45 protein-coding genes (1 of these 45 running past the window's edge) are annotated in these 57,671 nt (G+C 71.7%); 33 read left to right on the top strand and 12 right to left on the bottom strand.

Going from position 1 to position 57,671, the window contains the following annotated elements; genetic code table 11:
- Nucleotides 1-8: 8 nt before the first annotated feature.
- The gene (locus MMA15_RS25700) at nucleotides 9-1,133 is read right to left on the bottom strand and encodes an MBL fold metallo-hydrolase (RefSeq protein WP_241063499.1); all 1,125 of its coding nucleotides are present in this window, start codon (nucleotides 1,131-1,133) and stop codon (nucleotides 9-11) included.
- A gap of 296 nt (nucleotides 1,134-1,429) precedes the next feature.
- Between MMA15_RS25700 and MMA15_RS25705 the strand changes: the two genes are divergently transcribed.
- The 15 genes from MMA15_RS25705 (at nucleotide 1,430) to MMA15_RS25775 (ending at nucleotide 25,546) form a co-directional block, all read left to right on the top strand.
- The gene (locus tag MMA15_RS25705) at nucleotides 1,430-2,020 is read left to right on the top strand and encodes a TIGR03086 family metal-binding protein (protein ID WP_241063501.1); all 591 of its coding nucleotides are present in this window, start codon (nucleotides 1,430-1,432) and stop codon (nucleotides 2,018-2,020) included.
- Nucleotides 2,021-2,102: 82 nt separating this feature from the next.
- Nucleotides 2,103-3,950, top strand: a complete 1,848-nt coding sequence (locus tag MMA15_RS25710) for an MBL fold metallo-hydrolase (RefSeq protein WP_241062539.1) — start codon at nucleotides 2,103-2,105, stop codon at nucleotides 3,948-3,950.
- A complete protein-coding gene (locus tag MMA15_RS25715) occupies nucleotides 3,947-6,046 on the top strand; it encodes an alpha-amylase family protein (protein WP_241062540.1) in 2,100 nt (699 codons plus the stop codon). Before MMA15_RS25710 ends, MMA15_RS25715 begins: the two co-directional genes overlap by 4 nt.
- Nucleotides 6,047-6,057: 11 nt before the next feature.
- Nucleotides 6,058-7,215 (top strand): LacI family DNA-binding transcriptional regulator, encoded by a 1,158-nt coding sequence (locus MMA15_RS25720; RefSeq protein WP_241062541.1) that lies wholly within the window; start codon nucleotides 6,058-6,060, stop codon nucleotides 7,213-7,215.
- Between the two features lie 200 nt (nucleotides 7,216-7,415).
- Nucleotides 7,416-8,888, top strand: a complete 1,473-nt coding sequence (locus MMA15_RS25725; RefSeq protein WP_241062542.1) for an extracellular solute-binding protein — start codon at nucleotides 7,416-7,418, stop codon at nucleotides 8,886-8,888.
- A 5-nt stretch (nucleotides 8,889-8,893) separates the two neighbouring features.
- A complete protein-coding gene (locus tag MMA15_RS28340; protein ID WP_241062543.1) occupies nucleotides 8,894-9,961 on the top strand; it encodes a carbohydrate ABC transporter permease in 1,068 nt (355 codons plus the stop codon).
- Nucleotides 9,958-10,902 (top strand): carbohydrate ABC transporter permease, encoded by a 945-nt coding sequence (locus tag MMA15_RS25735; RefSeq protein WP_241062544.1) that lies wholly within the window; start codon nucleotides 9,958-9,960, stop codon nucleotides 10,900-10,902. The genes MMA15_RS28340 and MMA15_RS25735 overlap by 4 nt, the downstream gene beginning before the upstream one ends.
- Nucleotides 10,902-11,969 (top strand): ROK family protein, encoded by a 1,068-nt coding sequence (locus MMA15_RS25740; RefSeq protein ID WP_241062545.1) that lies wholly within the window; start codon nucleotides 10,902-10,904, stop codon nucleotides 11,967-11,969. Before MMA15_RS25735 ends, MMA15_RS25740 begins: the two co-directional genes overlap by 1 nt.
- Before the next feature lie 174 nt (nucleotides 11,970-12,143).
- The gene (locus MMA15_RS25745) at nucleotides 12,144-12,836 is read left to right on the top strand and encodes a D-sedoheptulose-7-phosphate isomerase (protein ID WP_241062546.1); all 693 of its coding nucleotides are present in this window, start codon (nucleotides 12,144-12,146) and stop codon (nucleotides 12,834-12,836) included.
- Complete coding sequence (locus MMA15_RS25750) at nucleotides 12,833-15,415, top strand: alpha-mannosidase (RefSeq protein ID WP_241062547.1); 2,583 nt, start codon at nucleotides 12,833-12,835, stop codon at nucleotides 15,413-15,415. The genes MMA15_RS25745 and MMA15_RS25750 overlap by 4 nt, the downstream gene beginning before the upstream one ends.
- Nucleotides 15,412-18,210, top strand: a complete 2,799-nt coding sequence (locus tag MMA15_RS25755; protein ID WP_241062548.1) for a glycoside hydrolase family 2 protein — start codon at nucleotides 15,412-15,414, stop codon at nucleotides 18,208-18,210. The genes MMA15_RS25750 and MMA15_RS25755 overlap by 4 nt, the downstream gene beginning before the upstream one ends.
- Nucleotides 18,191-21,760, top strand: coding sequence for a GH1 family beta-glucosidase (locus MMA15_RS28345; protein WP_241062549.1), 3,570 nt, complete (start codon nucleotides 18,191-18,193; stop codon nucleotides 21,758-21,760). Before MMA15_RS25755 ends, MMA15_RS28345 begins: the two co-directional genes overlap by 20 nt.
- A gap of 224 nt (nucleotides 21,761-21,984) precedes the next feature.
- Nucleotides 21,985-23,838, top strand: a complete 1,854-nt coding sequence (locus MMA15_RS25765; RefSeq protein ID WP_241062550.1) for an FGGY-family carbohydrate kinase — start codon at nucleotides 21,985-21,987, stop codon at nucleotides 23,836-23,838.
- A 128-nt stretch (nucleotides 23,839-23,966) separates the two neighbouring features.
- Nucleotides 23,967-24,899, top strand: a complete 933-nt coding sequence (locus MMA15_RS25770; protein ID WP_241062551.1) for a hypothetical protein — start codon at nucleotides 23,967-23,969, stop codon at nucleotides 24,897-24,899.
- Nucleotides 24,896-25,546: an aspartate/glutamate racemase family protein gene (locus MMA15_RS25775; RefSeq protein ID WP_241062552.1), complete on the top strand. Its 651-nt coding sequence runs from the start codon at nucleotides 24,896-24,898 to the stop codon at nucleotides 25,544-25,546. The genes MMA15_RS25770 and MMA15_RS25775 overlap by 4 nt, the downstream gene beginning before the upstream one ends.
- A gap of 109 nt (nucleotides 25,547-25,655) precedes the next feature.
- Here MMA15_RS25775 and MMA15_RS25780 read toward each other — a convergent pair whose 3' ends face one another.
- The 4 genes from MMA15_RS25780 to MMA15_RS25795 all read right to left on the bottom strand — a co-directional run bounded on the left by MMA15_RS25780 (nucleotide 25,656) and on the right by MMA15_RS25795 (nucleotide 30,101).
- Nucleotides 25,656-25,949, bottom strand: coding sequence for a hypothetical protein (locus MMA15_RS25780; protein ID WP_241062553.1), 294 nt, complete (start codon nucleotides 25,947-25,949; stop codon nucleotides 25,656-25,658).
- 87 nt (nucleotides 25,950-26,036) lie between these two features.
- Nucleotides 26,037-27,905, bottom strand: coding sequence for a GMC family oxidoreductase (locus MMA15_RS25785; protein ID WP_241062554.1), 1,869 nt, complete (start codon nucleotides 27,903-27,905; stop codon nucleotides 26,037-26,039).
- Entirely contained in the window at nucleotides 27,902-28,708 is an 807-nt protein-coding gene (locus tag MMA15_RS25790) for a tocopherol cyclase family protein (RefSeq protein WP_241062555.1), read from the bottom strand. Before MMA15_RS25790 ends, MMA15_RS25785 begins: the two co-directional genes overlap by 4 nt.
- Nucleotides 28,709-29,408: 700 nt before the next feature.
- Nucleotides 29,409-30,101 (bottom strand): FadR/GntR family transcriptional regulator, encoded by a 693-nt coding sequence (locus MMA15_RS25795; RefSeq protein ID WP_241062556.1) that lies wholly within the window; start codon nucleotides 30,099-30,101, stop codon nucleotides 29,409-29,411.
- Nucleotides 30,102-30,332: 231 nt separating this feature from the next.
- On the opposite strand from MMA15_RS25795, the gene MMA15_RS25800 reads away from it, so the two are divergent.
- Nucleotides 30,333-30,977 (top strand): nitroreductase family protein, encoded by a 645-nt coding sequence (locus MMA15_RS25800; RefSeq protein WP_241062557.1) that lies wholly within the window; start codon nucleotides 30,333-30,335, stop codon nucleotides 30,975-30,977.
- A 159-nt stretch (nucleotides 30,978-31,136) separates the two neighbouring features.
- Here the strand turns inward: MMA15_RS25800 and MMA15_RS25805 are convergent, their stop codons facing one another.
- Together MMA15_RS25805 and MMA15_RS25810 are read right to left on the bottom strand one after the other, a co-directional pair.
- Entirely contained in the window at nucleotides 31,137-32,714 is a 1,578-nt protein-coding gene (locus MMA15_RS25805) for a winged helix DNA-binding protein (protein ID WP_241062558.1), read from the bottom strand.
- A 58-nt stretch (nucleotides 32,715-32,772) separates the two neighbouring features.
- The gene (locus MMA15_RS25810; protein ID WP_241062559.1) at nucleotides 32,773-33,927 is read right to left on the bottom strand and encodes an AAA family ATPase; all 1,155 of its coding nucleotides are present in this window, start codon (nucleotides 33,925-33,927) and stop codon (nucleotides 32,773-32,775) included.
- Nucleotides 33,928-34,276: 349 nt separating this feature from the next.
- Between MMA15_RS25810 and MMA15_RS25815 the strand changes: the two genes are divergently transcribed.
- From MMA15_RS25815 to MMA15_RS25835, 6 genes are all read left to right on the top strand, one after another.
- Nucleotides 34,277-35,032: a helix-turn-helix domain-containing protein gene (locus tag MMA15_RS25815; protein WP_308290591.1), complete on the top strand. Its 756-nt coding sequence runs from the start codon at nucleotides 34,277-34,279 to the stop codon at nucleotides 35,030-35,032.
- Entirely contained in the window at nucleotides 34,975-35,205 is a 231-nt protein-coding gene (locus MMA15_RS28350) for a Scr1 family TA system antitoxin-like transcriptional regulator (RefSeq protein WP_308290592.1), read from the top strand. Before MMA15_RS25815 ends, MMA15_RS28350 begins: the two co-directional genes overlap by 58 nt.
- Entirely contained in the window at nucleotides 35,202-35,405 is a 204-nt protein-coding gene (locus MMA15_RS25820; protein WP_241062560.1) for a DUF397 domain-containing protein, read from the top strand. Before MMA15_RS28350 ends, MMA15_RS25820 begins: the two co-directional genes overlap by 4 nt.
- A 10-nt stretch (nucleotides 35,406-35,415) precedes the next feature.
- Entirely contained in the window at nucleotides 35,416-35,619 is a 204-nt protein-coding gene (locus tag MMA15_RS25825) for a DUF397 domain-containing protein (protein ID WP_241062561.1), read from the top strand.
- Nucleotides 35,620-35,762: 143 nt separating this feature from the next.
- Nucleotides 35,763-36,374 (top strand): DinB family protein, encoded by a 612-nt coding sequence (locus tag MMA15_RS25830; protein WP_241062562.1) that lies wholly within the window; start codon nucleotides 35,763-35,765, stop codon nucleotides 36,372-36,374.
- Nucleotides 36,375-36,759: 385 nt separating this feature from the next.
- Nucleotides 36,760-37,287, top strand: a complete 528-nt coding sequence (locus tag MMA15_RS25835) for a DUF1062 domain-containing protein (RefSeq protein ID WP_372498375.1) — start codon at nucleotides 36,760-36,762, stop codon at nucleotides 37,285-37,287.
- A 222-nt stretch (nucleotides 37,288-37,509) separates the two neighbouring features.
- Here MMA15_RS25835 and MMA15_RS25840 read toward each other — a convergent pair whose 3' ends face one another.
- Complete coding sequence (locus tag MMA15_RS25840; RefSeq protein ID WP_241063503.1) at nucleotides 37,510-39,675, bottom strand: OmpL47-type beta-barrel domain-containing protein; 2,166 nt, start codon at nucleotides 39,673-39,675, stop codon at nucleotides 37,510-37,512.
- A 77-nt stretch (nucleotides 39,676-39,752) separates the two neighbouring features.
- Entirely contained in the window at nucleotides 39,753-42,293 is a 2,541-nt protein-coding gene (locus MMA15_RS25845) for a ThuA domain-containing protein (RefSeq protein WP_241062564.1), read from the bottom strand.
- Nucleotides 42,294-42,587: 294 nt separating this feature from the next.
- On the opposite strand from MMA15_RS25845, the gene MMA15_RS25850 reads away from it, so the two are divergent.
- From MMA15_RS25850 to MMA15_RS25865, 4 genes are all read left to right on the top strand, one after another.
- Nucleotides 42,588-43,610, top strand: coding sequence for a multicopper oxidase domain-containing protein (locus MMA15_RS25850; protein ID WP_241062565.1), 1,023 nt, complete (start codon nucleotides 42,588-42,590; stop codon nucleotides 43,608-43,610).
- Nucleotides 43,611-43,842: 232 nt separating this feature from the next.
- A complete protein-coding gene (locus tag MMA15_RS25855) occupies nucleotides 43,843-44,046 on the top strand; it encodes a cold-shock protein (protein ID WP_241062566.1) in 204 nt (67 codons plus the stop codon).
- A gap of 349 nt (nucleotides 44,047-44,395) precedes the next feature.
- On the top strand, nucleotides 44,396-45,709 hold the full coding sequence (locus MMA15_RS25860; RefSeq protein ID WP_241063504.1) for an ATP-grasp domain-containing protein: 1,314 nt from the start codon (nucleotides 44,396-44,398) through the stop codon (nucleotides 45,707-45,709).
- A gap of 54 nt (nucleotides 45,710-45,763) precedes the next feature.
- Nucleotides 45,764-47,803 carry a CocE/NonD family hydrolase gene (locus MMA15_RS25865; protein WP_241062567.1) on the top strand — a complete coding sequence of 680 codons (2,040 nt, stop codon included), beginning with the start codon at nucleotides 45,764-45,766 and terminating at the stop codon, nucleotides 47,801-47,803.
- A 62-nt stretch (nucleotides 47,804-47,865) separates the two neighbouring features.
- Here the strand turns inward: MMA15_RS25865 and MMA15_RS25870 are convergent, their stop codons facing one another.
- Nucleotides 47,866-49,389, bottom strand: a complete 1,524-nt coding sequence (locus tag MMA15_RS25870; protein WP_241062568.1) for a glycosyltransferase family protein — start codon at nucleotides 49,387-49,389, stop codon at nucleotides 47,866-47,868.
- A 147-nt stretch (nucleotides 49,390-49,536) separates the two neighbouring features.
- On the opposite strand from MMA15_RS25870, the gene MMA15_RS25875 reads away from it, so the two are divergent.
- Nucleotides 49,537-50,508: a 2-dehydropantoate 2-reductase gene (locus tag MMA15_RS25875; protein WP_241062569.1), complete on the top strand. Its 972-nt coding sequence runs from the start codon at nucleotides 49,537-49,539 to the stop codon at nucleotides 50,506-50,508.
- Between the two features lie 62 nt (nucleotides 50,509-50,570).
- Here MMA15_RS25875 and MMA15_RS25880 read toward each other — a convergent pair whose 3' ends face one another.
- Together MMA15_RS25880 and MMA15_RS25885 are read right to left on the bottom strand one after the other, a co-directional pair.
- Complete coding sequence (locus tag MMA15_RS25880) at nucleotides 50,571-50,975, bottom strand: RNA-binding S4 domain-containing protein (protein ID WP_241062570.1); 405 nt, start codon at nucleotides 50,973-50,975, stop codon at nucleotides 50,571-50,573.
- A 33-nt stretch (nucleotides 50,976-51,008) separates the two neighbouring features.
- A complete protein-coding gene (locus tag MMA15_RS25885) occupies nucleotides 51,009-51,365 on the bottom strand; it encodes a PRC-barrel domain-containing protein (RefSeq protein ID WP_241062571.1) in 357 nt (118 codons plus the stop codon).
- Between the two features lie 117 nt (nucleotides 51,366-51,482).
- Here MMA15_RS25885 and MMA15_RS25890 point away from each other — a divergent pair, with 117 nt between their 5' ends.
- The 6 genes from MMA15_RS25890 to paaK all read left to right on the top strand — a co-directional run.
- Nucleotides 51,483-52,019 carry a (2Fe-2S)-binding protein gene (locus tag MMA15_RS25890; protein ID WP_241062572.1) on the top strand — a complete coding sequence of 179 codons (537 nt, stop codon included), beginning with the start codon at nucleotides 51,483-51,485 and terminating at the stop codon, nucleotides 52,017-52,019.
- Nucleotides 52,016-53,008, top strand: coding sequence for an FAD binding domain-containing protein (locus MMA15_RS25895; protein WP_241062573.1), 993 nt, complete (start codon nucleotides 52,016-52,018; stop codon nucleotides 53,006-53,008). Before MMA15_RS25890 ends, MMA15_RS25895 begins: the two co-directional genes overlap by 4 nt.
- A 59-nt stretch (nucleotides 53,009-53,067) precedes the next feature.
- The gene (locus tag MMA15_RS25900; RefSeq protein ID WP_372498376.1) at nucleotides 53,068-55,185 is read left to right on the top strand and encodes a xanthine dehydrogenase family protein molybdopterin-binding subunit; all 2,118 of its coding nucleotides are present in this window, start codon (nucleotides 53,068-53,070) and stop codon (nucleotides 55,183-55,185) included.
- A 113-nt stretch (nucleotides 55,186-55,298) separates the two neighbouring features.
- Nucleotides 55,299-56,057, top strand: a complete 759-nt coding sequence (locus MMA15_RS25905; protein WP_241062575.1) for a haloacid dehalogenase type II — start codon at nucleotides 55,299-55,301, stop codon at nucleotides 56,055-56,057.
- 308 nt (nucleotides 56,058-56,365) lie between these two features.
- Nucleotides 56,366-56,800: a hydroxyphenylacetyl-CoA thioesterase PaaI gene (paaI, locus tag MMA15_RS25910; RefSeq protein WP_241062576.1), complete on the top strand. Its 435-nt coding sequence runs from the start codon at nucleotides 56,366-56,368 to the stop codon at nucleotides 56,798-56,800.
- A 2-nt stretch (nucleotides 56,801-56,802) separates the two neighbouring features.
- On the top strand, nucleotides 56,803-57,671 hold the 5' portion of the coding sequence (gene paaK / locus MMA15_RS25915) for a phenylacetate--CoA ligase PaaK (protein ID WP_372498377.1). It continues 478 nt past the right edge of the window; only the first 869 of its 1,347 coding nucleotides appear in the window; its start codon is at nucleotides 56,803-56,805; its stop codon lies beyond the right edge, outside the window.

Raw genomic sequence — 57,671 nt, forward strand, 5'->3', positions numbered from 1 at the left:
CCCCCGGCTCAGGACCGTGTGAGCCTCGCCCCCACGGGCCCCGCCGCTGCCGTGCGCCGATCACCGGCGAGACCGCGCCACCAGGGCGTACGGGGAAGTGACGGCGCGGACGGTTCGAAGCTGCCGCCGGGCATCGGCACCGCCGTCCGCACGCCTGCCTCCGCCGCGGCGGCCAGCAGCCGCTCGCCGGGCTCCGCCCACGGATGCGGCGCGAGATTGAAGGTGCCCCAGTGGATCGGCAGCATCGCACCGCCGGCGCCCGTCAGATCGCGGTGTGCCCGCAGCCCCTCCTCCGGCGTCATATGGATGTCCGGCCAGAACTCGCTGTACGCGCCGATCTGGATCATCGTCGCGTCGAACGGTCCGTACTCGGCGCCGATCTCCGCGAAGCCGGGGAAGTAGCCCGTGTCGCCGCTGTGGAAGACCCGGTGCTCGGGGCCCTCGACGGCCCAGGACGCCCACAGCGTGCGCTGCTTGTTGCGAAGGCCCCTGCCGCAGAAGTGCCGCGCCGGGGTCGCCGTCAGGCGCAGCCCGGCGATGTCCGCCGACTCGTGCCAGTCCAGCTCCGTGAACCGCTCCGGCGGCACGCCCCATCTCTCCAGATGGGCGCCGACGCCGAGCGTCACCGCGAACGGCACGTCGCTCCCGGCCAGTCGGCGGACCGTGGGCAGATCGAGATGGTCGTAGTGGTCGTGTGAGATCACGACGGCGTCCAGCCGTCCGAGCGAGTCGAGCGGCACGGGCACGGCATGCAGCCGTCGCGGCCCGATGAACGAGAACGGCGAGCAGCGGCTGCCCCACACCGGGTCGAAGAGCACCCGTCTGCCGTCGATCTCCGCGAGCACGGTGGCGTGACCCAGCCAGGTCAGCCGCAGGCCGGAGGCGGGCGGGGAAGTCAGATCGGGGCGGACGAGCGGCACGGGCCCGTCGGGTCTGCGTCCGTCGCGGCTGAGCAGGGCCCGCAGCATCTCGCGTCTGCTGCGCACGGCTCTCGGCATCCGCTCCGCGGGCTCGGGATTGCGGAACGACCCGGTCTCCGCGTCGTAGTTGGGCGACCGCTCGATGCGGGCCAGGCGTTCCCCGGAGGGCTCCGCGCCGAAGGAGAGGGGGTTGAAGCCGAGTACGCCGCTCATCGAGTTCTCCCGTTCCGCTGATCTCCGCACCTGGGTGCCCTTGCCCGGCGCCGGTACGCCTGGCTGCCGTACCGGCGAGGCCGCCGGTTCCAGATGCCAGGTGCCAGGTGTCCCCGGTGTCCAGGTTCCGGTGTGCCTGGGCAACGCCGTCCTGTGCCCGGTTTGTTCCCCGGCGATGAGTTCCCCCGCGCCCCACGGTCACCACAGGGACCGGAGAACGGACCGTTCCGGGACCGGGCGGCAGCCGCTGGGCCGGTGCCCGGGGACCCGGGGAGAGGGTGTGCACAGTGACGACGATGCTCGATCTGGGGCCGCAGGCGCGTGAGGTGAAGGCACTGCTCGGCGGGGTGCGCGACGACGGGCTCGCGGCGCCGACTCCGTGCGGCTCGTATTCCGTACGGGAGCTGCTGGGGCATCTGCTCGACCTGGCCCGTGCCTTCACCGACGCCGCGCGCAAGGACCTCGGCGCCGGCACGGACCGGGACCCCTCCGCGTCGCTGCCGCGGCTGCCGGACGACTGGCGCGAGCGGCTGCCCGTACAGCTCGACGAGCTGGCCGCGGCGTGGCGCAGCGAGGCGGCGTGGGAGGGGGACACCAGAGCCGGCGGAGTCGATCTGCCCGGCTCCGTCGCGGGCATCGTCGCGATCAACGAACTCGTCCTGCACGGCTGGGACTTGGCCCGTGCCACAGGCCAGGAGTACCGGGGCGACCCGGCCGCGCTGGAGGCCTCGGTCGGCATGCTCTCCCAGACGGGCCCGGCCGAGCGTGCCCCGATGTTCGGCCCGGCCGTGGAGGTGTCCGAAGAGGCGTCGCTGCTGGACCGTGCAGTGGCCCTCGGGGGACGCAGCCCCGACTGGAGCCCGCCGGAGCGCTCCACGGCGCGTTGACGCGGCGCGCGAGCGAATGGCATCGTTCCCACATGGGATCGATGCCATGGGTGCGCGCCGCCGGTCCCGGAAGGGAACCGCGGTGGGGCTCCGTATCTGTGACGACGTCTTCCTCCACGAGGACACCTGCCACGTCTACGTCCTGCGGGACCGGGACACCCGGCAGGCGGTGCTCGTGGACTTCGGCAGCGGCGATGTGCTGGACCGCCTCGGCGAGTTCGGCGTCGACCGCGTCACCGACGTGCTCGTCACCCATCACCACCGCGACCAGGTGCAGGGCCTGGCGCGTGCCGTCGCCGCGGGCATAAGGATCTGGGTGCCGCCCGTCGAGGCGGATCTGATCGCCCGGGTCGACGAGCACTGGCGCACCCGCCCGCTCGACAACGACTACGACGTACGCCAGGACCGCTACTCGCTGCTGGAGCAGGTGCCGGTCACCGGCACCGTCGCCGAGTACCGCACCGAGCGCTACGGCGCCTTCGACGTCTACACCCACCCGCTGCCCGGCCACACCGTCGGCTCCGTGGGCTACTTCGTGGACATCGGCGGGCGGCGCCTCGCCTTCACCGGCGACCTCGTTCACGGCGAGGGCCGCGTATGGTCGCTCGCCGCGACCCAGTGGGCCTACACCGGCTTCCACGAGACAGCCGGCATGGAGGGCGTGGCCGCCACCGTGCTCTCCAGCATGCAGGTGCTCGAACGCGAGCCGGAGCTGCTGCTGCCCTCGCACGGCGACATCGTCACCGACCCGCCCGCGGCCGTGGCACGCGCCCGCCGCGCGTTGCAGGAACTGCTCGACATGCGACGCCGCACCCCATGGGACCCGGAGGGGAAGCTCCGCGACCCCTGGCGCGAGGTCACACCGCACCTGCTGCGCAACACCACCAGCATGGCCAACTCCTACGCCCTGCTCTCCGACCACGGCACCGCGCTGCTGCTGGACTTCGGCTACGACTTGACCACCGGTCTCGCGGGCGGCGGCGACCGCTCCTCACGGCGCCCGCTGCTGGCGTCCATCGAGGCGCTGCGCCGCCGGCACGGCGTCGACCGCGTCGAGGTGGCGCTGCCGACCCACTACCACGACGACCATGTGGCCGGGTTCAACCTGCTGCGCGAGGTGCACGGCACCCAGGTGTACTCGCCGTCCCACATCGCGCCCGTGCTCCGGTCGCCGGAGCGCTGGGACCTGCCCTGCCTGTGGTACGACCCGATCCCCGTGGACCGTGAACTGGCCCCCGGGGGTGCTCCGTTGCGCTGGCGCGAGTACGAGATCGGCGTGCACGAGCTGCCCGGCCACACCCTCTACGCCGCGGCGTACTCCTTCACCGCCGACGGGCGGTCCGTCATCGCCACGGGCGACCAGCAGAGCACCGAATGGGAGCCGGGCATCCGCCCGGAACTCCTCAACTACCAGTACCGCAACAGGTTCCGCATCGACGACTTCGTACACAGCGCCGAGCTGTACCGGAAGCTGCGGCCCGAGCTAATGATCAGCGGCCACTGGGCGCCCTTCGAGGTCGGCGACGACTATCTGGACATGCTGCTCGCCGAGGGCGAGAGGCTCGCCCGTCTCCACCGCGAACTGCTGCCCCGCGACGTCGACTTGGGCGCCGAGGGCTTCGCCGCGCGCATCGACCCGTATCGCAGCGCGGTGCCGCCCGGTGGGACGGTGTCCCTCGAAGCCGCCGTACGCAATCCCTTCCCGCGGCGGGAGACGGCCGAGGTGACGCTGTGCGTGCCGGACGGGTGGGACGCCGAACCGGCGCTACGCCAGGTGGAGTTGCCGCCGAGCGGCGAGGCGGCGGTGCGATTCCTGCTGCGGGTGCCGCGTGCCGCCGCCGCTGCCGAACGGCGGCGCGTGGCCGTGGACTTGACGGTCGGACGCATGCGGCTGGGCCAGCAGGCTGAGGCGCTGGTGAGCGTCCGATGAGCACCGCGCACCAGGAGCCCGCGAGCGGTCGGGCCGCGGACGGCCGCCCCGACGGCTCCCTGGGGGACGACGCCGTCCACGCCGCGTACGGAGCGGACGGCAGCGTCGAAGTCATCGCACCCGCCTACGAGTTGACCGTCGCCGCCGAAGGACTGACGGCGCGGCTGACCGCCCGGCGGGCCCACGAACGCCCTGAACAGCCGTATGGGTCGCACGGGCAGCCCCCCGACGATGCCGCACGGCCCGGGGAAGGCCGCCGCACGGCGACGTATGGCGCGCCGCTGCTTCTCCAACTGGCCGGCGCCGTGGACCGTCTGGGCGCAGACGACGAGACGCTCTCGGTCTGCGCGCCGCACCTGGAGAGCGAACCTCCGCACCCCTGGCCGCGTGTCACCGTCAGCCGTCGCAGCACCGCATGGCGCCACGCCGTCACCCGTATCGACTGCACACCCCGCGGGCCCCAACTGCGCTGGGAGGTAACGGGATCGGGCCGGGTGACGTCGGTGCTGCCCTTCGCCGTACGGGCCGCGCTCGGCGGACGCGGCGGCGGTCTGCGGCCCAGCGGCCATGACTGGCGCACCCTCTTCACGCCCAATCCCGGACCACCCCGGCGACTGACCCGTGGCGCGGGGGAGAGCGCGGTCGTCGGCGCGTACGGGGACGCGCGGCCCGGTCGCGGCCACTGGTTCTTCACCCCCGCGCCGCTGTGCCTCGCGCTCACGGAGGAGGAACTGCCGGACGACACCGACTTGTCGAACCCCGCCGGAGACGATCCGTCCGCGCCGGGAGACTGGTGGACGATCGGCCTCGGCGACCCGGTCGACCGGCTCACCTTCACACAACTCGCCTATGTCCCCTCCGACTCGGGCTTCCACCTTCGGCTGGACTACGAGGGGCACACACGTACCGAGCACCCCGACGGCGCCCGGGGCGGCGAGGACGGCACAGCCGAAGGCGACGCCGGGCAGGCCGCGTTCACCTCGCCCGCGGTGCTGCTGGCCCCCGGCCATCCCGACCCGTACTCCGGGCTGCGCGCCCACCGCGAATGGCTCTCGGGACACGGCTGGGCGGCGGCCCCCGGCCGCGACCGCCCGCCCGCAAGGCGGCCCGGCTGGTGGCGGGAGCCGATGTTCTGCGGCTGGGGCGCGCAGTCGGCGCGTGCGAAGGAGACCCGGCGCCCCGCGCCGGACCTCAGCACGCAGCAGGAGTACGACGCCCATCTGGCACTGCTCGACGCCCACGGCCTCGACCCCGGCACGGTCGTCGTCGACGACAAGTGGCAGCGTGCGTACGGCTCTTGGGAACCCGACCGGGCCAAGTGGCCCGATCTGCGCGGCTGGATCGGCGAGCGCCACGCCGAAGGCCGGAAGGTGCTGCTGTGGTGGCGCGCGTGGGCCACCGAGGGCGTGCCGGACGAGCTGTGCGTACGCACCCCCGACGGGCGCCCCGTGGCCCTCGACCCCGACCACCCCGGCGCTCGGCGCCTGCTCGACGGCAACATCCTCCGCATGCTGTCGCCCGCTCCCGGCGGGCTCGGCGCCGACGGACTGAAGATCGACTTCACGGCGGACACGCCCTCCGGCGCGAGCCTCGTCTCCCACGGGCCGCACTGGGGCATCGCGCTGCTGCACCGGCAGCTCGCCGTCATCCACGCCGCCGCGAAGCGCGCGAAGCCCGATGCGCTGGTCGTCACGCATACGCCGCACCCGGCGTTCGCCGACGTCACCGATATGATCCGGCTCAACGACATGCTGCGCCTCGACGACCCCGACCCGTACGCGCGGATCGTGCCGCAGATGCGTCTGCGGGCGGCCGTCGCCGAAGCCGCCTGCCCCGGGCTGCTGATCGACACCGACGACTGGTGCGCACCCGACCGTGAACAGTGGCGCGAGTACTGCGCCGTCAAGCACGAGCTGGGCGTGCCCGCCCTCTACGTGGTCTCCCGACTGGACCGCACGGGCGAGGAGTTGGCGGAGGACGACTACGCGGCGCTGCGTCGGTCGTGGGCACGGTGGCGCGAAGGCGGCCGGGCCGGACCGGGCGGGCAGGCCGCCCGCGCCCCGGACGCCGAGGACGGCCGGAAGACCAGGAGCTGAGAGAAGAGCACATGGGCAACGCACGCGCACGCAACGGGGGAAAGCGTGCTCGCGTCACGCTGCACGAGGTCGCCGAGGAAGCGGGCACCTCGCGCTCCACGGCCTCCCGCGCCCTGGGCGGACACGGCTATGTGGCCGAGCACATCAGGGAGCGGGTGCGCGCCGCCGCTGAGCGGCTCGGCTATGTGCCGGACGTCTCCGCCCGTACGCTCAAGGGCCGTTCGAGCCGGGTGATCGGGCTGCTCGTCTCCGATCTGCGCAACCAGTTCTACGCGCAGCTCGCCGCCGGCGTCGAACAGACCCTCTCGGCGGCCGGATACCAGGTCGTGCTCGTCGACGACCACGGGAGCGAGGAGCGGGCGGCCGACGGGGCGAGGGCGTTCCTGGCGATGCGCGCGGACGGCGTGCTCCTGGCACCGGTCGGCCGCCCGGCGACCGAGGTGCTTGTGGAACACGGCACGCCCGTCGTGGAGGTGGACCGGCGTTCGGGAGTACGCGGCTGCGACGCCGTCGCCATCGACAGCGAGAGCGGCTCACGCGCGGCCGTGGAGCATCTGCTGGAACTGGGCCACCGGAAGATCGCCGTCGTCGTGGACGAGACGAAGTGGGCCACCGGCAAGGACCGGCTGAAGGGGTACCGGGCCGCTCTGCGTGAGGCGGGCGTCCCGTACTCGCGCAGGCGCGTACTGGATCTCGGGCTGCGCCTGGGGCCTCGGCCCGGCACGGACGACGAGGACGATGCGGGCGGTACGGGCGCTGAGGACGGCACGGGCGGCCCGGACGACATGGCCGACACGTACTCCGGCGACCCCGGCGACGGCGGGCGCGATCCCGCCGGCGCGGTGGCGGCCCTGCTGGACGCCGACCCGGACGTGACCGCCGTCTTCGCCGCGAACAACGTCGTGGCCGAACTGGTCTGGCAGGTGCTCAAGCAGCGCGGCGCGGCCGTGCCGGAGGACTACTCGGTGGTCTCCTTCGACGACCAGACGTGGATGCGCATGGTCGAGCCGAAGCTGACGGCGGTGCGCCAGCCCGTCTACGACATGGGGCGGCGGGCGGCGGCGCTGCTGCTCGAACGCACCGGCGGCGGCCCGTCCCGCTCCCAATCCCACATCCTCCAGCCGGAGTTGGTCGTACGAGGCTCGACCGCGCCACCGGCGCGCGGCTGACCCGGCAGCCGACCTCAGGACCACCGCACCGCTCCCTCGGACAAGTGCGCCCGTCCGATGCATTGACGGGCCCCCCGGGTGTGGTTACGTTCTCATGTGGCATCGATGCCACACGCTGTACGCATGGCTCGTGCCACCACCCCCACGCCCTCATCCAGCTCCCGCCACGCCGTGTCGGCCACACGCTCGAAGGAGAGAACATGGCGGCACCACCAGGGCAGACGCCCTCCCGCAGGGGGAGGCGCGGCCCGGGACGACTCCTGCCGGGACGCCGCTTCCCGCACTGGCTCCGGCGCCTGCCCGCGCCGCGCGCACCGCACGGACCGCTGCGCACCGGCGCGGCCTGCTGCGCCGTGCTGTTGCTGCTGCCGCTGACCGCATGCGGCGGTGCGAGCGTCTCGGACGACCGCTCCGGCACGTTCACCACCATGGGCTTCGGGCTGGGCGACGCGATCGCCACGTCCCGGATCGACGACGCGCGCAAGGCGCTCGCGCCGAAGGGGATGAAGCTCCAGATCAACGAAGGCGCCTTCGACGAGCAGCAGTTCCTCTCCGCCGTGGCCGCCGGCGACCCCCCGGACGTCGTGAACATGGACCGCACGCTGATGGGCGGCTACGCGGCCCGCGGCGCGCTGCTCCCGCTGAACGAATGCCTGCGCAAGGAACACGTCGACACCGGCAAGTACCAGAAGTCGGCGATCAAGGAGACGACGCTCGACGGCGAGATCTACGGAATGCCTGACAGCTTCGACAGCCGCATCCTCCTCATGGACGCGTCCGTGCTGAGGAAGGCCGGACACGGTGCCACCGACAAGGACGTGGACACCTCCGACCTGAAGGGACTGCGCAAGCTCACCTCGGAGCTGAAGCAGTCGCAGGGCCGCAAGCTGACCCGTATCGGCTTCGACCCGAAGATCCCCGAGTTCTTCCCGATGTGGGTACGGGCCAACGGCGGCTCCCTGCTCAGCCCGGACGGCCGCACCGCGCGACTGGACAGCGAGCCCGTGGTGGAGGCCCTCACCTACACGGCGAAGCTGATCGAAGACCAGGGCGGCTGGGGGAAGTTCAAGGCGCTGCGTGACTCCTTCGACCAGTTCGGCAAGGGCAATCAGCTCGCCAGGCACCAGGTGGGCGCCTACCCCATGGAGGACTGGTACGTGGCCGTGCTCGGCGACACCTCACCGCAGGTCGACCTCGGCAGCGGCTATGTGAAGGACCGCGAGGGCAAGCCCGTCAACTACGTCTCCGGAACGGGCTGGGCGATACCCAAGGGCAGCAGGCACGTCGACGAGGCATGCACCTTCATCAAGACCATGACCTCCACCCGCGCCTGGGTGAAGGCCGCCAAGACCAAGGCGGAGGAGGTGCGTTCGCACGACGCCGTCTACACCGGCGACTTCACCGGCAACCTGGAGGCCGACCGGATCATCGAGTCGAAGGTGTGGAAGCCGAGCGGAAAGAAGGCGTTCGACGACGCGACACGGCGCCTCTACGACATCCAGGCCGAGGGCTTCGCGGTCCCGGCGAACGCCGCGGGCTCGGAGTTCAAACAGGCCTGGCAGAACGCGTGCAACCGCGTCCTCTCCGGTGACCAGACGCCCAGGCAGGCGCTGGAGGAGGCCCAGGGCGAGGCACAGAGCGCCCTCGACATAGCGAACCAGGGGCGGAGGTGACGACCGTGCCCAGCCCGACTGACGAAGCCCGCCGCGACGAGGCAGGCCGTACCGGTACGGCAGCGAGGACCGGCACCGCAGCGACGACCGGCACGGCAGGACGGACCGGCGGTGCGCCCGTGCCCGGCGCAGCCCCCGCCGACCGCCGGGAGCGTGCCCGCCGCTGGCGTGCCTCATGGCGCCGCAGCGAGACGCGTGCCGCCTATGGATTCCTCTCCCCGTGGATCTTCGGATTCGTCGTCCTCACCGCGGGGCCGATGATCGCGACGCTCTATCTGTCGTTCACCAACTACGACGGCATCAGCGAGCCGCGCGGCGTCGGAATGGAGAACTACCGGCAGCTCTTCGAGGACCCGTCCGTCGCCAAGTCCCTCATGAACACCCTGGTGTTCACGGTGCTGAGGGTGCCGCTGTCGATGGCCGTGGCACTCGCGCTCGCCATGCTGCTGCTGCGCGTCGGCCGCGCCACGGGCTTCTTCCGCACCCTGTTCTATCTGCCGGTGATGACACCGTCGGTGGCCGTCGGCATCCTCTTCCTGCTGCTGTTCAACGGCAACGTCGGCCTGATCAACACGGTCCTGGGTTTCGTCGGCATCGACGGGCCGAGCTGGACGACGGACGGCGACTGGATCAAACCCGGTCTGGTGCTGACGACCCTGTGGTCGGTCGGCTCCACGGTCATCATCTATCTGGCGGCGCTGAGGAACGTCCCTCAGGAGCTGTACGAGGCCGCGGAGATCGACGGCGTCGGCCGCCGCCAGGCGTTCGTCCATGTGACGCTGCCGCAGATCTCGGGCGCGCTGTTCTTCACGCTGATCGTCAACACCATCGCGTCGCTCCAGACGTTCACCGAGGCGTACACGGCCTTCTTCGGCTCCGCCAACTCCCAGACGTACAGCAACGACGCCGCGCTGTTCTACGTCGTGCACCTCTTCCAGCAGGCGTTCCAGTACATGCACCTGGGATACGCCTCCGCCCTCGCCTGGCTGCTCTTCCTGGTGATACTCGCGATCACCCTCGTCCAGGCCCGGCTCAGCAAGCGGTTCGTCTACTACGAGGGTGAGGAGCGATGACACAGCTCACCACGCCACCCGGGGGCGCGCCCGCTTCCGCCCCGTCCGCCGCCGACGCGTCCGCGGAGGCGCGCACGGCCCGCCCGAGGAGGGTGCGCCACCCCAGGGAGACGGCCGGGCCGGTCGGCCGCACCCTGCGGCTCATCGCGCTCGCCGCGATCTCCGTGGTCTTCATCTATCCGTTCCTGTGGCTGGTCAGCGCCTCGCTCAAGCCGTCGGAGAGCGTCTTCGACAACGTGCTGATCCCGCACGTCTTCCAGTGGGAGAACTACACCGGCATCTGGGACGAGGTGCCCCTGCTGACCTGGGTCGGCAACAGCGTCGTCGTCACCCTCGCCGCGGCCGTCACCGTCACCGTCAGCAGCGCGATCGTCGCCTTCGGCTTCGCCTACTTCCGATTCCCGGGCAGGAACGCGCTGTTCGGGCTCGTCATCTCCACGATGATGCTGCCCGCCGTGGTGCTGATGATCCCGCAGTACCTGGTGTGGAACTGGCTCCACCTGGCCAGCAGCCAGATCCCCCTGTGGGCGCCCAACCTCTTCGGCAGCGCCTTCTACATCTTCCTGCTGCGCCAGTTCTTCCTCGGCCTGCCCCGCGACCTGTTCGAGGCGGCACGCATCGACGGGGCGAGCTACTGGGGAATGTTCTGGCGGATCGCGCTTCCGCTGTGCAAGCCCGCGCTCGTCGTCACCTTCATCTTCGAGGTGCACGCGTCGTGGACGGACCTCGTACGGCCGCTGGTGTATCTGCGAGACCCGGAGCTGTACACGGTGCCGCGCGGACTGAAGGCGGTGCTCGACCAGTTCGGGGAGGGGGGCGAGATGCGCTGGGAGGTCGTGGCCGCCGCGAGCGTCATCGTCACCGTACCCATGATCATCGCGTTCTTCCTCTGTCAGAGGCATTTCGTGGAGGGCATCGCGACACAGGGACGGAAGGGTTGATGGCACTGGCATCGGACCGGCAGGAAGACCAGAACGCCTCGCGGGCCGTACTCGCCCTCGACGTCGGGGGCACCAAACTCGCGGCGGGCGTGGTGCGTTCGGACGGGAAGGTGCTCTCGTACGCCAAGTGCCCGACGGGGGTGGCGGACGGGCCCGCGGCATGCCTCGACCGGCTGTTCGCACTCGGCCGCGAGGTGCTGGACGAGCTGCCGGACGAGCACCGCGCGGACGGACGGAGGCACGGCCGGCCGACGCTGCTGGGCACCGGCATCGGCTGCGGCGGACCGCTCGACCCGGTGCGGGGCGTGCTGATCGCCCCGCCCCATCTGCCGGGCTGGAAGGACATCCCCGTCACGCGGCTCGCGGAGGACGCCTACGGGATGCCCGCCGTCCTCGACAACGACGGCACAGCGGGTGCGGCGGGGGAGTGGCGCTTCGGCGCGGGCCGCGGCACACGCAACCTCCTCTATATGACCGTCTCCACCGGCATCGGCGGCGGCATGATCGCCGACGGCCGCACCTACCGCGGCGCCGCGGGCAACGGCGGCGAGCCCGGCCACGTCACCGTCCGCTCGGACGGGCGCCGCTGCGCGGGCTGCGGACGCACGGGGTGTCTGGAGGCGTATGCGTCGGGCACCTCCATCGCCGAACGGGCCGCGGAGGCCGTCGAGTTGGCGGCCCGCGAGGGCGAGCGGACGTCGCTCGCGGGGGTGGAGCCGCTGACGGCGGTCGACGTGGCCGACGCAGTACGCGAGGGCGACCCCGTCGCCGTCCGGGTGTGGGACGAGACGACCGAGGCGCTCGGCAGCGGACTCGTCTCCATCGTCAACCTCTTCGAACCCGAACTCGTGGTCCTGGGAGGCGGGGTGACGCGCTCGGCAGATCTGCTGCTGCCACCGGTGCGGGACGCCGTCGCGCGCCTCGCCATGGGACCGGCGGCCTCGGCGGCACGCGTCGTCGCCGCGTCCGCGGGCGAACAGGCGGGCCTGCTCGGCGCCGCCGCCGTCGCCTTCGAACGGCTGCCGCAGCACGAGCAGTTGCCCACGCAGCCGGCCGCGCCGCTGTGACCGCCGTTCCATGAGCCGGGCGCCTCGCCTCCCGTCGGCTCCCGGCCGCAACCCGTAACCCGCAGCCCATACCCCGTGAAGGCACCCCGTCTTCCCGCCGACTCCCGGACCACGGCCCCGTATTCGCAGGCCCGAACAGATCGACAGACACCACACGTGGAGCGAGACCGACACATGGCCGAATCACCGACCGCGCCGCCGTACGAAACGGCCGGCCGGCAGCTCACCGACCATCTCGAAACGGCCGAACGCACCCGCGGACTGCTGCCCCTGCTGGGCACGGTCGCCGAGCGGCTGATCGAGGTCTTCCGGTCGGGCGGCCGTCTCTACACCTTCGGCAACGGCGGCAGCGCCGCGGACGCCCAGCATCTCGCCGCCGAACTGATCGGACGCTATCTGCGCGAAAGGCGACCGCTGCCCGCCGTGTCGCTCACCACCGACCCGTCGGTGACCTCGTGCATCGGCAACGACTACTCCTTCGAGGAGCTCTTCGCCCGGCAGGTGAGGGCGCTGGTGCGCGACGGCGACATGGTGATCGGCTTCACCACCTCCGGCAGGTCGCCCAACGTCGTACGCGGCCTGGCCGAGGCACGCGAGGCGGGCGCGGTCACCGTGCTGTTCTGCGGAGGCGAACAGCAGGGCATGCCCGCGGCCGCCCATGCCGACCACAGCCTCGTCGTACCGTCCACGACCACCGCCCGCATCCAGGAGATGCATCTGACGCTGCTGCATCTGCTCAGCGAGCAGGCCGACGCGTGGGCGGCGGACACCGAAGCCCCGACCCGAGACTCCCAAGGCGCCCACAAGTCCAGGGAGTTGCAAGAGCCCCCGCAGACCGGCACCGAGCCCCTGGAGACGACCGCATGACCAGCACCCCGGGGTCCGAGCGGACCCTTCACATGGTGGGAAACGCCCATATCGACCCGGTCTGGCTGTGGCGCTGGCCCGAGGGACTTCAGGAGATCCGCGCGACGTTCCGCTCCGCCGCGGACCGCATGGAGGAGTACCCCGACTTCGTCTTCACCTGCGACTCCGTGATGTACCTGGAGTGGATCGAACGCCACGACCCGCAGCTCTTCGCCACGATCCGCGAGCGCGTGGCGGAGGGCCGCTGGCAGGTCGTCGGCGGCTGGTGGATCGAGCCCGACTGCAACATCCCCTCCGGTGAGTCCTTCGTACGGCAGGCGCTGTACGGGCAGCGGTATCTGCTGGAGAAGTTCGGCACGGCCTCCACCGTCGGCTGCAACGTCGACCCCTTCGGGCACAACGCGATGCTGCCGCAGCTCCTGCGCAAGTCCCGCATGGACGGCTATATGTTCCTGCGGCCCGGACCGCACGAGCAGGAACTGCCCGGCCAGTTCTTCGACTGGGAGTCCCCCGACGGCTCCCGGGTCCTCGCCTACCGGCTGCCCAACGAGTACTGCACCCCGCCCCGGGACCTCGGCGGACACCTCGACAAGGCGCTCGGCCTGATGCCGTCCGGCGAACCGGAGCTGATGGTCTTCTACGGAGTCGGCAACCACGGCGGCGGCCCCACCAAGGCCAACATCGACAGCATCCACCGGCTGCACTCGATGGACGGGCTGCCCAACCTCCTGCTCAGCCACCCCGAGGCGTACTTCGCCCGGCTGCGCGAGCGTGCGGACAGGGACCGGTTCCCCGTGCACCGCGGCGAGCTACAGCACCACGGCCCCGGCTGCTACTCGTCCCACTCGGGCGTGAAGGAGTGGAACCGCCGTGCCGAGAACGAGCTCCAGCGAGCCGAGAAGTGGGCGTCCGTGGCCCGTGCCGTGGCAGGCGAGGAGTACCCGCACGAGCGGTTCGCCGAGGCGTGGAAGCTGGTCCTGTTCAACCAGTTCCACGACATCCTCGCCGGTACGTCGCTGCGCTCCGCCTACGAGGACGCCCGCGACGACTACGGCCGTGCGCGCTCCCTCGCCGCCGAGATCTTCAACCGCTCCGTGCAGGCCATCTCCCGTCGCGTGCACATCCCGCTGCCCCGACAGCCGGAGCACACGCAGCCGTTGGTCGTCTTCAACCCGCACCCGTGGGAGCTGGAGGCCGACGTGGAGGCGGAGTACCTGCACGCGGCGGGCGCCGCCCTCACCGACGACGAAGGCGCCCCCATAGCGGTACAGCACACCCGCAGCGAGGCCACCATGGCCGGCAACAGGCGGCGCATCGCCTTCCGGGCCTCGGTGCCGCCGCTCGGTCACCGGGTCTACCACCTGCTGCCCGGCGCGGTGCCCCCGGCAGAGGCCGCGGGGGAGACGGCGGGGAACGCTGCCCCCGGACCCGTACGCGCAAGCGAGAGCGCCCTGGAGAACGAGCATCTGCGGCTGGAGATCGATCCCGCCACCGGCTGGCTCAGCTCGCTCGTCGCCAAGGACCAGGGCTGCGAGCTGCTGCCGCCCGAACCCGGCCCGCACGCCGTCGTCGTCGACGACCCGTCCGACACCTGGGGCCACCGGGTGCGTTCCTACGACGACGTCGCCGGAGTCTTCCGCTGCACCCGCGTCCGGCTCGTGGAGCACGGCCCGGTGCGTGCGGTGCTGCGCGTGGAGAGCGCCTACGAACGCTCCGAACTGGCCGAGGAGTTCGTGCTCTCCGCGGGCTCACGGCAGGTCGAGGTGCGTACCCGCGTCAACTGGCAGGAGAAGCTGAAGCTGCTCAAGCTCCGCTTCCCCACGGCCCTTTCGGACGTCACCGCCACCCACGAGATCCCCTACGGCCATCTGGAGCGCACCCCCGACGGCACCGAGGAGCCCGCACAGGCGTGGGTGGACGTCACCGGCAGCCTGCCGGACGGCGCACGCGCCGGGCTTTCCGTCGCCAACGACAGCAAGTACGGGCACGACGTGCTCGGCGGTGAGATCGGGATGACCGCGCTGCGCAGCCCCGTCTACGCCTGGCACGAGCCCCAGCAGCTCGACCCGGACGGCATCTACGAGTATCTGGACCAGGGCGTACAGCACTTCCGCACGCTGCTGATCCCGCACGGCGGCGACTGGCGTGCGGCCGACCCGGTGCGCCGTGCGGCCGAGCTGAACCAGCCCGCGTTCTCGCTGCTGGAGACCTTCCACGAAGGGCCCGTCGCCCAGCGCGTCTCCAACGCCGACGACGGCGGGGGCAGCGTGGTGGTCACCGTGGTCAAGGGCGCGGAGGACGGCGGCGGCGATCTGGTCGTACGTGCCTATGAGTCCGCGGGCCGCGACGCCGAGGCCCGTATCACCCTGCCGATGCTGGGCGGGCGCACGATCGAGGCAGCGTTCGGGCCGTGTGAGATCAAGACGTTCCGGGTGCCGTCCGACTCCGGACTGCCCGTCGTCGAGACCGACTTGCTGGAGTTCGCTCCGGAAAGGAGCGCGGAGGAGGCCCCGGCCGAGGGACCTGGCGAGTCCTCCGAGGCCGCCGAGGCACCCGCTGAAGGCGCGTCTACCGAATGACGCTCCGGGCACACGAGCAGCCGCAGGCATACGCGCGGGGGTACCGGGAGGCGCTCGGCGACGGCTGGCAGCTTCGCGGCTGCCTCGGCGACACCTGGCGCTGGCTGTGCGGGCCCGGCCGTCCCGAGGGCGAACCGGGCTGGCACCCCGCGCGGGTGCCCGGCTCCGTACTGGACGACCTGCGTCGCGCGGGCGAGGTGCCCGACCCGTACCACGGGACGCAGAGCCTCGCCGCCGAGTGGGTGCCGCAGCGCACCTGGCTCTACCGCCGCACGCTGCGCCTGCCGCACGGCCCTCCGGGCGAGGGCCGGCGGGCGCTGCTGTGCTTCGAAGGCGTCGACCACGACGCGACGGTGCTGCTCGACGGGCATGAAGTCGCCCGGCACGAGGGGATGTTCACGCGGTTCGAGGTGGACGTGACCGAGCAGGTCCGAGACGGCGAGCCGCATCTGCTCGCCGTCGCCGTCCATCCCGCACCGCCGAGCGAGCCGCAGGTCGGCCGCACCGACAGGGTCCGTACGCACAAGAGCCGCATGGACTACGGCTGGGACTTCTGCCCCCGGATGATCCACCAGGGCATCTGGCGGCCGGTGACGCTGGAGGTCGCCGGGCCGCTGCGGCTGGCGTCGGCCGCCGTGGGCGCGGAACTGCGAGGAACAGGAGGAACGGGCGCACAGGAGGGCGGTGCCGAGGCCGCCGAGGGCCTCATCCGTGCCGAGGTCGCCGTCGAGGCGGCGGCCGGGACGGAGGGCGTGCTGCATGCGGCGGTCCACGGCCCGGACGGGGCGCTCGTCGCCGAGCAGCGGTGCGAAGTGCCCGTCGGAGGCGGCGAGTCGACGATGGAGCTGACCGTGCCGCGCCCGGCACTCTGGTGGCCCAACGGCCATGGGGAACAGCCCCTGTACGACGTCGAGTTGAGCCTGGCGGACACCGCCGGGAACCAAGTGGGTCCCGTCCGCAGAGCGAGCACCGGCTTCCGCGGGCTGCGCCTCGTGGCCAACCCGGGGGCGCCGCACGACGCGCTGCCCTACACCCTCGAAGTCAACGGCCGCCGCATCCACATCAAGGGCTGGAACTGGGTCCCCGCGGACGCCCTCTACGGCGTGCCGCGTCCCGCCCGCCTGGAGCATCTGCTGCGGCTGGCGGCGGACGCCCATGTGACGCTGCTGCGTGTCTGGGGCGGCGGACTGATCGAGAGCGACGGGTTCTACGAGCTGTGCGACCGGCTGGGGCTGCTGGTGTGGCAGGAGTTCAGCCTCTCCAGCTCCGGCATCGACTCGGTGCCGTGCGCCGACCCGGCGTATGTGGAGCTGCTGGCCCGCGAGGCCCGGGAGCTGCTGCCGCCGATGCGCCACCATCCTTCGCTCGCGGTGTGGGGTCCGGGCAACGAGCTCCATGACACCGCCGCCGCAAGGCCGTTGGCGGAGGCGGACTCCCCTGCGATCGCGGCGCTGGCGGACGCCGTCGCCGAAGTGGACCCGACGCGGGCCTGGTTGCCCGGCTCGCCCTCCGGGCGGGACTTCCTCTTCCGTGGCGGCGGCGAGGGCCCGTACGGCTCGGGAACCGCGGACGGGGCGCACGACGGGGCGCACGACGACCGCCGGACGAGCGATCAGCACACCGAGCGCCGCGAGCCCGGCGAGCACACCGAGCACCGCGAGCACACCGAGCCCGAGCCCCGTGAGTCCCGCGAGCACGGACAGCACGATGTGCACGGGCCGTGGGAGCACCAGGGCATCGGCGCACAGCAGGACCTCTACGACGGCGGAATCTGCCTGCTCCACAGCGAGTTCGGCGTGGAGGGCATGGCCCACACCCGCACCTGGGACGCCGTCGTACCACCCGGCGCGCACTGGCCCACCGGCCGCGACAACCCCGTGATGGAGCATCTGGGGGCCTGGTGGAACAACACGCCCCTGGTGCGTGGGGCGTTCGGCGGGCGGCCCGCGGACGTGGCGACGATGCGCCGCGCCAGCCAGCAACTCCAGTACGACGGGCTGCGGTACGCCGTCGAGGCCACGCTGCGCAGGGCGCCACGAGCGTCGGGCTGCATACCGTGGCAGTTCGACGAGCCGTTCCCGAACGCCTGGTGCACCGCCGCCGTCGACCACCGGGGCGACCCAAAGCCCGCCTATCACGGGGTGCGCCGCGCCTATCGCCCCGCCCACGTGTGCGCACGCTTCCCCACGCAGGCGTGGGCCGGGCGCGACACGTTCACCGCCGAACTGTGGTCCTGGCAGCGGCAGTCGCCCGGGGAGACCGTGCGCGGCGGCACGGTACGGGCACACCTCGCCGACGTCGACGGCACCGTGCACGCCGCATGCGAGCTGCCCGTAGGCGAACCCTCGGCGGAGGGCCCGGCGACCTGCGTACCGGCCGCCCGAGCCGGGGTCCTCACCGCGCCGCTGGCATCCCTGCCGGGTGAACTCTTCGTTCTGCACCTGGAGTTGTGCGACGCGGACGGCGGAAGCCTGGCCACCAGCCGCTGGGTGCACAGCCGCACCGGGGACCTCGCCCCGCTGCTCGACCTGCCCGCGGCACGCATCGAGACCATCACCGAACCGGGGCTGCGCGCCGTGCACTTGAGGCATCTCGGCGGTCCCGCGGCGCTGGGCCTGTATCTGACGGACGCCCGCCCGATCGAGGCGGAGGGCTGGGCCGTCTTCGGGGACAACATGCTGGACCTGCTGCCCGGCGAGTCCGTACGGGTGCCCGTCACCTGGCGTTCCGCGGGCGAGGAGGGCCGCACCGTACGAGTGGAAGGATGGAACACGCGTGCCCGCGAGCTGCGCTGAGGAGGAGTCCGGCGGCGGCCTGGTGCTGCGCCGTGCCGGGCAGGGCGGCCAGGCCGAAGTCCCCTACGTGGTGGCGGTGTTGACGGAGGACGGCGACTGCCTGCCGGTCCCGGCCGCCGAGACCGTACGGCACGGCGACGGCAGCGTCGCCGTACGCGGAGAGGCACACGGCTTCGCCGCGGAGCTGCGGCTGACGGCACCGGACGCCGGTGACGAGGCCCGTGAGTCACGCGACGCCTCGCTTACCGTGCGGCGCACCGCGGACACTTCCGTGAGGGCCGCGCTGCGGGCCGAGTTGCGCCTTGGCGCCCTCGACGGCGAGGACCCGGGCTGGCTCGTCCCCGGCGTCTTCTACAGGCAGAACAGGCTGCCCGACTGCACACGCCCGTACCCGCGTTACGAGGCGGGCGTGCGCGACGCGGCGTCCATGACGTGGGACGCCTGGTCGTTCCGCGCGGACCGCTGCGCGACCCCGGCCGTCTTCGCCCGCGACGGCGAAGGCGGCGGCGCACTCGTACTCGCCGCCGAGCACGGCCCGTTGGGAGAGTCGGGCGTCGGCTTCGCGCTGCTGCCCGGCGGGCGGCCCGCGCTGCGGCTGCACGCCCCGTACCGCGAGGAGCCCGTCAGCTACTACGGCTCGTCCGAACCCAGGCCCGCCGAGACCCCCGCCCATCTGTGGCGGCCCGGCGAGTCCCACACCCTCGGCTTCGCCGTCCACCTCCTCGACGCGGACCCGCACGCCTACGCGCCGGTGCTGCGCGCCCACCACGAACGCACCTCGGATACGGGCCAGGACGCTGCGGGCCAGGGCGCGACGGGCCAGGACCCGCGGCGGCACGCCCCCGCGGCGTGGGTGAGCCTGGAGGAGGCCGCCGAACTGACCGCGTACGGGCTGCACCGCTGGCACTACCGCCCCGACCCGCCCGTACTGCTGGAGACGGCCGCCTTCGACCGCGAAGCGCTCGGGGAGAGCGGCGACAGGCAGGCCATGCACGTCTCCTGGATCAGCGGCGTCCCCTACGCGCACGCCCTGCTGCTGCACGCACGCCGCACGGGCGACGCCGAGCAGGCGGACGCCGCGGTCGGCGTGCTCGACCACATCGCCGGGAACCTCACACCCGGCGGCACCTTCTGGGGCCAGTGGACGAGGAAGAACGGCTGGGCACACGGCTGGCATCCCGACAGCAGGCGGCTGCACTCCCGCACACTCGCCGACGCCACGCTCTTCCTGCTGCGCGCCCTCGTCGCGGAACGGGCAGGCGGCAGGGACCATCCGCGGTGGGAGCGTGCGGTGCGCTCCAACCTCGCGGCGGCGGCAGCGGGCCAGGACACCGCAACGGGACGGCTGCCCGCCGCACTCGACAGCCGCACGGGCGAGGCGCTGGACCACCGGGGCGGCGCCGGGCTCTCCTGGATCGCGCCGCTCGCCGAGGCCGCGGGCGCACTGGGCGAACCCTCGCTGCTGGACGCCGCGCGGCGCGCGGGCGCGCACCACGCGGCCGACGTACGGGCCGAATTCCTCTGCGGCGCACCGGAGGACGTCTCCCTCGCCCCCACCTCCGAGGACGGCTACAACGCGCTGATCGCCTACACGCTGCTGTACGAGGCCGACCCAGGCGACGCCCGATGGCTGGAACTCGCCCGCCACGCCGCCGACTGGACACTGACCTTCCGCTACACCTACGACGTGCACTTCCCCGAGGACACCCTCCTCGGGCGCTACGGCTTCCGTACCCGGGGAGCGGACCAGGCGTCGCCCTCCAACCAGCATCTGCATGCCTTCGGGCTGATCTGCCTGCCCGAGACCGTGCGGCTGGCGCGGCATCTCGGCGATCCTTACTACCTGCGCTCGGCACGCGAGAACCTCGACTGCTTCCGGCAGTTCGTCGCCCGCCGTGACGGCGACTTCAACGCCTACCGGGGCATGGTCAGCGAGCGCTTCTACCAGACGGAGTGCTTCCAGGCGAAGGGGATGCTGCTCACGCTCTCCCACGCGTGGTCGGCCGGGGTGCTGCTGTACGCGTGCGAGACGGCGCGGAGCATGCCCGAATTCCGGCAGCCGGCACGCGAGCCGGTGCGCGGCCCGCAGCGGGAGGCCGACGTCGACGCGGAACCGGACGCGGAACCGGACGGGCGCACCGGCGAAGGTTCCGGCCCTGACCGGGAGCAACCGCTGCGCTTCCCAAGGGAGTTCCGCTGGGGCACCGCCACATCCGCGTACCAGGTCGAGGGCGCCGCGGACGCCGACGGGAGGGGCGAGTCGATCTGGGACCGCTTCTGCCGGGTGCCCGGTGCGGTGGAGAACGGCGACACGGGCGACGTGGCCTGCGACATGTACCGGCGTGCCTCCGACGACATCGCGCTGATGGCCCGGCTGGGCGTCGGCGCCCACCGGTTCTCGATCGCCTGGCCGCGCATCGTGCCGTCCGGCACGGGACGCGTCGAGCCGCGCGGCCTGGCGCACTACGACCGCTTCATCGACACCCTCCTCGAACACGGCATCAGCCCGCTCGTCACCCTCTACCACTGGGACCTGCCGCAGCCGCTCCAGGAGCGCGGCGGGTGGCGGGCCCGCGAGACGGCGGAGGCGTTCGCCGAGTACGCCGAGGTGTGCTTCGACGCCTTCGGGGACCGCGTACGGGACTGGGTCACCGTCAACGAGCCGTGGATCGCCGGGCTGCTGGGCCACCAACTCGGGCTGCACGCACCGGGGGAGAGGGACCTGGCGGGCTCGGTGAAGGCCATGCACCATCTGCTGCTGGCACATGGGATGGCCGCGCCCCGCGCGGGCCGTGACGCCCGTACGGGGGTCGCACACGCACTGTTCCCGCACACGCCTGCCGACCCCGCCAGCGAGGCGGACCGTGCCGCGGCCCACGCCTCCGACGGCTACGTCAACCGCTGGTTCCTCGACGCCGTGCACGGCCGCGGTTACCCCGAGGACATGCGGCGGCACTGGGAACGAGCCGCGGGCGAACTGGACTTCGTACGGGACTCGGACATGGAGACCATCGGCTCCGGCAGCGACTTCATCGGCGTCAACTACTACACGCGGCGCATCGTCAGCGCCCGCGACCGGCAGGCCGCGGGCGCTGACGGCGGGGCATGGCCCTGGAAGGTGGAGCCCGGAAGGCCCGGGGTGCCACGGACCGACCTCGGCTGGGAGATCGTCCCCGGTGAGCTGAGCGCCCTGCTGATACGGCTCCACCGGGACTACCCCGGCGTTCCGCTGATGATCACGGAGAACGGAGGGATCTTCGGCGACGGCCCCGGCGAGGACGGCGCCGTCCGCGACGAGCGGCGCATCCGCTTCCTCCACTCCCATCTCCTCGCGGTGCACCGGGCGTTGGAGGCGGGCGCACCCGTCGAGGGCTACTACCACTGGTCGTTCATCGACAACTTCGAGTGGGCCATGGGCTACCGGCCGCGCTTCGGGCTCGTACACCTCGACCGCGAGACGCAGCGGCGCACGATCAAGGAGAGCGGCCACTGGTACGCACGTGTGGCACGCAGCGGGACGCTGAGCCCCTGGGCGGGGGAGCGCGGGTGACGGCGGCACGACGCGCAGGAGACACCCCGGGACCGGCGGACGGCGTCCAGCGTGGCCCGGCCCCCGGCCGGTGGGCGAAACCTCCCCGGCCTGCTCGCTCGACTTCCGCCGACTGCGGCCTGACAGGCGGAACTTGGGCCCGGACGTGACGGACCGAACCCCACGGACGGACCCACGGTGGAGGAGGGGAGGGCGCCGAAGGGTAAGGACGGGGAGGAGGTGACATGACAAGCGAAACGAACTCCCGCATCGGAACCACCCCCCGCGCCCCCCGTGGCCGTACGCCGCTGCTCGCCGGAATCGACGTCGGCAGCACCCACTGCAAGGCCCTGCTGTGCACACCGGACGGCAAGGTGCTCGCACGTGCCCACCGGGCCACACCACGAGAGGCGGACGGACTGGCCCATGACGCCGAAGAGTTGACGGCGGCGGCACTCGACGCGCTGGGCGACTGCGTACGCGCGGAAGGCCGTGCGCCCGACACGATCGGACTGACGGGGATGGCCGAGACCGGCGTGCCCCTGGACCGGCACGGCGCGCCCATCGGCCCCGTGATGGCGTGGAACGACCCGGCACCCTCCGAGCACGCCGAAGCGCTGCGCAGACGCCTGGGCGAGGCCGAACTCCACGCGGCCACAGGCGTACTGCCCAGCGCCAAGGTGCCCCTCGCACGCTGGTGCTGGCTGCGTGAACACCATCCGGAACGGCTCAGCCGCATGCGGCAGTGGGCGGGCGCCGCGGACCTCGTGGCACGTGCGCTGACCGGAAGGGTCGGCACCGACGCCACGTTCGCGCAGCGCAGCATGGCGTGGGAACCCGGCACGGCCGGCGCCGCTCTGGGCCGCTGGAGCGCCGGGCTCCTCGCGGAGGCCGGGCTCACGCCCGCCCAGATGCCGCATGTGCATCCGCCGGGCCGCCCCGTCGGCGCCGTCACCCGAAGTGCCGCCCGCCGCCTGGGACTTCGTGCCGGTACGCAGGTCGTCGTGGCCGGACACGACCACCTCGTGGGCGCATGGATCGCGGGCGCGAGGCACGCGGGCCTGGCGGCGGACTCGATGGGCACGGCCGAGGCGGTGCTCACGGTCTCGGCCGCTCCGCCGGACCGCTCCTCGGCGGCGGCCGAGGGGATGTCGTGGGGGCGGCACGCCGACGGCGAGCACTGGATCACCCTTGCGGGGATGGCCAGTTCGGGGGCGCTGGTGGAATGGTTCTGCGAACGCTTCCTCGGCGTGGGCGAGCAGAGCACGCCGGACGGCAACGCCGTGGAAGGTACGGCGCGTGGCGGCTCCGGGCGGCGTACGTCCCGACTGGCCGCCCGCTACGAGGAGTTCGCGCGGCTCGTCGCCGACTGCGGGCGGCGTGTGCCGGGTCAGGCACCGGCCCTGCCCAGCGGCATCACCGTCGAGCCCTATCTCCAGGGCCGCAGCGCCCCCCGCCCAGACCCGTCCGCGCGGCTCGCCGTACACGGCATGGGCGCCGGTCACGGTCCCGCCGATCTGGCGCTGGCCCTGCTGGAGGGAGCGGCGTACCAGGCGCGCTGGATGGCCGACGTACAGGCCGAGTTGACGGGTACGGCACCGCAGGCGGTGACGCTGCTCGGCGGCTCCACACGCCAGCGCACCTGGACGGCGCTGAAGGCCGCCGTCACGCCGTGGACCACCGAGATCTGCGCCGAGCCGGAGGCGCCCGCACTGGGCGCGGCGGCGTGGGGCGGCGCGGCGATCGGCCTCGACCCGGCGGCCATCCGGCCCGGCAGCACGCCCGTCGAAGCCGGAGGCCCGGCGGCCGACGCACACCGCGACGCCTACCGGGAACGGTTCCTGCCCCTGGTCACGGCGGAGCCCGCCACGTCCGGCGCCCCCCAACCGCAGCGGGTACGCGGGCGCGCGGGCAGGCAGGACCGAAGACACGCACAGGGACCGGGGCCGGGACAGGTACCGCCACCAGAGCCGTCGCGGGACGCAACCCGGCAGCCACCGCCGGAGGCAACGCGACATCGAGAACCGCGGGCATCACGAGAACCGCGGACTCCACGAGATGAGCAGGCATCGCGAGAAGGAGAGGCATCACGCCCATGAGTGCCGCCACACCAGCCTCACACGTGCCACCGGCCGCATCGGCCGGCTCAGGGCCGCAGTCGCAACCGCCCCTCGCGGGCGGATCACCGGCGCCCTCGGCGCTGGCCCGCCCCTCCGGGTGCTTCGCGATGGTCGCCATGGACCAGCGCGACTCGCTGCGCACCATGATGGCCGCCGCTGCCGCCCGCAGAGCCCACGGCGCCGCGGGGCCGGAGGCCGGCGCGGGTACGGAGGCGGGCGCCGGGGCGTCCGTACCGGACAGCGCACTCACCGACTTCAAGCTCGACGTCGCCCGCAGCCTCGGCCCCGCCGCGTCCGCCCTGCTCATCGACCATGACTACGGCTACCGCGCGCTGACGGACGCACGAGTGCTGCCGCCCTCCTGTGCGACGGTCCTCGCGGTAGACACCCTCGACCAGCGGCCCGGCGGCCCGGTCGAGGACACCGGCCTCGACGAGGGCGTCGACATAGCCGCGGCGGCGGCCGAAGGCACCCGCGCGCTCAAGCTCCTCGTCATCTGGCGCCGCGACGGCCACCGCGACCGGCGCACGGCACTCGCCGCGCGCTTCATCGAGCTGTGCCGCGCCGCGGGGCTCGCCTCCGTGCTCGAACCCGTGGCAAGGCCCACGCCCGAGGAGGAGGCCGCCGGTACGTTCGGGCTCAACGACGCCATCGTGGAGGCCGCGAGGGAACTGGCACCGCTGCGCCCCTCCCTCTACAAGTGCCAGGTCCCGTACGGAGGTTCGGGCACCCTCGGCGAGATCGCGGCGCAGGCCGAACGGATCGACGAGGAAGTCGACGTGCCATGGGTGGTGCTCTCCCAGGGCGTCGCGCGCGCCGACTTCCCACGTGCCGTGGAGGCGGCCTGCCGCGCCGGTGCGTCCGGCTTCCTCGCGGGGCGTGCCCTGTGGACCGACGCGCTCGACGCCGATGACCGCGGCGCACAGCTCCAAGGCCCGTGCGTGGAGCGGCTGCGGCGCCTCGCCGAGACCGTCGACGCGCACGGCCGCCCCTGGTGGCAGGCCCCCGCCGCCGTCAGCGGCGCCGGGGGTGCCGCATGAGCGCCCGGGTGTGCGTGCTGCACACCGTCGCCTCGCTGCCCGCCGTCTTCGATCCGCTGCTGCGCGAGGAGGCACCGGGGGTGAGCCCGTACCACGTGGTGGACGAGAGCCTGCTCGCCGACACCGTCGCCCATGGCCGACTGCCGCGCACCGCCGCCCGGTTGGCGGCCTACGTCACCCACGCCGAGGCGGCGGGCGCCCGCGCCGTGCTCGTCACGTGCTCATCCGTCGGGCCCGCGGCGGAGGCCGCACGTGCACTGACGGGGATACCGGTGCTGCGCGTGGACGACCCGATGGCGGCGGAGGCCGTGCGCAAGGGCCCGCGCATCGGCGTACTGGCCACCCTCGACTCCACGCTCACTCCGACCGCCGACCTCGTTCGCCGCCACGCGGACGCCCAGGGCGCACAGGTCGCCGTCACCACCACCACATGTCCCGGCGCCTACGAGGCGAGGCTGGCCGGACGCGGCGAGGAACACGACCGGCTCATCGCCCAGGAGGCGAGGCGACTGGCCGAGGACCACGATGTGCTCGTACTCGCCCAGGCGTCCATGGCCGCCGCCGTCGGCACGGTCGCCGAGGAGTGCGGCATACCGGTGCTCACGTCACCGCGCAGCGGCACCGCTCAACTGGCCGCGATCGACTGACAGCCGAGCCCCCTGCTGCGCGGTGCGGGCAGCGGCCCGCCGCCGGCCGGTGAGCGAGGACCGGCCCTGAAGCAGCCCTCAGGAGGCCCGGCAAGGCCGAACCACCCTGTCAGCCGCTGCAATTGAGGTCCGTCTGCCGCATGTGCCCCATCGGCTCGCCCGTGTCCGCGCGGGAGACCCGCCACAGCCGGACCGGGCCGGTCGCGGCCACCTCCTCGCCCGCCCGCACCGTGCCGAGGACCTTGCTCTCCGTGCTGTCACCGGCGTACCGGGGGGCGTGATCGTGCACCACCTCGCAGATCGCTCCTGCCTGCGCTGTGCCCCCGACCGAAGGGATCGCGATGGCGGCCACGGCGAGCGCGCAGGGCGCGGCCAGTCGAACTGCCAGTTTCCGCTTCTTCATCCTTCTCCCGGTTTCGGTACGGCTCGGCGCACATCTCCACCTCCATCGTGCCAACTGCACACCCCCGTCGGCACGTTCGGGGGTGGATTAGGCACTCTGTGCCATTCCGGAGGCAGTCCTTCCGATAGCGAGGGCCATCGCCATGATCGTGAGCTGAGGATTCACTTCCGGGCAGCTAGGCAGCGCGGAGCCATCGGCGATCAGCACTCCCCGCACCCCCCTCAGACGCCCCTCGGTGTCCGCCGGGGCGGTCTGCGGATCGGCGCCCAGTGCCACCGTTCCCGTCGGATGGAACGCCGACAGATGGAGCTGCTTTGCCGTCACCCCCCTGAGAAGTTCCCGGAGTTCGTCCTGCGAGTGCGCCTTCGGTGCCGACGGGATTCCTGTGAGGACCTCGTCCGCGCCCGCGGCGAAGAGCACCTTCCCCATCGCCTCGATCGCACGCATCAGCCGCCCCGCGTCCCGCTGTGCCAGGTCGTAGCGGAGCAGCGTACGACGGGCCCCCAGAACGCGGCCCGAAGGCAGATCCGCGATCATAGCGCCGAGCGTGGCGAGCGACGCGGCCCCGTCCAGTTCCCTGCGCAACGCCCGTCCCACACCCGGCAGTACGAACGACCCCATGCCGGGAGGCCCCGCTGTGGCCTCGATGAGGATGCCGTCGCCGTGCAGCTCCTCCACGCCGACGCTCTGGAGCACGCCCCGCCAGGCGGTGACCGGTTCGGCGAAGCGCCCCGCGACGCTCGCCGCCGGATGAATCGCGAGGTTGCGGCCGAGCCTGGGATGGCCGCCGAGGCCGGAGCGGCGCAGCAGCGCCGGCGAGTACAGCGCCCCCGCGGCGACCACCACGAGCGGGCTGAGGATCTCCAACTCGCTGCCGTCCGGGCGCCGCACCGCCACCCCGCACGCCCTCGGCCCGCCGGGCCGGTCCCGCTCGACGAGGACGCGACGTACGTACGCTCCCGTGACGATCCGCGCTCCCGCCGCGCAAGCGTCGGGCAGCACCGAGAGCTGCACGCTCTGCTTCGCGCCAGTGGGGCAGCCGACGACGCACTGGCAGGAGCCCTTGCATCCGGTGGCGTTGCGGCGCAGCGGCGCGGCCTGCCAGCCGAGGCGCTCGGCGCCGAGCAGCGCGGTCCGCCCGTTGCGGCCGAGGACGTCGAGGGACGCGGTCTCGACGCGTACGGTGCGCTCGACCTCGTCGAGGCATTCGCCGAAGGCGTCCGAGTCGGCCAGGGGGAGCCCGTAGGCGTCGCGCCAGCGGGCCAGCACCCGCTCCGGAGTGCGGTAGCACGTACCGGAGTTGACGACCGTCGTACCGCCCACGGCCCGTCCCACCGGCAGCACGACGGGCGGATTGCCGAGCGCTATGGTGCCGCCGCCGTCGCGGTACAGCTCCCCGAAGCGGTCGAGCGGCGCACGCCGCCCGAAGTCCGCGGTGGTGTGGTGCGCCCCCTCCTCCAGTACGACCACCCGCATCCCGGCGCGAGCGAGCGTACGGGCCGCGATGGCGCCGCCCGCGCCGGAGCCGACGACCACGGCGTCCGCCGTCGAACGGTCCGGCCACTCGGCCGACGGCACACAGTCCAGCGGCGGGTCCTCGGGTGCGAGGGCGGGTGGCGGCGCGGGCTCCTCGTGGAGCATCCGCTCGGTGCCCGCGGCGAGCATCACGGGCACTTTCACGGCGTCCAGCACCGGCAGCAGCGACGACCGGGCGGCGAGCGAGGAGAGCACCGTCTCCCGTTCCGCGGGCGTCAGTCCGCGCAGCCGGCGTCCGGTGCGTACGGCGGCGTAGGCGTCCACGGCGGCTGCCGCGGCCTTCACACCCGCGCGGGCGTGGGCGGGCATCGTGCCGAGCACGGCGTCGAGCCGCCGGGGCACGGCACCCGGCCACGACGTGCCGCCGTCGTCGGCGAGCATGGCGGCGACGAGGCCGCCGAGCCGGTTCTGAGCGCTCATCGCTGACCCACCTCCGCGTGTGCCGTGCCCTCCAGGGACCACTGCGCCTCCGTGCGCCAGCGCCCCCACCACCGCTCCAGTACGATCCGTGCGTCCGCCGTCTCGCTGTTGCGGCACACCGCGCCGCTGCCGTCCGGATCGGTGTAGTCGAGAGCGAGGGTGCGCTCTTCGGGCTGGGTCACCTCGACACGAATGCGGCGCAGACCGCTGCGGCCCCTCACCGTCCAAGTCGGCAGTGCCACACGGGCCTTGAAGCGGCCCAGTCCCGCCCAGCCGACGGCCGTCCGCTCGGGCCTGCGAGGCCAGGTACGGCCGTCCTTGCGCAGCCTCAGGAACACCAGGGGCGGCAGCCTGCGCAGCCCCGGGCGCATCGACGTGGCCGCGACGATCTCCAGCACGTCGCCGCCGCCGAGACCCGCGTGCAGCCACGCCCAGCGGCGGGCGTTGCCGTGCCCGTAGATGCGGGCCGTGGCGCCGGGCGCGCCCTCCAGCCGCAACTCCCCGCCGTCGTAGGCGAATGTGCCCGTGTACAGGGCGGCAGGAGACGGGACGATCTGCGCGGCGGGAAGCAGCGGCCTCCGCCACGACCAGCGGGGGAAGGTGAACAGCGGTCCCTCACCGGGCAGTTGAGGGTGCTCGGCCAGCTCCCAGCGGAACGGTCCCGCCTCGCCCCGCAGCCGTCCCGGTGCCGCCTCGATGCCGTCGGCGGCGAAGCCATGTGCCGGGGAGCCCGGCTTGTACGGCTCCGGGCCGAACCGGGCGTGCTCCACGGGGCCTTCGCCGTCGGCGGGGAAGCGTGCCACCCAGCCGTGTGCGTAGGCGTCCGACCCGTCGGACGGAGCGACGAGTTCGTGGTGCAGCCACAGCCCCGAGCGGCTGGCCGGGTCGGTGACGGTCGTGTACCAGACCTCGGTACGGCCCGCCTCGCCGCTCCAGCGCGGTGCGAGCTGCTCGGCCGGGTCGTCGACACGGGGGAATCGGAAACTGCCCAGGAACGGGAGGAGTCGAGTGGGGCGAGCGGGAAGCGCAGCGTTCCCTGCCCGGCCTCCTCACGACCGGCATCACCCTCGCTGCCGCTGCCGCTGCCGCTGCCGCTGCCGCTGCCGCTGCCGCTGTCTGCGTCTGCTTGGGCGTGGTCGGGGGTTTCGCCGCTGTCGAAGAGCGAGAACGGCAGTACCGTCATCGACCTCACCGGCCGTGTGAGGGATATCGACTTCCAGCCGTCGAGGGAGTAACTGCGGCCCTGCGCCGTGAAGTTCACCCGGTAGCGGATGCGCCGCCTGGCGAGCGGCGATATCTCCATCGTGCCCGTGGCCCGCACGTCGTCCGTCCAGCCCGCGATCCGCACGCGGCCGGTGATCGTGCCGTCGGTCGTACGGTGCGGAAGCAGCGGACGGTCGGCCCGCACCGTCAGGTCCAGCCGCGCCCGTCGCGCCTCGCGTTCCCCGGCCAGCCGCACCGAACCGGCCATGACCTCCGAGAACACGGTGCCCCTGCCGCCCATCAGGCGATCCCGAGACCGTCGAGCATGATGCGCTCGGTATCGGCGAGATAGGCGTCCGCCGCCTCGCGGGCCGCCTTCGCGTCGCCGCTGCCGACCGCCGCGACGACGGGCTCCAGCCTGCCGTGCGCCACCTGCGGATCGAGGAACGGGCCTACGAGATGGGCGCGCATGGGGACGTAGGCGTTGAAGAGCGTGTTGGTCAGCAGCGTGTAGACGCGGTTTCCGGTGGCGCGGGCCAGCGCCCTGTGCACCTCGATGTCGGCGAGCTGCACGTCGTTGCCGCCCTCGGCCTCGCCGACGGCGGCCAGCAGCGTGCGCAGCTCGTCGCGCTGTTCCGGGGTGGCCCTCATCGCGGCCCTCTCGGCGATCAACGCCCCGATGCTGCGCCGCACTTCGAAGATCTCCCCGAGCCAGCCGGGGCTGTGGCGCACCAGCATGGGCAGCAGATCGGCGCCGCCGAGGCGCGCGAAGTCCCTTACGCGTGTGCCGACTCCATGGCGGGTCTCCAGCAGCCCGGACTGTATGAGGCGCCCGAAGGCGTGCTTGAGCGTGGTGCGCGTGACGCCGTAGCCGTCGGCGAGTTCGCGCTCGGGCGGCAGATAGCTCCCCGCGGGATGGGACCCGGTGAGGATCTCCTCGCGGAGCTTGTTCTCCAGTACGTCGACGATGGTCTCGCGGGGCAGCGTTTCCACGACCGCACCTTTCTCAGTGACTCAGTGGATGAGCCACTGAATCACGTACAGTCCGCTGGAACAAGAGTCCTGCGTCGGCCCCCGGTGGGGGGTGGCCCGGGACGTTGTGCGGTGGACGCCTCAACTGACGTGTGGTTAACGTGCGTTAGCCGAGCAGCCGCTCAGCCGCCCCTTGTCCGTGCGGCGGTCGGCCGCCCGCCCGAAGCCGTATCCGTACCCCTGGAGCCGTCCGTGCCCGAACTGACCGCACACGAGCTGCTGACCACCACCCGCAGCGTCCGCAAGCGGCTGGACCTGGAGCGTCCCGTCGACCCGGCCCTCGTACGCGACTGCCTGGAGACCGCCCTCCAGGCGCCCAGCGGCTCCAACGCACAGCGCTGGCACTGGCTCGTCCTCACCGACCCCGAGGTCCGGCGCGAAGTGGGCGCGCTCTACCGGAAGTCCTGCCGGGCCTACCTCGAATCGCCGCACGCCGCCGGGCGTCTCTACGCCGACGACCCGCAGCGCTCGAAGGTGCAGGCCCGCGTCAACGACAGCGTCGCCTACCTCGCGGACCGCATGGGAGACGTCCCCGTGCTGGTCGTCCCCTGCCTCCAACTGCCCTCCGAGGAGCTGCCCGAGGGAAACCAGGCGGGCCTGTGGGGCTCGATCCTCCCCGCCGCCTGGAGCTATATGCTCGCCGCCCGCTCCCGGGGCCTGGGCACCGCGTGGACCACGCTCCATCTGCGCTACGAGAAGGAGGTGGCCGAAGTCCTGGGCCTCCCCTCGAACGTCCGCCAGGCGGCGCTCATCCCCACCGCGCACTACACGGGCGACACCTTCAAGCCCGCGCGGCGCACGCCGCTTTCGGAGGTGCTGCACGAGAACGGCTGGTGAGGCGGGCGCGGGCGCCTACCACCGTGTCGCGGCCCGTGGGGCTCCTCCGTCCCGGGTCACGGGACCGCGTCGCATCCCTGGTCATACGACGCGCATCGCGTCCCTGGTCATACGACGCGCATCGCGTCCCTGGTCATACGACGCGCATCGCTTCCCTGGTCATGCGGCCTCCGCCGCGCGGCGGTTGAGGGCGATACGCCAGCAGCCGTCGCGGGCCTCCGCCAGGTCCTCCATGCTCACACCCTCGAACGCGGCGCTCACCTCGTCCTCCAGCACACGCACCCGTTCGCGTATCAACTCCCGCCCCTGCTCCGTCAGTCGGCAGACGGCCGCCCCGTCGTCGCCGTCCGCGGAGCCCGGCGCCGCCGACTGCGACACCAGGCCCGCCCGCGACAGTTCCTCCAGCACCCGTGGCCCATCGCCGCCCAGCGCGTCCTCGATCGCCGTACGCGGTATGCCGTGCCCCTCAGGGCAGCCGTAGAGCCACCACACCGGCAGGGTGCGAGCGTCGGCGGGCACCGGGCGCGGCAGTGCCGAGAGCGCCCTCCCCAGCGCGAACACCGTCTCCGACGCGAGCACCGCCTCCGGCTCCAGCGGGCCGGTGAACTCCCGCAGGCCCGTCACGAAGAGCCGGTCCTCACCGTCCCGTTCGAGCTGCCACTTGCCCGTGTCGGTGACGGCCGCCGGTGACGGCACACTCTCCGGACGCCGGGCGAACCGCTCGCTGTTCGCCACCGCCTGTACGCACACATGGCGGACGATCCCGACCCGCTCGGCAGGGATGTCCTCGACGAGAACCAGGTTGCCGGCGGCCAGGTCCCCCACGCACTCGTCCATGGCGCGCTGCCCTCGTTCGGTGAGCCGCAGCCGGATACGGCCGGAGTCGTCGTGCCATCTGACCAGCTCCCCGGTGCGTTCCAACTGGTCGAAGACCGGCGACAGTTCCTCGTAACCGTCGCTCATCCGCGTGCACAGCTCGGCGAGCGTCAGACCGTCCCGGTGCTCCCGCAGCGGCCACAGCGGGGGAGTCCCGTCGCCGCGCCGCTCCCTTCCCCTCCGGCGGCCGGCGGCGCTCGCCGCGTCCCTGACAGCGCGCATCGCCACCGCCGTCTCATAGCCGACGAGCGTCCACGGGCTCAGCACCTGGCCGGTCATCGCCCGTACGCCCTCGTGGTACAGCAGGCCGCGCTCGCTCACGGCGAGCCCGAGGTCGCCCGGCGACACCTTCCGTGCACGCGGGCGGACTCGTCCGCGCGCCAAGCTGCCAGCCGTCGAAGCGGCACCAGTGGCCGGAGGTGCCGAAGCAGCACCAGTGGCGGAAGGAGTCGAAGAGCCGCCGAGCGAAGGCGAGTCGGAGGCGGTCGGCGAGCCGGAGGGCTGATCCGCTGCGAGCCCGTCCGGGGGCGGCTCCCGATGAGGGAAGGGTTCGAGCCGCCCGCCGACTCCCGCCTCGTCGATGGCCCTCAGTATCGACGCGGCGATCTGATCGATCTGCCCGGCGCCGTCCTTGGCGTCCATGTGCAGCACCGCGTGACCGTCCTCCAGTGCCGCCTCGCACCAGTTGGGCAGCGCACAGTCGGGCTCGTCGGGGTGCGGAAGGCTCCAGACGGCCTCCGCGGCCCTTTCGAGCGCCGCCAGCGCCGCGTCCGTGTCGGACACGTCCCGAAGCACCAGCCGGGCCTGGTCGTGGTAGTCCGCCAGATATCCGATCAACTCCGCGTCCGCTCTTCGCATCATGGCCTGGACCATAGGGCGCGCCTCTGACAGCCGGACCCCGAGCGACGACGTGCGTACGTCACCGCTTCGGCCAGTGCCAAGGAGGCTGGTCCAGCGGGCCCTCGCGTCCTGCCACCTCCGTCTGCCCGTACTCGTCCTTCACCAGCTCGACCGCGTTGACGCCCAGCCCGCCACGTATCGCGCGGCGCTCCAGCTCTCCGGCCAGCTCCGACGCGTGAGTGACCACCACGATCTGCGTGTCCGGTGCGGCGGTGACGATCAAGTCCGCCAGCGGCGGCAGCAGTTCGGGGTGGAGGCTGGCCTCCGGCTCGTTGAGTACGAGCAGCCCGGGAGGGCGGGGCGTCAGCAGCGCAGCGGTCCACAGCAGATAGCGCAGGGTGCCGTCCGACAGTTCGGCGGCGCCGAGCGGTCTCATCAACCCCCGCTGATGCAGGCGCAGTTCGAAACGGCCGCCCTCGCTCCCGATGCTCAGCGTGCTCCCCGGGAACGCCGCGTCCACCGCCGTCTCCAGCGACTTGCCGTCCCCGATCTCCATGATCGTCTGGAGCGCCGCGGCCAGATCCCCGCCGTCATGCCCGAGCACCGGCGTACGGGTGCCGGTCGCCGTGCTGCGGGCGGGCGCTCCCGCATCCGTACGCACATGGTCGTAGAAGCGCCACGACCTGATGTGCTCCCGCAGCCGCAGCAGGTCGGGTGCCAGCCGGGGATCGGCGAACTCGCTCAACATGCTGTCGTACGGGCGCAGTTCACCCGCCGAGCGGTGCCAGTCGCCGTCCGCCGTACGAGTACGCACGGAAGGCCCCTTGCGCTCGGAGAGCACAGCCGCAGGGCGCAGCACCGGACCCGCCCAGGTGGCCTCGACCTTGATCTCCGGATCGAGGTCGAAGAGCGAGCCGGACGGTATCGGATGCCCGAAGTCGACGGCGTACCCGAACTCGTCCCCCGCGAAGCCCAGCCGCAGCCCCACGGGCCCGCTGCGGCCCGCGCCCTGTGCGGGATTCTCCGCGCCCGCCCACAGCGTCGACCGCAGCCCGCCCTCCCGCGCGAGCGCCGCGACGGCCCCGCCACGAGCGGCGTCGGCGAGCAGCCGCAGCGCCCGGTACAGGCTGGACTTCCCGGTGCCGTTGGCACCGGTGACGACGTTCAGCCGCTCCAGCGGCACGATAAGACGGCTCAGGGAACGGTAGTTCTCGACGGCGAGAGTGGTGATCATGTGGGGGCTCTCTGCGTGGGTCTCTCTGCGACGGGTCGATGTCGTTCGTTCGGCTCAGGCGGTTCGTCGGGCTGTCACGGTCCCGGCCAGTCTCCCCCGAGGGTCTGACAACGGGCCGGGCCCGCAGGATGCCGTGCGCCGTGCGCGCCGCACGTCATGCGACGGCAGCACCGACGCATGACGTGCGGGCGCGTACAACTCGGTTCCTGTACGGGCGCTTTGACGCTTCGCGTCACTCAGCGTGTCCACCGGCTCGTACGCTGACCGGCAGTACGTCCGGTACGCAGCGTGGGAGTACCGGCACACAGGGCGACGTGCGCGGCGCGTCGAAGAGAGCACGGGAGGGCGGATGCGGGATTCGGGGACGACGGGCGAGGGCGGCCACGAAGTCGGCCACGAAGTCGGCGATGAGGACGGCGGCGAAGACGCTGAAAACCACCGTCCCGAACCTGACGAGGACGAGGACGGTCCCTCGGACCTCTTCCGCGCCGTGGGCAGGCAGGTCCGCCTGCTGCGGGACCGGGCGGGCCTGACTCAGCGGGAGTTGGGGCAGCGACTGGCCTACGGGGAGGACCAGATCTCCTCCCTGGAGCGCGGACGGCGCACCCCGCAACCGGAGTTCCTGGACGCGGCGGACGAATTACTGGGCGCGGACGGCCTGTTGAAGGCCACGAAGGACGACGTCGCACGTGCCCGCGCCCGCGCCCGCGTCCGCCACCCGGCCTGGTTCCGCGACTACGCCCGCCTGGAACGCGAGGCAGTGGAGATCAACTTCTTCAGCACGCTGACCGTTCCGGGGCTGCTTCAGACGGAGTCGTACGCGCGGGCGACGTTCATGGTCCGGCAGCCGCTGCTGGACGAGGCGACGGTCGAGCGGGGCGTCGAGGCACGGCTGGAACGGCAGAAGATCCTGGAGAAGTGGCTGGCGCCGATGGTCAGCGCGGTCATCGATGAGTCCGTGCTGAGTCGCGCGATCGCAGGCAGTGCCGTCCAGCGGGAGCAGCTCAGGTCCCTCATCGCGTCAGCGAAGTTGCGCAGTCAGTTCAGGTGCTGCCGCTCCACTGTGAGGGCTACGCGGGGATCGACGGCCCCTTCATCCTGCTGACCCCACGGGGCAAGCAACAGGTCGGCTACTTGGAAGTGCAAGGCGAAAATCGATTGGTCACGGATGCGGAGCAAGTCCGTATGCTGGCTGCGCGTTACAGCAGCATTCGTGGTCAGGCACTGACACCCCGTGAGTCGTTGGTGCTCATCGAGAAGAAGCTGGGAGACGAATGAACGCCGAGTCGCACGCCAGTGGCCTTTCCGACCTGCGATGGATAAAGAGCAGTCACAGCGGTGGCGAGGGCGGCGAGTGTGTCGAGGTGGCGCACTCCGCCGCTTCGGTTCATGTCCGGGACTCCAAGCATCGCGAGCGGCCTTCGCTGACCGTCGGTCGTGCTGAGTGGGCCGCGTTCGTACGGTTCGCGTCCGAGTAGCGGGAGAGCAATGACCTTCGGTGGCAGCACCGAGTTCACGGCCAGGCTCCACTGGCGAAAGAGCAGCTACAGCGCGGGAGACGGCGGTGAGTGCGTCGAAGTCGCGCCCACGCCCATGTCGGTCTACGTCCGTGATTCGAAGGACCGCGAGCGGCCTTCGCTGACCGTCGGCCGCGCCCAGTGGACGGCGTTCATCCGCTTCGCGTCCCGCTAGGGCTGTCCCGTAAGTGACCCGCGGCTTGGAGCCCGAAGCAACGCAAAGCAAGATCACTTACGGGGCGGGCCTCAGCTAAGGCCTCAGCTACGCAGTCCCGATAATCAGTAGCGGACAGCGCCGACGCCCATGACGATGCCCGCATGGACTCGGGTGAGCACAGCAACGAAGCAGCGGCGACTCGGTGGACGCGGTCGACCATCCATCCCGACATGTGGGTCGATCCGGACGACGACCCACGCGAGACCGCTGTCGAGGCCGCCGACGAACGCGGCGTTCTGCTCGACTACCTGCGCAGCTACCGCCTCACCATGGAGATGAAGTGCGCGGACCTGGACGCCGAACAGATGGCCCGGCGCTCCGTGCCGCCGTCCACGATGTCCTTGCTCGGCCTGGTGCGGCACATGGCCGAGGACGAGCGGCACTTTCGCCGGGTGATGGCCGGCGACGACGCGCCGAAGCTGTATCGCAGCGACGAAGACCGGGACGGGGACTGGAACGGCGCGATCGCCGACCCGGCCGTCGTGGAGGACGCGTGGCGTCAGTGGCGGGAGGAGACGGAAGCCACCGACCGGTACCTTGCCGCCGTCACCGACCTGGGCACCCGGAACGCCGGGTATCTCGATCTCGGCCCGGAACACGGTGGGGACGTGACGCTTCGCGACGTCCTGGTGGCGCAGATCGCGGAGTACGCGCGGCACTGCGGCCACGCCGACCTCCTGCGCGAGCGGATCGACGGCCGAGTGGGCCAATGACCGCCGGTCCGGCGACCGTCACAGACCCGTAATCCTTGCGCGAGCGCGAGGGGCACCAGAGCTCGCGCCTACTCGTTCCTGAGCCAGCGCCGACTGGCTGGCCGCCCGCCGGACCGGGCCGTCCGGACGAACTCCTGACGAGGCCAACCACCTTCGCAGCGGCGGAACATGGGCCCCATCTCGCTCTAAAACCAGTGGAGCCGCACTCCCGCGTGCCGCTACCGTGCCCACGCCCCTGCCGCCTCGCTGAGGACGAGCCTTTGTACACCAAGTGAGATCTCCCGAGCACTGATTCGTCGCGCGTCGCGCATTCGCGCCGCGCTCCTTTTCGCTGCGGACTTCTCACTGGAACCGGTGTACTTCTGTGCCCAAGGACTGGGTCGTCGTGCCCACTTGCCTGCCTGCCATTCTCCGCCGCTGCCAGTCGTGCGCCTCCGAGCGCTTCAGGGCAAGCGGCAGATTCCGCGTCAACGCAAACCACAAGCTCCTCGACGTCTGGCTCCTCGCGCTGTGCGCCGTCTGCGGGGAGACAACCAAGCTCACGGTCCTGGAGCGGATGAACGTGCGCTCCGTACGGCCTGAGCTGCTGGACCGGCTGCACCACAACGACCCTGGACTGACAGCCGAGTTGCTCCAGGACCCGGTCGTGCGGCGCCGTAATCGCATCGCCCTCGACTGGGACGACGCCTGGCGTCTCGACACCGGCGGACCGGCTCGATCGGAGGACGACGCGATCGACGTCTCGGTCCGCTTCGCGGCGCGAATCCCTGTGCGGCCGGTGCGACTGATCGCTGAAGGACTCGGCTTTTCGCGAGCCGAGGTCGAGAGACTGATCGCCGGGGGGAATCTCGTGTCGGCGGTCCGCCTGACCGGCAAGCTCTCCGGCGACTTCGACTTCACCCTCAAGCTCTGATCCTCCAGGAAACAGGACCCTGGAGGACAGGACCCGGGACAGGGCCTGTCCTGCGAGAGGCGCCGGGTCGGTCGAAACCACCCCCGGACGGAATCGGCTCCGGACGGAATCGGCTCCGGACGGAAGTGGGCCCGGACGGAAGTGGCCCGGCCGGGTGCGGCCGGGCCACCTGCGCCGCGGGGGCCGGGGGCCGGAACGCCCCCGTGTGCGCGGCTCGTTCGCTTACAGCTCCTTGATCCGCACGTCCCGGTACGAGATCACGTCCGTGACGCTGTGCACCTGGAGGCCGATGTACCCCGACGCGTAGCGGCGCCCGTCCGTGCCCGGGTCGTCGTCGCGGGGCGGCTCGAAGACCTGGCCGCCGGTGTTGTCGAACTCGTTGATCAGCTCTCCGTTCCGGTAGACCGAGTAGTGCTGGCCGACCACCTTGATCTCGTAGTCGTTCCAGGTGCCTTTGGGCGTGACGCCCGCGCCGCCCAGCCCCACCCGGTCGAAGCCGTAGACCGAGCCCGTCTTGTACATGTCGCCGTCGGGGCTGTCGAGGATCTGAAGCTCGTGCCCGAACTTGATGGCGACCCACTCCGGGCGCGGCTCCTCCGGGTTGTCGTGGACGTACGGGAAGCGCGCGAAGACACCGGAGTTGGCGTTGCCGTCGCCCGGTGCGTCGTCGCGGAACTGGAGCTTCAGCGAGTAGTCGGAGTACTTGCGCTTCGGATACCACAGCATGCCCATGCCTTCGGTCTCGGTGCTGCTGGTCATGCTGCCGTCGCCGTTGAGGGAGAAGGCGCCGCCGCCGACGTGCTGCCACCGCTCGAAGGACTCCTTCGTACCGTCGAACAGCTTCTTGTAGCCGGTCTGCTGCCCCGGCTCACCGATCTGCGAATTCCTCGCCGCGCGGTTGATCAACCTGCTCTCGCGGGTGTCGAGCACCTTCTGCCTGAGCAGATCGCCGGTGACCTCCGTGACGTGCTTGACGAAAAGGGCGTGCGAGGACCAGTCCTTCTCGTCCTCGATCAACTCGCCGACGGTGCAGCGCTGTTGCGTCATCCGGTTCGGTACGCCGGTGTCGGTGTCGCCGATGAAGACGGTCTCCCGCTCGTCGAACTCGGGGCAGTCGGGGGCGGGTACGCCGCCGCCCGGCACCACGTCGAAGGACTCGGCGACGCCCTGCGAGGTGTTGCCCGCCTTGTCGGTCGCACGGTGGGCGACGCTGTGGTGGCCCGTACGGTCGACGACGAGCGGCTCGCTGTAGGCGAGGAACGGGCCGCCGTCGAGGGAGTATTCGACCTTCTCGACACCCGAGTCCTCGTCGGTCGCGGCGACGGTCACGGTGGCCTTGCCGATGTAGTCGCCGTCGGAGTTCGTCCTCCCCTCGGTCTTCGCCGTCGTCGTCGGAGGTGTGGTGTCCTCCGCCGGCTGCTCGACGACGGTGAACTCCGCGGACTTCGCCTCCGCGGCGTTGCCCGCCTTGTCCGTCGCCTTGTAGCGGAAGGTGTAGGAGCCCGGCTCGTGCACCATCACCGGAGCCGTGTACGGCTGGAACTCCCCGTCGCCCAGGGCGAATTCGACGGTGTTGACACCCGAACCGGCATCGGAGGCGGTGACCGTCACCGTCGCCATGCCGACATAGGCGCCGTCCGCGTCCTGCTCGCCGTCGACCGTCGCCGACGTCTCCGGTGGTGTGGTGTCGTCCGTGGGCGGCGCGACGACGGTGAACTCCACCGTCTTCTCCTCCGCCACGTTGCCTGCCTTGTCGGTGGCTCTGTAGCGGAAGACATGAGCACCCGTCTCATGCACCATCACCGGCTCGGTGTAGGGCTGGTAGCCCGCGTCGCCGAGGGCGTACTCGACGGTGCCGAGGCCGGAGCCGGTATCCGAGGCGGTGACGGTGACGGTGGCCATGCCGACGTAGGCGCCGTCCGCGTTCTTGTCGCCTTCGACTTTCGCGGACGTCTCGGGCGGCGTGGTGTCGTCGCCCCCGCCGCCGTCGGTGACGACGAACGTGCCCTCCATCTGGCCGTGGCCGGGGATCGTGCAGTGGTACTTGTACGTCCCCGGCGTCAGAGTCACTTCGACGGAGTGCTTGCCGCCCTGGGCGTCCGAGGGGTTGGCGAGGATGTTCACGTTCACGTCGTCGTTGTAGTCCGGGTCGCCGGTGACGAACGTCAACGTGTGCGGCATGGACGTGGTGTTGCCCGTCGCCTCGCTGTTCTCGAACTCGATGGTCGCCGGGCCCGCCACCGCCGTCTGCGGTGCCGAGGTGTAGCGCGTGATGTCGTCGCTCGCGGTCCACCTCAGCAACTGCTCGGCTGCCGGGGCCTGTTGACCGTACGCGGGCGCCGAGGTGAGGCCGAGCACCAGCAGCAGCGCGGCGAAGAGCGCCGTCACGGCCGTACGTGCGGTACGCGCGGTGCGGCTGCGGCCGCGCTGCTGGGCGGGACGGTCTGCGGACGTGGGTGTGCGTTTCACCGTGCGGCCTCCTTCGTGGCCGTCCCGACCACGTCGCCGGGTGCGGGAGTCGCCTCGCCGCCCTCGTAAGTGACGTGCCACAGCGCGGACTTGTCGTCGGAGGTGAAGAAGCCGCGCCCGTAGTCGAGGACGTAGAGCGAACCGTCGGGTGCGAACTTCCAGTCCATGAGGTTGCGGATGCCGTCCTCGCCGACCGGGATGATCTTCTTCAGGCTCTCGGCGTGCACCGGCAGGGCGCCCGGCTCGTCGCCGTCGGGCATCAACACGGCGTGCCGGGGCTGTTCGGAGTCGTAGAAGTCGCCGACGAACCACTTGCCGTCCCAGTACTCGGGCCAACCGCCCTTGGACACCGTGGACTTGTCGTAGCGGTAGACGGGGCCGTCCATGGTGGCCTGGCCGCCGCCCTTGAGCCACGGCAGCAGCAGCCGCTGCTCGTCCGGCTTGTAGCTGGGCACGCCGTTCTCGTCGCGCGGATAGTCGGGGGCGCCGCCCTGCGGCGAGTACCAGATGTTGTTCGGCTGCGCGGGCGGGATGTTCACCAGCCCGTCGTTGTTGGGGGACTCGTTCTTCAGACGGTCGCAGTCGTACCAGCCCAGGGGCTTGTCCGGGTCCGGCAGACCGCGGTCGCGGTAGGGCTGCTTGTTGCCCATGCAGTACGGCCAGCCCTGGTTGCCGGCATGGGTGATGCGCGCGAACGTGTCGTACTTCGCCGGGCCCCAGGTGGTGCTGGGCTCGCCCGCGTCGGGGCCGACCCAACCGGCGTACAGGACATCGGTCTCGGGGTCGATGGAGATCCGCGCGGGGTTGCGCACGCCCATCACATAGATCTCGCCGCGGGTCTTGCCGCCGCCCTCGTCGCTCTCCTCACCGGTGAAGAGGTTGCCCTCGGGCAGGGTGTAGGTGCCGTCGTCCTCGGGGTGGATGCGCAGGATCTTGCCGTTGAGGTTGTTGGTGTTGCCCGCGGTGCGGCGCGCGTCGGCGAAGGAGACGCCCTTGTAGTCCGGCTCGGGATTGTTGCCCGAGTAACCGCCGCTGAACTGCGAGGAGTTGTTGTCACCGGTGGCGATGTACAGATCGCCCTTGGAGTCGAAGGCCATGCCGCCGCCCGCGTGGCAGCAACTGTGCACCTGCACGGGCCACTTGAGCAGCACCTTCTCCGACGACTCGTCCAGCTTCCCGGTCCTGGGATCGACGGTGAAGCGGGAGACGCGGCGCTCGGCCATGTGCTTGTCGCGGTCGAGGCGCGAGTGCGGCGTGTAGTGCAGATAGAGCCGTCCGTTGTCGGTGAAGTCCGGGTCGAGGGCGATGCCGAGCAGGCCCTCCTCGACCTTGACGAGCTCGTCGCCGCCGCCCTTGTTGCCGAAGACGGTCAGCGACCCCACGAGGGAGACCTTCCCCGTACTCGGGTCGTAGACGTGCACCGTGCCCTGGCCCTTGCCGATCTCGGGGTCGGACCAGTCGGTGACCACGGGCGCCTCGGCGTCGCCGCCTCCGCGTCCGATGTAGAAGACGCGTCCGTCGTCGGCGGTTGCCATGCCGTGCGGCTCGCCGATCTGGTCGGACTGCCCCGGCTGGTTGGGTGAAGTGACCCGCTCCGCCTTGTAGTTGGAGGTGATGGTGGCCTGGCAGTCGGCGCGTGCGAGGCGTGCCGTCCACAGCAGCGCACCGCGCAGATGACTGCGGAAGTCGGCCTCCTGGAAGCTGTCGGCCGTGCCGCCCATTCCGGTGTAGAAGGATCGTCCGCCGTCGTAGTCACGGCACCAGGAGACAGGGTGGTCCCAGCCCATCGCGCCCTCGCCGGGGTCGTAGCTCCTCTCCCGTACACGGGCGACGGTGTGCACCGAACCGCTCGGATTCTTCTCCCAGTTGAGCCACCTGTCGGGGCGCTTCCACTCCGGCGGCAGGTCCTTCGCAGCCGGGTTGCGGCGGTCGCCGACCTCGACGGTGGCGCGCTGTGCCCTGCCGGGGCCGTCGCCTGCGGGACGCGCGCCGATCAGCCCGGAGTACCACTCCGAGTACGGCTCGGCCGCCGCCGCGCCGTGAATGCCGAGGAAGCCGCCTCCGGCCTCCATATAGCTCTCCAAGCCGGCCTCCTGAGCGGGATCGAGCACGTCGCCGCCGCCGGTGAGGAAGACGACGGCGTTGAACCGCCCGAGCCTGTCCGCGGTGAAGACCGACGGATCCGCGGTCGCGGTGATCTCGAAGCGCTCCGCCGCGGGGCCGCTGCGGCCGATCTCCTCCGCGGCCTCGATCCCCGCGTCGACGGTGGGCGGCTCCGCACCGGCGGAGGCGTGGAAGACCAGTACGCGTACGTTCTCACCGCCCGGCGGGCTGGGGAGGTGAAGTCGCGGAGCGGACCGGTCGGTCGGGTCGTGCGGACCCACGGGTGCCGCAGGGGTCGCACCGAGCAGGGACGCCGAGACCGCCGCGGCCAGCAGCGCGGCAGTCACGGCCCGCCGGGAGCCACGCCTCGGGCCGAGCCGTGACCTGTACAACCCCCGTCTGTCTGAGGGCTTTTGACGTGGTTCGAGCCGCATGACTGATCCACCCCTCTTAAGTCACAGAAACGGGGAAGAAGTTAGACCTCTTTCGGTGGAACGCCAAGAGCTATGACCACGATTCGACGAACTTTGTCCTGCATATGGATAAACCATGTCCGGGCCGCTACCGTCTCTTGTCGGCTCACCCCTCGTACCTCTCGACGGGCACACCTCAACGGCACGGCGCGCAGCGGCAGTTCGGCCAGGCGGGGCAGCACCGCGGAGCCCCCCGCAGAAACCCTGGCAGACCGTCAAGCACCTCACGGCAGTCGCCGAAGGGAGACGAGTCCGATGACTGAGACGTCCGGCAGCAGCCTCGCCCGCCGCAGCTTCAGCAGGCGCCTCCTCGCCGGTTCGGCGGCAGCCGCGCTGGGGCCCGCCGTACTGAACGCCACGCCCGCCGGGGCGGCCCCCGCCGATGCCTCGGCCACAGCCCCGTCCGCTGCCGCTGCCGCTTCCGCCGCCGTACGCCGCGCCGGTCCCGGCGGTGAGACCCGCCATATGAAGCTCTACGCACAGAAGTTGGCGGACGACCGGATCGGCTACGGGCTGGAGAAGGGCAAGGCGACGGTGCCCGGCCCGCTCATCGAACTCGTCGAAGGGGACACCCTGCACATCGAGTTCGAGAACACCACCGACACCGCCGTCAGCCTCCACCCCCACGGCGTCGACTACGACCGCGCCAACGACGGCACCAAGATGAACGACAGCGTCGTCGAACCGGGCGGCACACGCACCTACACCTGGCGCACCCACGCCCCCGGCAGGCGCAAGGACGGCACATACCGCCCCGGCAGCGCGGGCTACTGGCACTACCACGACCACATCGTCGGCACCGAACACGGCACCGGCGGCATACGCGCCGGGCTCTACGGGCCGCTGGTCGTGCGCCGCGAAGGCGACATACTGCCGGAGAAGCAACTCACCATCGTCTTCAACGACATGACGATCAACAATCAGCCCAAGGGCCCCGACTTCAAGGTGACCGTGGGCGACCGCGTGGAGATCGTCATGATCACGCACGGCGAGTACTACCACACGTTCCATGTGCACGGTCACCGCTGGGCCGACAACCGCACGGGCCTGCTGGAGGGCCCGGACGACCCCAGCCGGATCGTCGACAACAAGATCACCGGCCCGGCGGACTCCTTCGGCTTCCAGATCATCGCGGGGGAGGAGGCGGGCGCCGGTGCCTGGATGTACCACTGCCATGTGCAGAGCCATTCCGATATGGGAATGGCCGGTCTCCTTCTCGTGGCGAAGCCGGACGGCACCGTCCCGGGTCACGACGGGCACGACGGGCACGGCGGGTAGGCCCGGTGCACCGGCGGGCCGATCGGACCCGCCTGACCTCGGTGAACGTCACGGAGGTCCCGTCGTGTGCTAGGTTGAACGAGTTGCAGTTTTGGTACCCAATACTTTGTGCGCCTGAAGGTTGTGACCTTCGGGCGCATTTCTGTTTTCCGGTGTTTCTGGATGGGGTCAGGGCGGCGACGGTGCCCCGTGAGGTGCGGGGCGCCAGTTTTTGCCTCAGAAGGAGATCGGCATGGCATCCGGCACTGTGAAATGGTTCAACTCGGAAAAGGGCTTCGGCTTCATCCAGCAGGAAGGCGGCGGCGCCGACGTCTTCGCCCATTACTCGAACATCGCGACTCAGGGCTACCGCGAGCTGCACGAGGGCCAGAAGGTGAACTTCGACGTCACCCAGGGCCAGAAGGGCCCGCAGGCGGAGAACATCACTCCCGCCTGATTCCCGCCAGGCTTTGAGGGGCCCGCGTCCGGTTCGCCGGTCGCGGGCCCCTCGCCGTGTCCGGGCACGGTCGCAGTCCCGTCCCAGGCCGCGGTCGCCTCCGCGCCCGTGTGCGCCCCCGCGAGTCCGCTCGGTAAGTCCGCCCCGCGAGTCAGCTCCGTAAGAACCCTGCGTAGAACGGCAGTTACGCGCCCCCACCCCCCGACGAGAGCCGGATCACGTCGGCTCCAGGTTGGACCCCGGGCTCACGGGTACCGCAGGAACCCCACCGGGACGGCTGAACGGACGCCCGGACCGGGACGGTTGCGAGGGAGGCGACGTGAGCCGCAAGAACATCTTCGTCATAGGGATGGACGAGGCGAACCACGACGTGCTGCGCCAGGTGCCGCACGCCGAGGAGTACGCCTTCCATCCGCTGCTGGACGCGGAGGAGATCCAGAGCAGCGAAGTGTCCGTGCCGGACCTGCTGGAGGAGGCGAGGGCGGCTCTCGAAGCCTTCGAGGGAAGCGTCGACGCCGTCGTCGGCTACTGGGACTTCCCCGTGAGCACGATCGTGGCGATCCTCAACCAGGAGTACGGGCTGCGCGGCGCCTCCCTGGAGGCCGTCGTCAAGTGCGAGCACAAGTACTGGAGCCGGCTGGAGCAGCAGAAGGTCATCAGCGAGCATCCGCGCTTCGGACTGGTCTCCCTGGAGGAGAAGGATCCGCGCCTGCCGGAGGGCATGCGGTTCCCGGTCTGGCTCAAGCCCGTCAAGTCGTACTCGTCGGAGCTGGCCTTCGGCGTCGCGGACGAGACGGAGTTCCGGGAGGCCGTCGGGAAGATACGCGAGGGGATATCCCGCGTCGGAAGGCCCTTCGAGTACATCCTCGAACGGCTGGACCTGCCACCGGAGATCGCCGACGCCGGCGGTCAGGCATGTCTGGCGGAGGAGTCGCTCAGCGGCGTGCAGGCGGCGGTCGAGGGCTATGTGCGCGAAGGGGAGATCACCGTCTACGGCGCGCTGGACTCCATCGACTACCCGGACAGCTCCTGCTTTCTGCGCCACCAGTACCCCTCGCAGCTTCCCGAGCCGGTCCAGCGCCGCCTCAAGGACGTCGCAAAGCGCGTGATCGGCCAAATCGGCATGGACGACGCCACGTTCAGCGTCGAGTTCTTCTACGACGCCCAGCGGGACGAGGTGAACCTGCTGGAGATCAACCCCCGGCACTCCCAGTCGCACGCCGAGCTGTTCGAGTACGTCGACGGCGTCTCCAACCACGACTGCATGATCTCCCTGGCCCTCGGCCGGGAACCCAACCTCCTTCCCGGACACGGCGGTTGGGCCGTCGCCGCGAAGTGGTACCACCGCTGGTTCACCGACGGCGTCGTGCGCCGCGCGCCCTCCGCGGAGGAAATCGCGCGAGTGGAGCGGGAGTTGCCCGGGGTGAAGATCGAGGTGGTGCCGGGCGAGAGGCAACTGCTCTCCGAGGCGCCCGGACAGGACAGCTACAGCTACGAACTCGCGCACGTCTTCGTCGGGGCGCACAGCGAGGAGGAGCTGCGCGAGAAGTACGAACGGGCCCTGGCCGCACTGCCGTTCCGCATCGACGACCCGGACCCGGACCCGGAGCGGCAGCGGCAACCCGAGGCGGCGCCGGAGCGGGAACCGGCAGCCGCCGACTGACCGGCGGCCCGGCCCCGAGCACCAAGCGAACGCGTAAGTGAAGGAGCGTGCACCATGCGCTTCGTGAGCAACCTGCCGTACAAGACGGAGGAGACCGAGCACATCTGGATCCCCGTATCGGACGGCACCCGCCTCGCCGCCCGCATCCGGCGCCCGGTCTCCTCCGAGGAGGAGCCGGTGCCCGCCGTCCTGGAGTACATCCCGTACCGCAAGCGCGATCTCACCGCGGTCCGCGACTCCGTCCACCACCCCTACATCGCGGGCCACGGCTATGCCTGCGTACGCGTCGACCTGCGCGGAACGGGCGAGTCCGAGGGGGTGCTTCTCGACGAGTATCTGGAGCAGGAGCAGCAGGACGCCGAGGACGTCCTCGCCTGGATCGCCGACCAGCCCTGGTGCGACGGAAGCACCGGGATGATGGGCATCTCCTGGGGCGCCTTCAGCGCGCTCCAGGTCGCCGCGCGGCGCCCGCCGAGCCTGCGCGCCGTCGTCATCGCGTCGTTCACGGACGACCGCTACGCCGACGACATGCACTACATGGGCGGCTGTCTGCTCTCGGACAATCTCGCCGAGGCGGGCACCATGTTCGCCTACGCCACCTGCCCGCCGGACCCGGCGCTCGTGGGCGAACGCTGGCGCGACATGTGGCACGAGCGCCTGGAGAACTCCCGCCCCTGGGCACTGGAATGGCTGCGCCACCAGCGCCGCGACGACTACTGGCGGCACGCCTCCGTCTGCGAGGACTACCAGGACGTGCGATGCCCCGTACTGGCCTCCAGCGGCTGGGCGGACGGCTACTCCAACGCCGTCACCCGCCTCCTCGGCAATCTCGACGTGCCCCGCAAGGGCCTCATCGGGCCGTGGTCGCACAAGTTCCCGCACCTGGGGGAGCCCGGCCCGGCCATCGGCTACCTCCAGGAGGTCGTGCGCTGGTGGGACCACTGGCTCAAGGGCGCGGACAACGGCGCCATGGACGGCCCGATGCTCCGCACCTGGATGCAGGAGAGCGTCCCGCCCTCGACCTCGTACGAGGAACGCCCCGGGCGCTGGGTCGGCGAGCCGTCCTGGCCGTCCCCGGAGATCACCCCCGTCGCGCACCCGCTCGGGCGCCACCGCATAGGCGAACCGGGCGAGCGCGTCCCCGACGAGGAGCTGACGGTGCAATCGCCGCTGTCCGTCGGCCAGTTCGCCGGAAAGTGGGCCTCGTACAACGCACCGCCCGATCTGCCTTACGACCAGCGCGAGGAGGACGGCGGCTCGCTCGTATTCGACACCGGGGCACTGTCCGAGCGCGTGGAGATCCTCGGATCGCCCACCGTGGAGCTGGACTTCCGCGTGAACGAGCCGGTGGCGATGGTGGCCGCCCGGCTGTCGGACGTCGCTCCCGACGGCGCCGCGACCCGCGTCACCTACGGGCTGCTCAACCTCACCCGCCGTGGCGCCGACGGCATGCCGGTCGCCTCCGAGCCGGAACTGCTGGAACCCGGCCGCCGCTATCGGGCGTCCGTACAGCTCAACGGCGTCGGCCAGGCCTTCCCGCCAGGCCACCGCATCCGGCTGTCGCTGTCCACGTCGTACTGGCCGCTGGCCTGGCCGCCGCCCCGGCCGGTGCTGCTGAGCGTGCACACGGGCGGCAGCACGCTGACGCTGCCGGTGCGCCCGCCCACGGAGGACGGCGAGATGCGCACCCAGCCGTTCGAGGAACCGGAGGGCACCCCGCCGCTGAAGACGACCCGTACCGGCGCCCCCGACTCGCGCTGGGAGGTCCACCGCGACCTGGTGAACTACAACTCGTCCCTGGAGATCGTCAAGGACGCCGGGACGGTGCACTTCGACGACATCGACTGGGACGTCAGCCGCCGTGCCTACGAGCGCTACGACTCCGTGGCCGACGAATTCGGCTCTGTGCGCGGCGAGTCGGCGTGGACGATGGCCTTCGGACGCGACGAGTGGCGGGTGCGCACGGAGACCCGCACGGTGCTTCGTTCCACCGAGTCGGAGTTCGTCCTGGACGCCATCCTCGACGGCTACGAGGGGGAACGGCGGGTCTTCTCCCGCACCTGGAACGAGCGGGTGCCCCGCGACCACCTCTAGCCGTCCGGCGGCGCCCGAACCGGCCTCCGGTACGTCACGGGACCGGCCGCAGGCGTATCGATCTAGGTGCGGTCCGCGGCCTTCTCGGCGTGCGGCGCGACGTAGATGCGGTAGCCGGGCATGTGGCGCAGCGGCTGCGAGGGCCAGCCGCGTGCCCACACCGGCGGCCGGTGGTACCTGGTGGTGACGGCCATCGGCTTGTGGCGCAGGGCGAGTTGGCGCAGGCCGTCGGCGGTGATGCTCATGTCGTGGCCGTTGGACTGGCGGGAGGAGCAGCCCGCGTAGTGGCTGATCGGCACGGCGAGCGGACCGGTCACCGTGCACGGCGCGTGCAGCCCCATCTCGTGCATGGTGTCGGCCGCCGCGGTCAGTTGCCGCGTCATCTCGTGGTTGCGCTCCAGAACGTTGCCGAGCACCTGGTACTGGACGCCGAAGTGACTGCCCAGCAGCAGCGCCGGAAGCAGGATCAGCAGCAGCGGACGGCGGCCCGTGGGCCCCTGTGAGAACACTCGCCGCACGCACTCGCCGACGGGCACCGCGAGCAGCGCGTACGACGGCAGCAGGAAGCGTGGGGCGGCGTACCCCATGAGGAAGAGATAGGGCAGCGCCAGCACCACGGCCACGACCGAGGCGAGCACCGCGGTGTCCCTCCTGCCCGAACGCACCGCCGCGGCGATGCCGCCGCCGGCGAGCAGCGGCAGCGCGAACCACCACACCGCGGTCTGCGGCTCCTCCCACGCCATGTCGCACGGGCGGCACAGCATCCGCCCCTGAAGGCTGCGCACATGGTCGCCGATGGCGATGTTCCAGCCCATGCCGCCCTGGATCTCGCTGGCCCGGTGCAGCCGCGTGAGGAGCCCCCCGTACGACATGAACGCCTCGAAGACCCAGGGCGCGACGCCCACCAGCGCACCGGCGGCGAGCACGCCGAGCAGCCTGGGGCGGCGCCAGGACCGTACGAGCAGGGCCGCGGCGCCGAGCGCGAGCACCAGCCAGGCGGCGTCCGGCGGCCGCATAAGTGCCACGACGGCGACCGACACTCCGAGTCCGGCGAGGGCCGCGGTGTCGTCGTCGCGGCGGGCCAGCCGCAGGAAGCAGCCGGTGGCCGCGAGCGCTCCGAAGGCGCACCAGAGGTTCGGCATGGCCTGCGGCCCGTAGTAGAGGCTCACCCACAGACCGGCGAACAGGGCGCCGCCCCAGGCGAGTACGGGTCCGGGCACCAGGCGCCGCCAGATCCACAGGGTCGCCAGGAGCGCCAGTCCGGACAGCACGGCGAGAAAGACCCGCAGCAGCGTGGTGGAGGTGGTGAAGGCGACGACGGGTGCCACCAGATAGGAGATGCCGCGGGCGCGCGGGGCGCTGAAGTAGGCGGCGGGGTCCTGGGTGTCGACCTGGCTGACGTAGACCGACTCGTCCCAGCCGAGGCCGGTGCCCGGCAGTACGAGCAGGATCTGGCCCAGGGTGTAGAGCGCCGCGACCGCACCGAGCTGGAGCAGGGAGAGCCCGGATGTTCCGGTCCCGTACTCGGGGAGGCGTCTGAGGCGGTCGGTGGCTGGTGCGCTCGGAGTTGCAGGCAGCACGTACATGGCCGAACCTCGTCCCGCTTGTGAAACCTGAGAAACCGGCAGAGAGATCTGTGGGCGAGATCTATGCGTAACACCCGGTTTGTCGGTTTTGCGGTAATGGTGGCCCCGGCCCGGTCACTCACCGGCCCGGCGCATACGATCACCCGTATGAGCTCCTCAGCACCCTCCGCGCGGACAGCGGTGATCGGCGGTGGAGCGGTCGGCGGCCTCATCGCCGCCTTCGCCCGCGAGGCCGGTCACGACGTCACCCTCTGCCTGCGAGCGCCCCTCGAAGAGCTGACCTTGAGCACGAGCGGTGAAGTCCTGCGCCCGGATCTGCGCTTCGCCACGGCGCCGGACCAAGTCGCCCGCCACGACTGGGTGTTCCTGACCACCAAGGCGCAGGACACCCAGGGCGCGGCCGGATGGCTGGACGCGCTGTGCGGGCCGAGCACCGTCGTCGCCGTCGTCCAGAACGGCATCGACCACGTCGAACGCGTCGCGCCGCTGCTCCCGGACGGTGCCGAGGCGCTGCCGACGCTGGCCTACATGGCCGTCGAACGGGTCGCGCCCGGCCGGATCGTCCACCACTTCTCCAGCGAACTGCACGTCCCCGAGGGCCGGTCGGCCGAGCGTCTCCAGGAGCTGCTCGCCGGCAGCCGCCTCACGGTGCGCGGCGTAGCGGACTTCCGTACGGCCGCATGGCGGAAGCTGTTCACGAACGTCGCCGCCAACCCGCTGACGGCGCTGCTGCTACAGCGCATGCACATCCTCGGCGACGAGGAGATGCGCGCCCGCGCGGAGGAGATACTCATGGAGGCGCTCGCCGTCGCACAGGCGGAGGGCGCGCGGGTGGACGAGGGGGATGTGCGGCGGGCGCTGCGGGCGAACCTCGCGGTGGGGCCCGACGGTGGCACGTCCACCTTCTACGACCGGCTGGCGGGCCGCCCCATGGAGCACGAACACATCACCGGCGCGGTGGTCCGCGCCGCCGACCGGCACGGCATGGCCGCCCCGCTCAACCGGCTGCTGCTGACGATGCTGCGGGCCGCCGACCGTGAGCTGCGCGAACGCAGTTCCGGCGCCTCCGAAGCCAGTTCCGGCGACGCCGAGGGCAGCTCCGGCGTCCTGGAGGGCTGAGCCGGGCGCCCGCCGCGGAAGGCACCGCGCGAGGTGCGGTCAAGCCGTACGCGGCACCCGGCTCACGCGCCCCGGCGGGAGGCGCTGCCGCCTTCCATCCCGCGCAGCCGTTCCATCTCACGCCGGTCGCGCTTCGTCGGGCGCCCCGCGCCGCGGTCGCGGCGCCCGGCCGGTGCGACCGCCTCGCGGGGCGGCGGTGGCGGGCTGTGGTCGGCGTAGCACTCGACGGCCACCGGTGCGCCCACACGCTTGCGGATGACGCGGGAGACCACGACCACGCGCTCACGCCCGGCCTGCCGCACCCGCACCTGATCGCCGGGACGCACCGGATGGGCGGGCTTGACGCGTTCCCCGTTGACCCGGACATGGCCTGCGCGGCACGCTGTGGCCGCCGCCGAGCGGGTCTTGGTGAGCCGTACCGACCAGATCCACACATCGACCCGTACGGTCCCTGCGTCTTCAGCCATGGGCCCCAATCTAGAGCCCCCGGGGCGGGCCGGTCAGCGGCGGGCGAGACGGCGCTCGCCGCCCGCGCCGGTCTCGTAGTCCAGGGCGTAGTGCTCGAAGATCCCGGGCTCGCCCTCCGCGGGCAGTTCCCCGTCCGTCTCGATGGACGGGGCCGCCCTCACATCTCTCCTGCCGTACGCGACCTTCACGTACCCCGGGCCGACGGTCGCCCCCTCCAGCGGTACGAACACCAGCTTCCGCCGCGTGGGCATGCCCGTGGTGACGGTGGCGAAGAAGGGCCGGTCAGTGCGTGTATCGACGTAGACGGCCTCCAGTTTGCCGATCTTGCTGCCCCCGGAGTCGACCACGTCGTGGTCCCGCCACTCGCGGATGTCTCTCGCCTCGAACATCCCGGCCATCCCTCCGTGCAGTCGACAGGTCCACGGGCGCCGCGCACCGGTACGTGACCCCAGCCTGCGGCATGAAACAAGGTTTGGCAGCGGGCGGCCGGGTGGTACTGGGGCGGGGTGAATTCCCACCTCACCCTCCGGGTCGACGGCGAAGCGCGGTCCCTGACCGTCGACACACGCACCACACTCCTCGACGCCCTGCGCGACCGGCTCTCCGTCACATCGCCCAAGAAGGGCTGCGACCACGGGCAGTGCGGCGCCTGCACGGTCCTCCTCGACGGGCGGCGCGTGCTGAGCTGTCTGACGTTCGCCGTCGCCCACGACGGATCGGAGGTGACCACCGCAGACGGGCTCGTCACGGACGGCGAACTGCACCCGCTCCAGCGGGCGTTCATCGACCACGACGGCTTCCAGTGCGGCTACTGCACGCCCGGCCAGATCTGCTCGGCGGCCGGCATGCTCGCCGAGGCGGAGGCCGGGCACCCGAGTTCCGTCACACCGGCCGACGACGGCGCCCACGGACACCCCGACGGCGGGCGCAGCCCGGCCGCGCTCGGCGACGACGAGATCCGTGAGCGGATGAGCGGCAACCTGTGCCGCTGCGGCGCCTACGTCAACATCGTCGCCGCGATCCGGGAGGTGTCGGCGAAGTGATCCCCTTCGACTACGCGCCCGCCTCCGACACCGGCAGCGCCGTCGCCACCGTCATGGCGCGCCCCGGGGCGGCGTTCCTCGGCGGCGGCACCAACCTCGTGGACCACATGAAGCTCGGCGTCGCCTCGCCCGGACTCCTCGTGGACGTCACACGCCTACCGCTCGACCGCATCGAGGAGCTTCCCGACGGCGGCCTGCGCATCGGCGCCACCGTCCGCAACAGCGATCTGGCGGCGCATCCGTACGTGCGCCGGCGCTACCCCGTACTGTCCCAGGCGCTGCTGGCGGGAGCCTCCGGCCAGTTGCGCAACGCCGCGACCACGGCGGGCAATCTGCTCCAGCGCACCCGCTGCCCCTACTTCCAGGACGTCACCACACCGTGCAACAAGCGGGAACCGGGCACCGGTTGCGCGGCGATCGGCGGCTGGAACCGCAACCACGCGGTCCTCGGCGCCTCCGAACACTGCGTCGCCGTGCACCCTTCGGACATGGCCGTCGCCATGAGCGCCCTCGACGCCGTGGTCATCGTGCTCGGCGAGGACGGCGAACGGCGCATCCCGCTGCGGGAGTTCCACCGGCTCCCCGGCAGCTCGCCCGAACTCGACACGGTCATCGCGCACGGCGAACTCGTCACCTCCGTGGAGCTGCCGCCGCCGCCCGCCGGTGCGCGCTCCGGCTACCGGAAGGTGCGCGAGCGTGCTTCGTTCGCCTTCGCGCTGGTGTCCGTGGCCGCCGTCGTCGTCACCGACGGTGCGCGCGTCAGCGACGCACGCATCGCCTTCGGCGGCCTCGCACACAAGCCCTGGCGCGCCACGCAGGCGGAGGAGGCGCTGCGCGGGACGACGGCCACCGACGAGGCGTTCCGGGAGGCGGCCGACGCCGAACTGCGGCACGCCGAGCCCCTGCCGGGCAACGGCTTCAAGATCCCGATGACGCGCAACACGCTCGCCGCACTGCTGCGCGAGCTGGCCACGGAGGAGCGGTCATGAGCAGGACCAACGCCCGCGGTTCGGAGGGCGCGACGCGCACCGCGGAGCCCTCCCACCCCCTGAAACCCCTCGACGTACGGTCCGTCGGAACCTCGCCGCAGCGCCTGGACGGCCCGGAGAAGGTCACCGGCACCGCCCGCTACGCCTGGGAACACCCGCTGTCCGCGCCGCTGTACGCACACCCCTTGCAGGCCGCCGTCGCACGTGGACGGGTCGTGGTGATGGACACCGGGCAGGCGGAGGCGCTCGACGGTGTACTCGCCGTGCTCACCCCGTACAACGCGCCCCGGCTCGCCGACACGGACGACCCCGAACTCGCCGTGCTGCAATCCGAAGAGGTCGCGTTCCGGGGCCAGTTCATCGGCGCCGTCGTCGCGGAGACCCCCGAGATCGCGCGGCACGCCGCCGGACTCGTGGACGTCGCATACGAACAGCAGCCGCACGACACCGAGTTGAGAGCCGACCGGCCGGACCTCTACCGGCCCGAGGTCGTCAACCCGACCTACGAGACCGACACCGAGGACGGCGACGTCGAAGCGGCACTCGCCGCCGCGCCCGTCAGCGTCGACGTCACCTACAGCACGCCCATGGAGCACAACAACCCGATGGAGCCGCACACTTGCGTCGCGGTCTGGGAGGCGTCCGAAGACGACGGCGCCGGGCCGCAGTTGACGCTGTACGACTCCACCCAGGGAGCGCACCGGGTGAGGGAGACGCTGGCGCCGCTGTTCGAACTGGCCCCGGAGAGCGTGCGGGTGATCTCCCCGCACGTCGGCGGCGGCTTCGGCTCGAAGGGCATGCCGCACGCGCACAACGTGCTCGCCGTGCTCGCGGCGAAGGTCTCCGGCGGACGTCCCGTCAAACTCGCCCTCACACGGCAGCAGATGTTCTCCCTCGCCGGGTACCGCACCCCCACGGTGCAGCGGCTGCGACTCGGCGCGGACACCGGCGGCAGGCTGACCGCCCTCAGCCACGACGTCGTCGAACAGACCGCCAGGTTCAAGGAGTTCGCGGAGCAGACCGGTGTCGCGAGCCGGATGATGTACGCGGCGGGCAACCGCGGCACCAGCCACCGGCTGGCGGCGCTCGACGTCCCCGTACCGTCGTGGATGCGTGCGCCCGGCGAGGCGCCCGGCATGTTCGCCGCGGAAGCCGCCATGGACGAACTAGCCCTCGCCTGCGGCATCGACCCCATCGAACTGCGAGTACGCAACGAACCCGAGACCGACCCGGAGACCGGCCGGCCCTGGTCCGGCAGGCACCTGGTGCGCTGCCTGCGCACCGGGGCCGAACGCTTCGGCTGGGACCGTCGCGCCGAACCCGGGACGCGGCGCGAGGGCGACTGGCTCATCGGATTGGGCGTCGCCAGCTCCACCTACCCGGCCTACGCCTTCCCCGGATCGGTCGCCGAGGTCGAACGCCGCACGAACGGCGACGGCGGACCCGACGGATACGCGGTGCGCATCGGCGCGGCCGACATCGGCACCGGCACCTGGACCGTGCTCACCCAGATCGCAGCCGACGCCCTCAACTGCCCCTTCGAGGAAGTCCACTTGGAGATCGGCGACACCGGGCTCCCGATGGGCACCGTCGCCGGCGGCTCCTCCGGCGTCAGCTCCTGGGGCTCCACCGTCGTGGCCGCGTCCCGTGCCTTCCGCGAGGAGCACGGCGACGATCCCGTCCCCGGCGCCCGCACCCGCGCCGAGATGCCCTCGGACCCCGAACTGCGGAACTACTCGGCGCACTCCTTCGGCGCCCAGTTCGCCGAGGTACGAGTGCACGCCGACACCGGCGAGGTCCGCGTACCGCGCATGCTGGGCGTCTTCTCCACGGGGCGGATCATCAACCCCCGTACCGCGCGCTCCCAGTTCATCGGCGGAATGGTCATGGGAATGTCCATGGCGCTGTTCGAGGAGAGCGTCCTCGACCACGGCACCGGACACGTCGTCAACCACGACTTCGCGCAGTACCACATCCCCACCTGCGCCGACGTGCTCGACGTCGACGCCGTATGGCTGGACGAACCCGATCCGCACGCCAACCCCATGGGCTCCAAGGGCATCGGGGAGATCGGCATCGTCGGTGCGCCCGCGGCCGTCGTGAACGCCGTGCACAACGCCACAGGAATCCGCGTCCGGGACCTGCCGGTCACACCGGACAAGCTTCTCCGGTCCTGAAACGGGCCGGCGTCGGCGGACACGCACCACGAGGTCCGACCGGCGCGCTCCGGTCACACACGATTCACCAGCGACGCCCCGCACTCGGCGGGCCTGCGGGTATCTTGCGGAACATGCCCCCGGTACAAGCCGGTCCATCGGAGGCGGACGCCGCGCCGCCCCCTCCGTCCGGCCATCAGCTCAAGGCAGTCGTCTTCGACGTCAACGAGACGCTCAGCGACATGACGCCGCTGCGCGCCCGATTCGAGGAGGTCGGCGCGCCCGCGGACCTGATGACGGCGTGGTTCGCCGGAGTGCTGCGCGACGGGTTCGCGCTCACCGCCGCCGGCGCGTACGCGGACTTCGCGGACATCGCCCGCGACGGGCTCCGTACCCTGCTCACCGCGCTGGACGGGCGCGGCACCGAGGCGGCCGACGAGGCGGCCGGGCACATCCTCGACGGCATGGAGGAACTGCCCGCGCACCCCGACGTCCCCGGCGGCGTGCACGCGCTGCGCCGTGCCGGACTGCGGCTGGTGACCATGACCAACGGTTCGCCCGAACTGACCGACGGACTGCTCAAGAGGGCAGGGGTACGCGACCAGTTCGACGCGCTGCTGGGCGTGAGCGGCCCCCGCTGCTGGAAGCCCGCACCCGAGGCGTACCGCTACGCGGTGCGCAGAGCGGGCGTACGGCCGGGCGAGGCGCTGCTGATCGCCGTGCACCCGTGGGACGTCGACGGGGCGCAGCGCGCGGGACTCGCCGGTGCCTGGCTACGACGGGGCACGGCCCACTACCCGGAGACGATGTCGCGCCCCAAGTGGACGGCGGAGGACCTGGAGGAGCTGGCCGAGATGCTGGCGGCACGCGCCAACGGCGGCGGGCAGGGCTGAGCGCCCGCGGACTCCGACTCCCGGGATTCCAGGGCCCGATGGGCCGTGACGCGGGGGCGAGGCTTCGATCTCTCCCCGCTGTCCGGGCGCCGGTGCCGCACCCCGAGGCGCCCGAGAGCGGGCCTTGCAGCGGGCCGCGTTGGGGGCGGTGCCGGGAGGTCCCGGCCCCGCGCACAGCCGTTTTCCACAGCCCCCGGGCACCCCTTGACAGGCACATCCGTTGCTGGATTACTGGATCGCGCCCGGCATCTGACCGAATGGTCGGTCGGCGCGGTGAGTACGGCAGCGAGTACGAGAGCGTGGAACGCATGACGCAAGCCATGAGCGACGGTGCGGCGCAGGCCATGTTCGCGGCGGACCAGGCGTCGCGGTCCCTGGGCATCACGTTGCTGGAGGCCGGGGACGGCGCCGCAAAGCTGCGGATGACGGTGACCGCCGACATGGTCAACGGGCACGGCATGGCGCACGGCGGCTACCTCTTCCTCTTCGCCGACACCGCCTTCGCCTGCGCCTGCAACAGCCACGGCCCCGTCACCGTGGCCTCCGGCGCCGACATCTCCTTCGTCAGACCGGCGCGCGAAGGCGATACGCTCACGGCGCTCGCCGAGGAGCGCACCACTTACGGCCGCAGCGGGATCTACGACGTGACCGTGCTGCGCGAGGCCGGACCGGAAGGCACCGAGGTCATAGCAGAGTTCCGCGGCCGCAGCCGCACCGTAGGTCGCGTGGAGGGTTACCCATGACGATGAGCGAGACCCCGGCCGCGGCCGGTGCCGACCGCAGGACCGGCGAGCCGCTGCCGCAGGAGCTGATGGACCCCGGCGAGCGCATGGACCGCGAGGAGCTGCGTGCGTACCAGCTCACGAGGCTGAAGCGGACGCTGCGCACGGCCTACGACGAAGTCGAGCTGTACAGAAGGAAGTTCGACGAGGCCGGGGTGCGTCCCGAGGACTGCCGCACCCTGGAGGACCTGGCGCGCTTCCCCTTCACCACCAAGGCGGATCTGAGGGACACCTACCCCTTCGGGATGTTCGCCGTGCCCATGTCGCAGGTGCGGCGCATCCATGCTTCGAGCGGCACCACCGGCCGTCCCACCGTGGTGGGTTACACGGAGAACGACATCTCCATGTGGGCGGACATGGTCGCCCGCTCGATCCGCGCCGCGGGCGGGCGCCCCGGGCACAAGGTCCATGTCGCCTATGGATACGGGCTGTTCACCGGCGGTCTCGGCGCGCACTACGGAGCCGAGCGGGCCGGATGCACCGTCATACCCGTCTCCGGCGGCATGACGGCCCGGCAGGTCCAGCTCATCCAGGACTTCGAACCCGAGATCATCATGGTCACGCCCTCCTACATGCTCACGCTGCTCGACGAGTTCGAACGCCAGGGCATCGACCCTCGCGGCACCTCCCTGCGTACGGGGATCTTCGGCGCGGAGCCCTGGACGGAGGGGATGCGCACGGAGATCGAGGAACGCCTCGGCATCCACGCCGTCGACATATACGGGCTGTCCGAGGTGATCGGGCCGGGAGTCGCGCAGGAGTGCGTGGAGACCAAGGACGGGCTGCACATCTGGGAGGACCAGTTCTATCCGGAGATCGTCGACCCGATCAC

Source organism: Streptomyces marispadix (genome assembly GCF_022524345.1).
GTDB classification, from domain to species: Bacteria; Actinomycetota; Actinomycetes; order Streptomycetales; family Streptomycetaceae; genus Streptomyces; species Streptomyces marispadix.

Coding starts and splice junctions, on each gene's coding strand:
- MMA15_RS25775 (WP_241062552.1), top strand. CDS start 24,896: ATGAGCGCCCGGGTGTGCGTGCTGCACACCGTCGCCTCGCTGCCCGCC.
- MMA15_RS25905 (WP_241062575.1), top strand. CDS start 55,299: ATGCCCCCGGTACAAGCCGGTCCATCGGAGGCGGACGCCGCGCCGCCC.
- MMA15_RS25870 (WP_241062568.1), bottom strand. CDS start 49,389: ATGTACGTGCTGCCTGCAACTCCGAGCGCACCAGCCACCGACCGCCTC.
- MMA15_RS25735 (WP_241062544.1), top strand. CDS start 9,958: ATGACACAGCTCACCACGCCACCCGGGGGCGCGCCCGCTTCCGCCCCG.
- MMA15_RS25855 (WP_241062566.1), top strand. CDS start 43,843: ATGGCATCCGGCACTGTGAAATGGTTCAACTCGGAAAAGGGCTTCGGC.
- MMA15_RS25885 (WP_241062571.1), bottom strand. CDS start 51,365: ATGTTCGAGGCGAGAGACATCCGCGAGTGGCGGGACCACGACGTGGTC.
- MMA15_RS25805 (WP_241062558.1), bottom strand. CDS start 32,714: ATGATGCGAAGAGCGGACGCGGAGTTGATCGGATATCTGGCGGACTAC.
- MMA15_RS25785 (WP_241062554.1), bottom strand. CDS start 27,905: ATGAGCGCTCAGAACCGGCTCGGCGGCCTCGTCGCCGCCATGCTCGCC.
- MMA15_RS25705 (WP_241063501.1), top strand. CDS start 1,430: ATGCTCGATCTGGGGCCGCAGGCGCGTGAGGTGAAGGCACTGCTCGGC.
- MMA15_RS25765 (WP_241062550.1), top strand. CDS start 21,985: ATGACAAGCGAAACGAACTCCCGCATCGGAACCACCCCCCGCGCCCCC.
- paaI (WP_241062576.1), top strand. CDS start 56,366: ATGACGCAAGCCATGAGCGACGGTGCGGCGCAGGCCATGTTCGCGGCG.
- MMA15_RS25880 (WP_241062570.1), bottom strand. CDS start 50,975: ATGGCTGAAGACGCAGGGACCGTACGGGTCGATGTGTGGATCTGGTCG.
- MMA15_RS25700 (WP_241063499.1), bottom strand. CDS start 1,133: ATGAGCGGCGTACTCGGCTTCAACCCCCTCTCCTTCGGCGCGGAGCCC.
- MMA15_RS25750 (WP_241062547.1), top strand. CDS start 12,833: ATGACCAGCACCCCGGGGTCCGAGCGGACCCTTCACATGGTGGGAAAC.
- MMA15_RS25770 (WP_241062551.1), top strand. CDS start 23,967: ATGGTCGCCATGGACCAGCGCGACTCGCTGCGCACCATGATGGCCGCC.
- MMA15_RS25810 (WP_241062559.1), bottom strand. CDS start 33,927: ATGATCACCACTCTCGCCGTCGAGAACTACCGTTCCCTGAGCCGTCTT.
- MMA15_RS25830 (WP_241062562.1), top strand. CDS start 35,763: ATGGACTCGGGTGAGCACAGCAACGAAGCAGCGGCGACTCGGTGGACG.
- MMA15_RS25865 (WP_241062567.1), top strand. CDS start 45,764: ATGCGCTTCGTGAGCAACCTGCCGTACAAGACGGAGGAGACCGAGCAC.
- MMA15_RS25740 (WP_241062545.1), top strand. CDS start 10,902: ATGGCACTGGCATCGGACCGGCAGGAAGACCAGAACGCCTCGCGGGCC.
- MMA15_RS25720 (WP_241062541.1), top strand. CDS start 6,058: ATGGGCAACGCACGCGCACGCAACGGGGGAAAGCGTGCTCGCGTCACG.
- MMA15_RS25715 (WP_241062540.1), top strand. CDS start 3,947: ATGAGCACCGCGCACCAGGAGCCCGCGAGCGGTCGGGCCGCGGACGGC.
- MMA15_RS25820 (WP_241062560.1), top strand. CDS start 35,202: ATGAACGCCGAGTCGCACGCCAGTGGCCTTTCCGACCTGCGATGGATA.
- MMA15_RS25845 (WP_241062564.1), bottom strand. CDS start 42,293: ATGCGGCTCGAACCACGTCAAAAGCCCTCAGACAGACGGGGGTTGTAC.
- MMA15_RS25745 (WP_241062546.1), top strand. CDS start 12,144: ATGGCCGAATCACCGACCGCGCCGCCGTACGAAACGGCCGGCCGGCAG.
- MMA15_RS25860 (WP_241063504.1), top strand. CDS start 44,396: ATGGACGAGGCGAACCACGACGTGCTGCGCCAGGTGCCGCACGCCGAG.
- MMA15_RS25850 (WP_241062565.1), top strand. CDS start 42,588: ATGACTGAGACGTCCGGCAGCAGCCTCGCCCGCCGCAGCTTCAGCAGG.
- MMA15_RS25755 (WP_241062548.1), top strand. CDS start 15,412: ATGACGCTCCGGGCACACGAGCAGCCGCAGGCATACGCGCGGGGGTAC.
- MMA15_RS25725 (WP_241062542.1), top strand. CDS start 7,416: ATGGCGGCACCACCAGGGCAGACGCCCTCCCGCAGGGGGAGGCGCGGC.
- MMA15_RS25875 (WP_241062569.1), top strand. CDS start 49,537: ATGAGCTCCTCAGCACCCTCCGCGCGGACAGCGGTGATCGGCGGTGGA.
- MMA15_RS25780 (WP_241062553.1), bottom strand. CDS start 25,949: ATGAAGAAGCGGAAACTGGCAGTTCGACTGGCCGCGCCCTGCGCGCTC.
- MMA15_RS25815 (WP_308290591.1), top strand. CDS start 34,277: ATGCGGGATTCGGGGACGACGGGCGAGGGCGGCCACGAAGTCGGCCAC.
- MMA15_RS25825 (WP_241062561.1), top strand. CDS start 35,416: ATGACCTTCGGTGGCAGCACCGAGTTCACGGCCAGGCTCCACTGGCGA.